Genomic DNA, 55,887 nt, shown 5'->3' with positions numbered 1-55,887 from the left:
TGAACGCGGCGAGCCGCGCGAGCTGGGGCTTCGAGGATCGCGACGCGTGCATCCGGATTCCGGCGTCGGACACACGCAACCTGCGGATCGAGCACCGGCTCGCGAGCGCGGATGCGAACCCGTACCTGGTGCTGGCGGCGATCCTGAGCGGGATGGAGCACGGGCTCGATGCACGGCTCGAGCCGATCGCGCCGCTCAACGACGATCGCGGCAGCGGCATCGATTTTCCGAAGGAGATGCTGTCGGCGGTCGCCGCGATGCGGGACCATCCGGCCGTGCGCAAAGGGCTCGGCAGCGAGTTCGTGATGGTGTATTGCGAGAACAAACGTCAGGAGGAGCTGGATTTCCGCAACGAGATCGGCGCGCGGGAGTATCGGTGGTTTCTGTGATTGCCGCGCGCGTCGGAAAAGTCGATCAGGGAAGGGGGCGATCGTCGTCGTGTTCGACGTCAAGCGCCCTCGTGTGATTCCTTTCGGGGTGCAATGCCGCAAAACGCGTCGCGGCATCGCATGCGTCGCGCCCTTACTCCCCGAGCTTCGACGTCACGCACCCGGTGCTCGAGCATTCGCGCTCACGCTCACGCAGGAACGACAGCCGCGCCTGCGTCATGTCGTTCGCGCACTGGATATCGACGAGGTAGCTGCTGCCGCGCGTCTCGCTGCACTGCGCATCGCGTTGTTTCAGCCACGCGAGTTGCCCGGACTTCAGCGCCGCCTGCTGGTCGCCGCTCAGTTGCTTGCGTAGCCGGCCGTACTCGTCGTTGAGATCGCGGTCGGACTGCGAGAACTGCGTGCTCGTGCAATACACCTGGTCGAACGCGCTGCGCGGCTTCCCGCAGCCGGCCGCATGCGCGGCGAACGGAACGGCAAGGGCGAGCAACGCGCAGGACGCGAGCAGATTCTTTTTCTTCATGGTGAGTCTCCTGACTGGGGTGAAAACCGGTGAACCGGGCGGGCGATACCGTCGTTTATCCGGGCGTCGTACACGCGTCGATGCCGCCCGCGATCGCGGCGGACAGGCGCTGGATCGTCTCGCGGCGCGCGAGCCGCGCTTCTTCGTCCGGATTGACGATCACGCCAGCCTCGACGAGCACGGCGGGAATCGGCGCGGTGCGCAGCACGACGAGATCGTCGAAGCGATGGATGCCGAGTGGCGGGTCGATCAGCGGGCGGTTCTCGCCCTTGATCGGCTGCGCGTGATACAGCGACGGCCGTTCGCCGGCCGCGACCAGCCGCTCGGCGATCGCCTTCGCGCAACGCAGGCTTTCCGCATAGTGCGGGTTGCGCGCCGACACGAACACCGAGAAGCCGCGGAATTCGCGCTGCCGGCCCGCGTCGATGAACTGTTGCTGCATCGAGTCGTGATGGATCGATACGAACAGGTTCGCGTCGGGCGCTTGCGTCGAGCGCCGATCGAGCGCGATCTCGCGGCCGTCTGCCGACGTGCGCAGCACGCGATCGCCGTGCGCGGCGAGTGTGTCGGCGACCGCGCCGGACAGGTCGAGGTTGTACAGGTATTCGACGCGGCCGCTGGCGCCGGTGGAGCCCGGATGCGCGGGCGTGTGGCCGGTGTCGACGACGATGTAGCGCCCGGACGTGGGCACGGCAGCGGTCGTGCCGGCGGCGTCGGCCGCATGCAGCGCCAGTGGCCCGCCGAGGAGCGGGGCGCACGCGAGCACGCGCGCGGCGGCGCGCACGAACGGGCGAAGGCGTCGGAGGGTTTGGTTCGTCATTGTTGTTGTCGAGAAGGGCGTGCGGCGCGTCGAACGGCGCGCCACCGTCGGCCTGCTCAATGCAGTCGGAATGTCGCGCGATTATAGCGGGTGGCGGCGACGCCGCAATGACGAACGGCGGTTGTCAGGCCAGCACGCGCCGGGCCGCCAGCATGCCCCAGTACGACGCTTCCTCGAACAGCGACAGCCCGGACAGGTCGGCATGCGCGAACACGACGGGGCCGTCGGCATCGCGCAGCGCGAGCAGCCCCGGTCGGCTCAGGAAGCCGACGTCGGGTGTCGCCATCGCATGGCCGCGCACGGTGATCTCGAGTGCGGTCGCATGCTTCCACAGCTCGCGTCCGTACACGGCCTGCAGGTCGATTGCCGCCTGCTCGCGCAACGCGTCGGGCTTCGCCTGCGCGAGCCAGCGGCGCGTATCGTCCGGCGTTTGCGTGCTCAATGCCTGATAGGCGGAGAAGACGGAGCGCGTCGGCGGCGACATCCGGATCAACTGGTGCGTCGACACGACATAGCCGAGCCCCACGCTGTCGTAGACGACGTTGTCCCACGCGAGCGGTACGCCGGCTTCCTCGGCCGGCATGCCGTCGAGCAGGAAATTGGACACGAGCCACGGCGCGCGCGGCGGCAGGTCGCGTGCGGGATCGAAGCCGTATGCGGGCATCTGCGGAAACACGCGCGCCGCGACGAACAGCGGCATCGCGGAAACGACCCGGCGCGCCTTCAGCATGAACGTCGACAGCGCGCCGTCGTGGCCGACGCGGGCGCACAGCACGTCGACGCCGCCCGCACGTTCGGTCGCGCGCACCGCGAAGCCGTCCCGCGACCATGCGTTCGAGCCGGTGCGTGCGGCGATCGAATCGCCCAGCTTCGTCACCATCGTGTGCAGCCCGTCGGGCCAGGTCAGCACCGCGCCGTCGCCCGCGTCGCCCGCATGGCCGCCGCGCGACGAGAAATAGTGCAGCCCGGCCCATGCGGAGACGTGCTCGTAACCGGCGCCGTAGTCGTCGCGGCAGCAATAGTCCAGATACCAGTGCAGCGCCTTCGCGGTGTAGCCCTCGTCGCGCAGCCACTGGCGAAACGAGCGCCGGTCGAGTGCGCGCCAGCGCGGGTCGCGCGACGATTCCGCGATCGGGATGCAGAACACCTTGCGGCCGTCGGTGCCGCGCGCGGTGCGCAGCCCGTCGGTGTACGCGAAGAAGCGCGCCTGCTGCGCGAGCGCGTCGGCGTCGAGGCCGGCGGTCGGCACGATGCCGTCCTGCCACTGCCCGCCGATGAACAGCCGTTCGTCCGGTGCGTGGACGAGGGCACGCTCGTCGTACACGGGGCGCGCGGAGAACGGCGCGGATTCGATCACGCCGAGATCGGCGAGCATGTCGCGCAGATGCACGGATTCGAGCGACGGCAGCGGCAGGTAGTGCGCGCCCTTCGGATAGCCGAGCTCGCCGAAGCGGCCGCCGGCCGCGTTGCCGCCGAATTCGGGGCCGGCGAGCACCGTGAAGCGCGTATGGCCGGCGCGCGCGAGCTGCCATGCGCACGACAGCCCGGCCGCGCCGGCGCCGAGAATCGCGACGTCCGTCTCGATCGTGCCGGACGGCGGCGGCAGCGTGGCATGGTCGCGCAGCGCATGGCCTTCGCGCATGCCGGGGTAGTCGATGCGCGGCGTCGTCTCGATCCAGCCGGTGCGGCCGCAGGCGGCGAGCGACGCGGCCGCCGACGCGACGAGGAACGTGCGACGGTCCATCAGCGCAGCACGTGCTTCCAGTCGTCGTCGAAGCGGCGCACGAGCGGCTGGTCGTTGAGTTCGTTCGGCGACATCGGCAGCGCCGGCATGTCGGCCGGAAAGCGGAACATCTCGGCGGCCGTTTGCGGATCGAGCCAGCGCGTCGGCACCGAGTAGTGCGTCGGCACCGTGAAATCGCGGCGCTTGCCGGCGATCACGAAGCCCCAGTCGCCGAACGACGGCACGTAGCAGTGGTACGGCCACGTGTTGAACCCGGCTTCGCGCAGCGTCGCGATGATGGTCCAGTACGCATGCGGCGCGAAATACGGCGACGTCGACTGGATCACCGTGTAGCCGTTCTCCGACAGGTGCCGCGCGAGCAGCCGGAATACGGGCACCGAGTACAGGCGGCCGAGCCCGAAGTTGGTCGGATCGGGGAAGTCGACGACGATCGCGTCGTACACGTCGGCATTCGATTCGAGCCAGCGCACCGCGTCGTCGTTGATCACCTGCACGCGCGGATCCTTCAGCGCGCCCTGGTTCAGCTTGACGAGCGGCGCGGACGTCGAGAACAGCTTCGTCATCGCGGGATCGAGATCGACGAGCGTGATGCGTTCGAGATTGCGGTGCTTGAGCAGTTCGCGCACCGCGAGGCCGTCGCCGCCGCCCAGCACGAGCACGCGCTTGGCCCACGGCAGCGCCTCGATGGCCGGATGGATCAGCGCTTCGTGATAGCGGTGCTCGTCGCGCGACGAGAATTGCAGGTTGCCGTTCAGGTACAGCCGCATGTCGTCATGCCACTGCGTGAGCACGATGCGCTGGTACGGCGTCGTTTCCGAATAGATCGTCTCGTCGCCGTATACGCCGTGCTCGGCCCAGTGCGTGATGCGCTCCGACAGCGCGAACCCGGCGATCAGCAGCCCGATCACGAGCGACGCGCGCATCAGCTTGCCGCGCACGTTGCGGATTTCGTCGCGGAACAGGTGAGTCGTCCACAGTGCGACGAATGCGTTCAGGAGGCCGAACAGGAAGCTCGTACGCAGCAGGCCGAGACGCGGCGCCAGCACGAGCGGGAAGATCAGCGACACGGCGAGCGAGCCGAGATAGTCGAAGGTCAGCACCTCGCTGACGGTATGGCGGAACGCCTGGCGCCGTTGCTGGAACGCGCGCATCACGAGCGGAATTTCCATCCCGATCAGCAGGCCGAGCGCGAGCACCAGTGCGTAAAGCGCCGCGCGAAACGGTGCGGCGAGCCAGGCGAACACGACGAACAGCAGCGCGGCCGATACGCCGCCGAGCAGGCCGACGAGCAGCTCGATGTCGACGAAGCGGTCGAGCACGTCGTCGTCCTCGACGAACTTCGCGAGCCACGAGCCGATCCCCATCGCGAACAGGTAGCAGCCGATCACCGACGAGAACTGCAGGATCGAATCGCCGAGCAGGTAGCTCGACAGCGCGCTGCTGATCAGTTCGTAGCCGAGCCCGCACGACGCGAGCACGAGGATCGACAGGACGAGCGCACGCTTATGCAGCATCGCGCATCCGTTGTGCAGTGTTCGGCAATGTGGATATACTGGCGCGGATTTTCGTCTGGCGGCCCCGCGCGGGCCGACCGGCGACGGGGCGGCGAACCGAGCACAAAATCCGAGGAAAAGAATGAATAGTGCCTATCTTTATGCGGTTCATTTACTGTCGGCGTTCGTGCTGCTTCTTGTGTTCGCGGCAGTGTACCTGAAGGTCACCCCGTTCGACGAACTCGCGCTGATCCGCGACGGCAACGCGGCCGCGACGCTGTCGTTCGGCGGCGCGCTGATCGGTTTCTGCCTGACGCTCGCGTCCAGCATCGCGCACAATTCCACGCTCGGCGAAGTCGTGATCTGGGCCGTCGGCGCGATGATCGTGCAACTGATCACCTATGCGGTGCTGACGCGCGTGCTGCCCGGCATGAATCATGCGATCGAGGATCGCAACGTCGCGATGGGCGGCCTGATGGGCACCGCGTCGCTCGTCGTCGGCATCATCAATGCCGCCTGCCTGACCTGACGCGCCACGCGCTTCGAGGAGACCGACATGAGTCTGGGTTCATTCATCCGCAAGCAGTTCATCGACGTCCTGCAATGGACGGAAGACACCGACGGCGTGCTGGCCTGGCGCTATCCGATGGAAGACCAGGAAATCCAGTACGGCGGCAAGCTGACCGTGCGCGAAACGCAGGTCGCGATCTTCGTCAACGAGGGCAAGGTTGCCGACGTGTTCCAGCCGGGGCTCTATACGCTGGAAACGCGCACGCTGCCGGTGCTCACGAACCTGAAGAACTGGGACAAATTCTTTCAGTCGCCTTTCAAGTCGGACGTCTACTTCTTCAGCACGCGGTTGCAGCTCGGCCGGCGGTGGGGCACCGCGCAGCCGGTAACGATCCGCGATCGCGAATTCGGCTTCGTGCAACTGCGCGCGTTCGGCATCTACTCGTACCGGATCGTCGATGCGGCCGCGTTCCATCGCGAGGTCAGCGGCACGCGCGCGGCCTATACGGTCGACGATCTCGAGCAGCAACTGCGTAACCTGGTCGTCACCGCGATGAGCACGACGTTCGGCTCGGCCGACGTGCCGTTCGTCGACATGGCCGCGAACCAGTCGCTGCTGTCGCAGCGTGTCGCCGACGCGCTGGTGCCGGTGTTCACGCGCTACGGGCTCGCGCTCGACGCGTTCGCGGTCGAGAGCGTGTCGCTGCCGGCCGAGCTGCAAAAGGCCCTCGATCTGCGGATCGGAGCGGGGATGGCCGGCGATCTCGCGCGCGCCACGCAATACCAGACCGCGCAGGCGATTCCGCTCGCCGCGCAAAACCCGGGCGGCATCGCCGGGGTCGGCGCGGGGCTGGCCGCCGGTGCGGCGATCGGCCAGGCGATGGCCGGCCAGATCGCGGGCGCCGCGCAACCGGCGCAGGCTGTGCCGCCCGCGCCCGTTGCGGCGCCGATCGCCGCGGCAGCGGCCGACGGCACCGATTACGTGCAGCGGCTCGAGCAGTTGAAGGCGCTGCTCGACAAGGGCCTCGTGACCGAAGACGAATATTCGCGCGCGAAGGCCGAGATCCTCGCGAAGCTCACGCGGTAAGCGTCGCGCATGTTCCGTACCTCGTGCCCCCAATGCGGCGCGCCGGTCGAGTTTCGCTCGGCCGCGGCGGTGATGGCCGTCTGCACGTTCTGCCGCAGCACGCTGCTCAAGCGCGGCGCCGACGTCGAGCGTATCGGCGAACTGGCCACGGTGCTCGACGATGCATCGCCGATCCAGATCGGCACGGCCGGGCGCTACGGTAACCGCGTGTTCACGGTGCTTGGCCGCCTCCAGATGACCTACGACGCCGGTGCGTGGAGCGAATGGTACGTCGTGTTCGACGACGGCGCGTTCGGATGGCTGTCGGATGCGTCGGGCCAGTACGCGATCACGGTGCGCGAACCCGACGATGCGGCAGGCCGAGCGTGGCCCGCATTCGGCACGCTCGAACCGGGCATGCGGATCGACCACGGCGGCCGCGCGTATCTGGTGTCCGACGTGCGTACCGCACGCTGCACGGGCGGCGACGGCGAGCTGCCGTTCCGCGTCGATGCCGGCTGGGAAGCGCGCGTCGTCGACCTGCGCACCGGCAATGCATTCGCGACCTACGACTATTCCGACGCCGAGTCGAACGGCGGCATCCCGGCCGTCTATTCGGGCGAGGCGCTGGAATTCGATGCGCTCGCGTTCACGGGCTTGCGCGATAGCGAAAACGATATGCGCGAGAAACGCGGCGCGGAGATGGTGCCGTTCGCGTGCCCGAGCTGCGGTGCGCCACTGTCCTATGCGCCGAACGTGGCCGACTACGTCGTGTGCGGCAACTGCCATGCGGGTGTGCAGTGCACGGCCGAGCAGCAGACCGTGTTCGCGGCGCAGCGCAAGCTCGAATCGGTGAAGGGCGCGCTCGAACTCGGCGCGATCGGCACGTTCGACGGCGTGAAGTACACGGTGATCGGCATGATGCGCTGCAGGGTGCCGGGCGACGCCGAGACATGGGACGAATACCTGTTGCTGAACCCGAAGCGCGGCTTCCTGTGGCTGGTGCAAAGCGAGGGGCGCTGGGAGCGCGTGCAGGTGCTCGACCATTGGCCGACGATCGGCGGCGAATCCAGCGTAACCGATGGCGGCAAGACCTACCGTTTGCGCGAGGAATACGAATCGGAGGTCGTCTACGTGGTCGGGGCATTCAACTGGCGCGTGCAGGCGGGCGACCGCACGTCGATCGTCGACTATGGCTGGCAGAAGGACAAGCTGACGCGCGAGCGCAGTGATGCGGAGATCGTCTGGTCGCGTGCGCGGCCGCTGTCGGGCAGCGCGCTCGCCGAGCGTTTCGGCACGCCGGCGCTTGCGACAGCCGTCGCGGCTGCCGCGGGCGCCACCGAATCGACGGGCCTGTTCGGCAGGAAGGGGCCGCACAGTTTCGCGCCGCTGCCGTTCATGTTCAGCGCGTTGCTCGTGATCTTCAACCTGGGTTCGCTGTTCTCGTTTACCGGACGCTCCGTCTACGTGCTGGTCGGCCTGCTGGTGCTGTGGCTGCCGGAATGGCTGTGGGCGCGTTTTGCGTCGGACGGGGGCAACGCGTGATCCGGTACATCCTTTACGGCATCTACGGCCTGATCGTCGTCACGCTGTTCAGTTGCGCGTCGATCGGCGGCGGCGGTTCGGGCGGCGGCGGGTGGGGCAGTTCTTCCGCGCGCAGCGGCTACTCGTCGTACGGGTCGCACAAATGACCGCGCGCGACGGGATCGCACCGCCCTGCGCGGTGCTCGGCTCGCACGTGCTGGCCGACCTGGCCGGCATCGACGCGGCGCTGCTGCGCGACGCCGCGCGGCTCGAGGCGATCCTCACCGACGCGGCGCAACGGGCCGGCGCGCGCGTGATCGGCGCGCACTTCCACCATTTCGGCGGCGAGCATGGCGTGACGGGCGTCGTGCTGCTGGCGGAGTCGCACATCACGATCCATACGTGGCCCGAGCATCGTTTCGCGGCCGTCGACGCGTTCATGTGCGGCGCGGCGCGCGCGGCCGATGCGGTCGAGGCGATCGCCACGGCGCTCGGCACGCATGCGCAGGTTCGGCAGCAGGTGGCGCGCGGGGGTGCGCCGATCAGCGCGGCAGCGCTTCGGCTTCGGCCCAGCGCTTGAACGAATCGAGACGCCGGCGCGTCTGCACGAGATAGAACGCGCCGATCAGCGGCTCCAGCAGCCAGCGCAGCCACGACGGCTGCGCCCGGAAGTGGTACGTGAACTTCACCTCGGTCGACCCGGGCGTGTGCTCGGTGAAGTTCCAGCTGCCGCTGAAGCGTTCGAGCACCTTCGGTCCTTCGACCATTTCGACGGCGGCGACCTGCGGCGGACGGTACGAGATGTAGCGCGACACCATCGTCGCGCCCGACCGGCTGCGGCAGAACGCGTCGACGCCGACGTCGGCGGTCGTTCCGTCGGGCAAATACGCATCGATGAGGAAGTTGTCCCACACGAGCCGCCGGCCGTAGTCCTGCGACCACGTGAAGAGGCGCCTGCGATCGACGTCGACGGTCCGGCTGACTGAGATCCTCATGAGGGCGGGCGCCAGGTTGCGGATTGGGATGAAATCGAGTGTAACGCGCCAATAAACGGTGTTTCGTCAGACTTCGTCAAGTCGAGTGCGAGCTCGACCCTGCTCGATTGACGTACCCCGGGATTTCCCCTAGGATTCACTTCAACCCTTCGGGACAGACCCGGAGCGTTTCAATCTCTTGAGGGAGCCTCATGAGTACGCAACAGAACCGGCGCTTCGACGCGCTCGTTTTCATTGGTCGTTTCCAGCCTCCGCATCGTGGTCACCTGAACGTGCTGAAGTCGGCACTGAGCCGGGCCGAGCGCGTGTGCGTGCTGATCGGGTCGACCGACAAGCCCCGCACCATCAAGGATCCGTTCTCGTTCGACGAGCGCCGGCAGATGCTGGCTTCGCTGCTCGACGCGTCCGAGCGCGATCGCGTGACGATCGCGCCGCTGCAGGATTCGACCTACAACGACGGCGACTGGGTGCGCTGGGTGCAGGACGCGGTTGCCTCCGCGCTCGGCGACGTCGCGCAGCGCAAGGTCGGGCTGATCGGCCACGAGAAGGACGCCACGTCGTACTACCTGCGGATGTTCCCGCAATGGGAGCTCGTCGACGTCGACGCGACGGAAGACATTTCCGCGACCGAAATCCGCGACCAGTATTTCGCCGAACGAACCAACAGCTTCGTGCAGTGGGCCGTGCCGGAACCCGTGTTCGGCTGGCTCGAGCGGTTCCGCACGCAGCCGGAATTCGCGCAACTGAAGTCGGAAGCCGAATTCATCGCCGCGTATCGCAAGGCGTGGGCGGCCGCGCCGTATCCCGTCACGTTCGTGACGGTCGACGCGGTGGTCGTGCACTCGGGGCATATCCTGCTCGTGCGCCGCCGCAGCGAACCGGGCCGCGGCCTGTGGGCGCTGCCGGGCGGTTTCGTGAACCAGGACGAACGGCTCGATGCGGCCTGCATCCGCGAATTGCGCGAGGAAACCGGGCTCAAGCTGCCGGAGCCGGTGCTGCGCGGCTCGATCAAGGATCGCCAGGTGTTCGATCACCCGACGCGCTCGCTGCGCGGCCGCACGATCACGCATGCGTGCCTGTTCAACTTTCCGACCGGCGAGCTGCCGCGCGTGAAGGGCAGCGACGACGCCGACAAGGCGCGCTGGGTCCCGCTCAACGAATTCGCGCAGATGCGCAACGTGATGTTCGAGGATCACTTCGACATCGCGTATCACTTCCTGGGGAAGCTGTGACGCGCTGATTCCCCGCATCCGGTCCGCCGCGACAGACGCGGCGGCACTTCAACGGCCTAGAGGAGCTCTAGCCATGCAAAACGTTCCCGGCGGCTTTGCCGCGGTTCTCGCCAATCCGATTCTCAACACGGATTCGTACAAGGCTTCCCACTTCCTGCAATATCCGCCGGATGCATCGGCGATGTTCTCGTACGTCGAATCGCGCGGCGGCCGCTACGACCGCACGCTGTTCTTCGGCCTGCAGATGCTGCTGAAGGAGTATCTGTGCAAGCCCGTTACGCACGCGATGATCGACGAGGCGCGCGATTTCTTCACCGTGCACGGCGAGCCGTTCAACGAAGCCGGATGGCGCCATATCGTCGAACGCCACGACGGCTACCTGCCGGTGAAGATCCGCGCGGTGCCGGAGGGGTCGATCGTGCCGGTGCACAACGTGCTGATGACGGTCGAATGCGACGATCCGCAGGTGTTCTGGCTCGCGTCGTATCTCGAGACGATGCTGTTGCGCGTCTGGTATCCGGTGACGGTGGCGACCCGCAGCTGGCACCTGCGGCAGACGATTCGCCGCTTCCTCGACAAGACCGACGACGATCTCGCGCAACTGCCGTTCAAGCTGCACGACTTCGGCGCGCGCGGCGTGTCGAGCGCGGAATCGGCCGCGATCGGCGGCGCCGCGCACCTCGTGAGCTTCATGGGTTCGGACACGGTGCTCGGCGTGCTGGCCGCGAACCGCTTCTATCGCGAGCCGATGGCCGCGTACTCGGTGCCGGCGGCCGAGCACAGCACGATCACGTCGTGGGGGCGCGAAGGCGAGGCCGATGCGTACCGCAACATGATCGCCCGCTTCGGTTTGCCGGGCGCGATCGTATCGGTCGTGTCGGACTCCTACGATCTGTTCGCCGCGCTGGAGATGTGGGGCGGCCCGCTGCGCCAGGCGGTGATCGATTCGGGCGCGACGCTCGTCGTGCGTCCCGATTCCGGCGACCCGGTGACGATCGTGCTGCAAACGGTGCGTGCGCTCGACGCGTCGTTCGGCTCGACGGTGAACGGCAAGGGGCGGCGCGTGCTGAACCGCGTGCGCGTGATCCAGGGCGATGGGGTCGACGAGCAGTCGATCGAAGCGATCCTCGTCGCGCTCGACGAGGCCGGCTACGCGGCCGGCAACGTGGTGTTCGGCATGGGCGGCGCGTTGTTGCAGCGCGTGAACCGCGATACGCAGCGCTTCGCGATGAAGTGCTCGGCGATCCGGCGTGGCGACGTATGGCATGACGTCCGGAAGGACCCGGCCACCGATCAGGGCAAGCGCTCGAAGAAGGGGCGGCTCACGCTGCTGCGCAATCGCCGCACCGGCGAGTATCGGACGGTGACGCTGCCGGTTGCGTGGGACGATCGCACGCTGGAAGGCGAATGGGACGAAGCGCTCGAGACGGTGTTCGACACCGGCCGTCTGCTCGTCGATACGTCGTTCGCCGAGGTGCGGGCGAGGGCGCACGCGGGCGAGGTGTGACGCGGGCGGCGGGGTCTCCCGCCGCCGTGCGGCCGGCTTGCGTCAATTGCCGGCCGGCACATCGCCGCGCGCCACCACTCGCGCCGCCTCCATCGCGCGCGCCAGTGCATCGAACACCGCCGGCCCCTTGCAGCGCGACACGTTGAAGCGCATGTACGACGTCGCGCTGCGCGACGCGCTGAACACGTCGCCCGGCGCGAGCACCACGTCGTGGTCCAGCGCATGACGTGCGACGCGCGCGGCATCGAGCCCGTCCGGCAATTGCGCCCACACGAACAACCCGCCGCGCGGCTCGGTCCAGATTTCGAGCCCGGCCCGTGCGAGACGCCGGATCGTTTCGCCCATCGCATCCGCGAGACGCGCGCGCAGGCTGTCGAGATGGCGCCGGTACGTACCGTCGATCAGCAGCCGGTGCACGACGTTCGCGCCGATTTGCGCGTTGCCGAACGACGTCGCGAGCTTCAGGTCGACGAGCGCGTCGATCCATTCCGGGCGCGCGGCGACATAGCCGCAGCGGATCGCGGCCGACAGCGTCTTCGAGAAGCTGCCGATCGACACGACCCGCCACAGCCCGTCGAACGCCGCGAGGCGCGGCGCGGGCGTGCTCTCGAAATCCGCGAAGATGTCGTCCTCGACGATCAGCAGCCCGTGCTCGGCCGCGAGCGTCAGCAGCCGGTGCGCGACGGGCGGCGCGAGCGTCGCGCCGGTCGGGTTGTGCAGCGCGGCGTTGGTGATGTACAGGCGCGGCCGATGCTCGGCGAGCACCTGTTCGAAGCGCACGAGATCGGGGCCGTTCGGCGTGAACGGCACGCTGACGATCCGTGCGCGGTGCGCGCGCAGCAGCGCCTGGAAGTTGAAGTAGCACGGATCGTCGAGCACGACCGTATCGCCGGGCTCCAGCAGCAGGCGGCACACGAGGTCGAGCGCGTGCGTGCCGCCGTCGGTCAGCATGATCTGCGCGGGTTCCGCGTGGACGCCGTGCTGCGCGAGCCGCCACGCGAGCTGCTGGCGCAGCGCGGGCAGGCCGAGCGGCGTCGCATAGTCGGTCAGCGCGTCGGATTCGTCGCGCGACACGGCGCGCAGCGCGCGACGCAGGCTTTCGTCGGGCAGCCACGACGACGGCAACCATCCGCAGCCGGGCTTCACCGACGTCGGCGCCGCTTCGAGCGACTGGCGCGACAGCCACAGCGGATCGAGCTCGCGATCGAGGCGCGGGCCGAGCTCCGCGAGCGCGAGCGGCGGGGCGTGGCCCGACACGTAGAAGCCCGAGCCGCGCCGGGCGACGAGCACGCCTTCGCTCGCGAGCCGCTCGTACGCATCGACGACCGTCGATTTCGATACGCCGAGCGCGTCGGCCATCATCCGGATCGACGGCACGCGCGCGCCGGGCATCAGCGCACGGCTCGCGATCCGTGCGCGCAACGTGTCCATGACGGTTTCCACGCGCGTGCGCGACGGCGCGGGCGGAGCGGGAATCGGGACGGGAAGCGGGGCGGAATGGCGCATGGCGAACGATGAACTGTACGGCCGGTTGTCCAGTACAGTTTGTCTGAATTGTATTGGGCTGTAGCTTACGCCGTTTTGGCCGGCGGCGGATCATCGGTCATCCCCTTTCCAATCAGGATCGACCGTGCAAAAGACGACCGACGGATGGCTCAGCGGCTTGCTGGGCGTCATCATTTTCAGTGGCTCGCTGCCCGCGACGCGGGTCGCGGTGCAAGGGCTCGACCCGCTGTTCCTCACGTTCGCCCGCGCGACGATCGCCGGCGCGCTCGGCCTGCTGCTGCTCGTCGTGCTGAAGCAGAAGCGGCCGTCGCGTGCCGAGGCCGTGTCGCTGGCCGTCGTCGCGCTCGGTGTCGTGGTCGGTTTTCCGTTGCTGACGGCGCTTGCGCTGAAGCACGTGACGTCGGCGCATGCGATCGTGTTCGTCGGGCTGCTGCCGCTCGCGACCGCGCTGTTCGGCGTGTGGCGCGGCGGCGAACGGCCGCGGTTGCCGTTCTGGATCTTTTCGATCGTCGGCAGCGGCGCGGTGGCCGCATTTGCGCTGCGCAACGGCGGGCAGGCGTCGGTGGTGGGCGATGCGCTGATGCTGGCCGCGATCGTGGCGTGCGGGCTCGGTTATGCGGAAGGCGCGCGCCTGTCGCGCGAGCTCGGCGGCTGGCAGGTGATCTCGTGGGCGCTCGTGTTGTCGTTGCCGCTGATGCTGCCGCTCACGTGGCTGACCTGGCCCGCGTCGTTCGACGGCGTCGATGCCGCCGCGCTGTGGGGGCTCGCGTACGTGTCGCTGTTCAGCATGTTGATCGGCTTCGTGTTCTGGTATCGCGGGCTCGCGCTCGGCGGGATCGCGGGCGTCGGCCAGTTGCAGCTGCTGCAGCCGTTCTTCGGCTTCCTGCTCGCGGCCGGACTGCTGCACGAGACGGTACCGCCGTCGATGGTCGTCGTGACGGTCGTGGTGGTGGGCTGCGTGGCGGGCGCGAAGTATTTCTCGAAGATGGCGCCCGTGCAGCGCGCGGGTTGACGCAGGTACCGCGGCTTGCCGGGCATCGCGCTGACATCACCCGGTGCGCGGCTGGCGGCGACCCAACGCAACGGCCAGGCCGCCGGTCGCGGCAAGCCTGGTCGTGGGCGTTCGCCACGCCGGACGCGGATTACTCGAACGTTTCGAGCGCGAGCAATTCGCCGATCGTCTGCCGGCGGCGGATCAGCCGTGGCGTGCCGCGATCGACGAGCACTTCCGGCGCGAGCGGCCGGCTGTTGTAGTTCGACGACATCGACGCGCCGTACGCGCCCGCGTCGTGCAGGAACAGCAGGTCGCCGATCTGCGGCTGCGCGAGCTTGCGGTACGTGACCACGCCGCCTGCATCCTGCGTGAACACGTCGCCCGATTCGCACAGCGGCCCGGCGATCGCGAGGTCGACGAGCGGCCGGCCGGCAGGCAGCGCGCCATCGTGCGCGTGCACCGACACCGCGTGGTAGCTGCCGTACATCGACGGGCGCATCAGATCGTTGAAGCCCGCGTCGATCAGCACGAAATCGTGCTTCGGCCGACGGTTGACGGCCTGCACTTCGGTGACGAGCGTGCCGGCTTCCGCGACGAGAAAGCGGCCCGGTTCGATCTCGATGCGCACCGGGTGGCCGAGATGCCGTTCAATGCGCTTGCGCGCGGCGTCCCACTGGCTGAAGTAGTGGCCGACGTCGACGCGCGGCTCGCCGTCGCGATACGGAATCGACAGGCCGCCGCCGGCCGAGATCGCGTCGATGTCGTGGCCGAGCGACGTGACGAGATCGACCATCGCATCGCACACCTGCGACAGGTGGCCGTAGTCGACGCCCGAACCGATGTGCATGTGGATGCCGACCAGCTTCAGCCCGTACTGGCGCACGATCTCGATCGCGCGCGGTACGTCGTCGATCCAGATGCCGTGCTTGCTCTGCGGGCCGCCGGTGTTGGTCTTGTTGCTGTGGCCGTGGCCGAAGCCCGGGTTGACGCGCAGCCACACGCGGTGGCCGGGCGCGTGCTCGCCGACGCGCGCGAGCATGTCGAGCGAACCGGCGTTCACGGTCACGCCGTGCTTGAGCACCGCCGCGAGCGTCGGGCGGTCGATCAGGTCGGCCGTGAACACGACGCCTTCCGGCTCGCCTGCCTCGCCTGCCGGACTGAACCCCGCCGCGAGGCTGCGCTCGATCTCGCCGAGCGACACGGCGTCGACGCACGCGCCTTCCTCGCGCATCAGCTTCAGGATATGGACGTTCGAGTTCGCCTTCTGCGCATAGCGGATCACGTCGAACTGGCGCAGTTGGGCGATGCGGTCGCGGATGACGTCGGCGTCGTACACCCACAGCGGGGTGCCGTATTGCTGCGCGAGCGCTGCGAGCTGGCGGGAATCGAGGGACATGGCGGATGAGTCGGATCGAATGAACGGATAGCCGGATGATGCGCCTGATCGGCTATACAGTAAAATGCCTATATATCGATACTCGATTCATTTCTGATATATACGATCATGCTGACGCACCGTCATATCGAGGTTTTCCGCGCGCTGATGGTCACCGGCAGCACGACCCGGGCGGCCGAGATGCTGTACACGTCGCAACCGACGATCAGCCGCGAGCTCGCGCGGATGGAGCAGGTCGTCGGCTTTGCGCTGTTCGAGCGCGCGCACGGTCGGCTGCGCCCGACGATGGCCGCACTCACGCTGTTCGACGACGTGCGGCTCGCGTATGTGGGGCTCGAACGCGTCGCGGCGACGGCCGCGCGCCTGCGCGAGTTTCGCGACGGGCAATTGTCGGTGATCGCGCTGCCCGCGTTCTCGCATGCGATCCTGCCCGGTGCGTGCCGGCGCTTTCACGACGCGCATGCGGGCGTCAGCGTGTCGGTCGCGACGCAGGAGTCGCCGGTGCTGGAGGAGTGGTTGACCGCGCAGCGTTACGACCTCGGGCTGACCGAGCACGACGTCGCGCCGGCCGGCACCGTGCTCACGCCGCTGCTGGAAGTCGACGAGGTGTGCGTGCTGCCCGACGGTCATCCGTTGCTCGCGCAGGACGCGATCGACCTGCTGGATCTCGCCGACCGTCCGTTCGTGAGCCTGTCACTGAACGATCCGTACCGCGTCCTGATCGACGAGGCGTTCGCGCAGCTCGGCGTCGCGCCGCGCTCGGTGGTCGACACGCCGTCGGCCGTGTCGGTATGCGCGTTCGTGCGGCAAGGGCTCGGGGCCGCGATCGTCAACCCGCTCACGGCGCTCGATTTCGTCGGCCGCGACCTGCACGTGCGGCCGCTGACGCGTTCGTTTCCGTACCGCGTCAGCCTGATCGTGCCCGAGCACCGGCCGAAGAACCTGCTCGTCGACGCGTTCGCCGATGCACTGCGCGGCGAAGCGAAGGCGATCCGCCGCCGGCTCGCCGCACACCTCGGCTAGCGGCATCGCCGTATGATGGGCGCTGCACCGCCATCGCCGTCATTTCTCCGGAATCCCGTCATGACCGACGCATCGTCTTTCCTCGAACAACCGACCCTTACCGGCGAACGTGTCGTCCTGCGCCCGCTCGACGCATCCGATCGGCAGGCGCTGCTGGACGCCGCGGCCGACGGCGCGTTGTGGAACCTGAAGGTCACGGTCGTGCCGGGTGTGCAGACGGTCGACGCCTACATCGATACGGCGTTGCAGGGGCGGGCGGCCGGCACCGTGATGCCGTTCGTGATCGTCGATCGCGCATCGGGCCGCGCGATCGGCAGCACGCGCTTCTGGAAGATCGATCGCAAGAACCGCAAGCTCGAGATCGGCCATACGTGGCTAAGCGAATCGGCGCAGCGTACGCGTGCGAATACCGAAGCGAAGTGGTTGCTGCTGGCTTATGCGTTCGACACGCTGCAATGCGTGCGCGTGCAGTTCACGACGGACGAACTGAACGAGCGATCGCGCGCGGCGATCCTGAGGCTCGGTGCGAAACAGGAGGGCATCGTGCGTCACGAACGGATCATGCCGGATGGCCGCAAGCGCAACTCGGTGCGTTTCAGCATCATCGACGACGAATGGCCGGAAGTGCGGGCGCGGCTCGAGGCGAAGCTGGCGACGTAACGCGGGACGCTTGATGCTTGACGTGCGTCGCGCGGCCGGCAGCGGAGGCGGCCGCGCGACGGCGGGGGAAACGGTGCGCCGCGCACGTGGCGCGGCGCGGCATCGCAGCGGTTACTGCGCCGATGCGAGGTGATGACGCTGCGCGAGCTTTTGCGCGTCCGCGTAGTGCGCCTGCAGGATCGGCAGCGCCTGGCGGGCGACTTCCTTCAGCTTGGTGTCGCGGCCCGACGCGATTTCGGCCTGGAACGCCGAGATCGCCTTCTGCTGGCCGGCGAGCGCGACCTGTTCGATATACGCCTTGTCGAACTCGGCGCCGCGCAGGCTCTTGATGCTGTTCAGCACGGTCGTGTCGGGGTCGTTGGCCGGCACGTCGACGCCGCGCGGGCTCGCCGCGCGCATCGCCTGGATGATCTTCGCATCGTCGGTCGACACGCGTTGCGCGAATGCCTTGACCTGGCTGTCCGACGTGCGCGAATCGGCGATGCGCGCGGCGTCGTGCTGCGTCGACACGGTCTTCGTGCCGTCGGTGATGAAGGTCTGGTCGGCTTCGTGGATGCGCGTCGCGGTCGCGGCCGGCGCGGCCGATGCGCCGGGCGCCGGCTGCGCGGTTTGCGCGGTCGCCGTCACGGCGACGAGAAGCAGGCCGGCGGCAGACAAGGCAACGCGCGAAATGTGGGGGAAGCGGTTCATGGGGACCTCCTTTCGATCGGGGCTCTGGTTGAAAAACGGATCGTGCGATCCGTCGCTGTGCGAGAGAGACCGGGCGCGCCCGGACCGGAGTCGACCGCCGCTCTGCCGCGGCGTCGGTCGAAGTGTTTCCCGGCCCGACTGATTCTAGGAGAGCGGTCGGGTAGCAGGTGCAACCGTGCTGTGGCTTGTGTAACGGTTGGTAAGACGATTCGGTCGGCATGCGCGCAGGCAGGTAGCGCGTACCTGATGCGCATGCCGTGGCGGCAATTTTTGCGTGCGCGTGGCGCATGCAATGCATGAGATGCGCGTGCGTGTCATCGGCATTTGACGGGCGTGATGGCGTCGCGCGAGTGGGCTGCGTCGGTGCGTGGCGTGCGTGAAAGCGCTATACGCGCTCGAGCAGCGCATCGAGGCGCGGCAGCAACGGCATCGCGCAATGCGCCTGCAACGCGTCGGGCGCCGTGTAACCCCACGCGACGCCCTGGAACGCGATACGTGCGCGCCGTGCCGCGTCGGCATCGCGGATTTCGTCGCCGACGTACAGCACTTCGTCGGCGCGCACACCGGCCTCGCGAACGAGCGCGCGCAGCCGGCGCGCCTTGCCGAACAGCGGAATGCCGCATGCGAAATGGTCGACGCGCGCGCCGGCATGCGGGCCGAGCCGGTCGCGCACGATTTCCTCGGTGTTCGACGTGGCGATCGCGATGCGGATGCCGCGCGCGGCGAGCGCGTCGAACGTTGCGTCGACGCCCGGAAAGAGCCGCACTTGCGCGGCGCGCGGCCGCATCAGGCGGCGCATGTCGATCGTTACGCGCGGCACTTTCCACATCGGCACGTCGAGCGCGCGGATGATTTCGCGCGCCGACATGCCGCGCAGCGCCGGGCGCAGTTCGGGCGTGGCGTCGCGAAAGCCGTGCAGGCGTGACGCTTCCGACAGCGCGGCGAGAAAACTGTCGAGCGAATCGGCGAGCGTGCCGTCGAAGTCGAAGGCGATGAGGCGGTAGGTCATGAAGCAGCGTCGCGGGTTTATTGGGCGGATCCCATTGTCGCCGAATCGAGGGTGGGCAGTGCGGCTGTTCGTCCACGGCGGACCCTGGTACCCCTTGTCCCCCACCCGACAGCGCGGTATCGTCGATGGTCCGCCTTCCGCCCCCGAACCGGAGAACCGACGTGCCCGCAGCCACCTCCGCCACGCTGAGATTTTCCACCGACAAGCGCGAACTCGACGTCGACGCGATCTTCGACTTCCTGCATCGCGATGCATATTGGTCGCAGGGCATTCCGCGCGACGTGGTCGAGCGGGCCATCGAGGGTTCGCTGTGCTTCGGCGCGTATGTCGGCGGCCGGTTCGTCGGTTTCGCGCGGCTCGTCACCGATCATGCGACGTTCGCGTACCTGTGCGACGTGTTCGTGCTGCCGGCCGAACGCGGCAACGGCTACGGCCGCGCGCTGATCGACCATATATTCGCGCAGGAGTGGGTGCAGCGCCTGCGCCGCATCATGCTCGTGACGACCGATGCACACGAACTGTACCGGCCGGTCGGTTTCGGTCCGTCCGCGAACCCCGAGCGGCTGATGGAGATTCGCCGCCCCGATATCTACACGAAACGCTGACGCGCGGCGCAGCGCATACAATACGCGCTTTCCGTTCTTGCCGAAGAGAAGCACACCATGACCGAACAGGAAGCCGAACAGCTCGCGACGCACCGCCACTACAAGGGCGGCCTGTACCGCTACATCGGCGTTGCCCGCCATTCCGAAACCGAGGAATCGGTGGTCGTCTACGAGCATCTGTGGCCGCATGCGCGCGGCCTCTGGGTGCGGCCGGAAGCAATGTTCAACGGCAATCTCGAAGACGGCACGCCGCGTTTTCGCAAGCTGCGCGACTGAGCGGGCGGCGCCTCAGCCGCCGTCTAGCCGGCGCCGCCCGGCTTGTCGTGCGGCGCCTGTTGCCGCAGCGCCATCGCAAAGAAGCGCCGGATTTCATCCATCAGTTCCGCGCGGGCCGACGCGAAATCGAACGCACGCCGGTTTTCGTGCGCGTAGCGCCGGCGCCAGTCGTCGGCCGCATGCCGCGCTTCGCGTGCGCGCAGATCGTCGAGTTCGGGCGTGCGCAGCGCGTGATCGGCGATCAGCGTCACGCCTTCGCGGCTGACTTCCAGCACGCCGCCCGCGACGAGCAGGCGGCGATGCTCGCCGGTCGGCGCATCGACGAGCATCACGACGCCCGGCCGGATCCGCGTGAGCAGCGGCGCGTGGTGCGGGTAGATCCCCAGTTCTCCACTTTCCCCCGGGACGACGACGAAATGCGCGTCGCCGGCATACAGCACCGCTTCCACGCTCACGATGTCGAGCCGCATCGACGTCTTCATGCGTACTCCTTCAGACTGCCGCCGCGCCGGCGACGATTTCGCACAGCTCGGTGGTGATCTGCGCCTGTCGCGTCTTCTGGTACAGGTGCCGCAGTTCGCGCAACACGCGGTCGGCGTTGTCCGTCGCGGTCTGCATGCTGAACATCCGCGCGCATTGCTCGCACGCGTAGTTTTCGACGACGGCCTGATAGAGCGTCGCCTCGACGTAGCGCAGCAGCAACGTGTCGACGACCGGTTTGGGCGCGGGCTCGTACAGATAATCGGACGCGGCCGCGCCGTCGGTCGGCGCGCCGGTGTCGAGCCCCGCGATCGGCAGCATCGCGTCGATGCGCGGCTCGTACGCGAGCGGGCTCGTCAGCCGGTTGTACGCGACGTGCACTTCGTCGAGCTCGCCGTTGACGAACGCGGTCAGCGGCACGAGCAGCGCCCCGAGCAACTGCTCGAAGTGCGGCTCGGCGGCCAGGCCGCCCGCACGGGCCGCGATGGTCGCGCCGTGGCGCAGCAGCGGCGCGAGGCCGCGCGCGCCGATCACGCTCAGTTCGCAGGCGACGCCGGCCCGGTCCCAGCGTTCGAGCGCATTCACGCATTCGACGAGCAATCGCGCATTGAGCGGGCCGCACAGCCCGCGATCGGTGCTGACGACGATCAGGCCGACGCGGCGTACGGTATCGCGGCGCGCCATCAGCGCCGATACGTGGTCGGGGCGGTCGCGCAGCACGCGTTCCGCCATCGCGCCGATGCGCGCCGCGTACGGGCGGAACTCGCGCGCGCGTCGCTGCGCGCTCGCCATCTTGGTGCGCGCCATCATCTCCATCGCCTTGGTGATCTTGCGCGTGGACGAGGTGCTGGCGATCTTCGCGCGGATTTCGCGTGTGTGCATGTCAGGGGGGGAGGCGTCGCGGCCATCCGGATGTCATCGTGCGACTTCATGCTATCGGGACTTCACCTGAAACGATTGACTGAAATCAAACGACTTCGCCCGGTCCCGCACCAGAATCCGTTCACGTGATCCTTGCGAAGGGGCAGCCGATGACCGATGTACGCACGCATCAGAAATACGAAGCGCTGATCGCGCGTTGCCGCGCATTACGCCCGGTGACGGTCGCGGTCGCGCATCCTTGCGACGAGGTATCGCTGCACGCGGCGGCCGCCGCCGCTCGGGCCGGCATCGTCGTGCCCGTGCTGGTCGGCCCGGTGGCGCGGATCACGATGCTCGCCGCGACGCTGGGTATCGACCTGTCCGGCTATCGGCTCGTGGATGCGCCGCACAGCCATGCGTCGGCGGCGCGCGCGGTCGAACTGGTGCGCGCGGGCGACGCGCAGGCGCTGATGAAGGGCAGCCTGCACACCGACGAGTTGCTGGCGGAAGTGGTGCGCGCCGATACGGGGCTGCGCACCGGGCGGCGCCTGAGCCACGTGTTCATCATGGACGTGCCGACTTACCACAAGCCGCTGTTCATCACCGACGCGGCCGTCAATATCCGTCCGACGCTCGAGCAAAAGGCCGACATCGCGCAGAACGCGATCGATTTCGCGCATGCGCTCGGCATCGCCCGGCCGAAGGTGGCGATCCTGTCGGCGGTCGAGACGGTCAGCTCGAAGCTGCCGTCGACGCTCGACGCGGCCGCGCTGTGCAAGATGGCCGAGCGCGGCCAGATCACCGGCGCGCTGCTCGACGGGCCGCTCGCGCTCGACAACGCGATCAGCCCGGAGGCCGCGCGGCTCAAGCATCTCGGTTCCGCGGTCGCGGGCGATGCGGACATCCTGCTCGTGCCCGACCTCGAGGCCGGCAACATGCTCGCGAAGGAACTGACGTTCCTCGCGAATGCCGATGCGGCCGGCATCGTGCTCGGCGCGCGCGTGCCGGTGATCCTGACGAGTCGCGCCGACAGCGAACGCACGCGCCTGGCGAGCTGCGCGGTCGCGGCGCTCGTCGCGGCGGCGGCGCGCACGACGGCGGCACCCGTGGCCGCGCCGGCGGTTGCGGTTGACGCACACTGACGGGGCCGCGATGCGACATCCCGTCCTGGTGCTCAACGCCGGCTCGTCGAGCCTCAAGTTCTCGGTCTACGACACGCGCGAGGATCGTTCGCTCGATGCGGGCCTGCACGGGCAGGTCGAGAACCTGCATGACACGCCGCATCTGTTCGTGGCCGACGCGCACGGCACGACGCTCGCCGACAGCCCCGTCGCGCAACCAGGGCATCAAGGCGCGATCGAGGCGCTGCACGCGTGGTTCGCGGCTCATGTCGGGCGCGAGGCCGCGTTCGACGGCGTCGGGCACCGGGTCGTGCATGGCGGCCCGTATTTCACCGCGCCGGTGCGGATCGATGCGCGCGTGCTCGATGCGATCGCGTCGCTTTCGCCGCTCGCGCCGCTGCACCAGCCGCATCACGTCGACGCGATTCGCGCGGTTGCGGCGGTCGCGCCGAACCTCCCGCAGGTCGCGTGTTTCGACACCGCGTTCCATTCGACGGTGCCGGCGCTCGAACGGGAGTTCGCGCTGCCGCGCGCGCTGACCGAGCAGGGCATCGTGCGCTACGGGTTTCACGGGCTGTCGTACGAGTACATCGCGACGGCGCTCGCGGCCCTCGATCCATCGTGGGGGCGGCACCGGACGGTGATCGCACACCTCGGCAACGGCGCGAGCCTGTGTGCGCTCGCGAACGGCCGCAGCGTCGCGACGACGATGGGGTTCACGGCCGTCGATGGGCTGCCGATGGGCACGCGCACGGGCGCGCTGGACCCCGGCGTGATCCTGTACCTGCAGCGTCACGCAGGCCGGTCGCCCGACGAGGTCGAGCATCTGATCTATGCCGAATCGGGCTTGCTCGGCGTGTCCGGCGTGTCGAGCGACATGCGCACGCTGCTCGCGAGCGACGCACCGTCGGCCGCGCACGCGGTCGAGCTGTTCGCCTATCGAGCGGCCCGCGAACTCGCCGCGCTGGCCGGCGTGCTCGGCGGCCTCGACACGCTCGTGTTCACGGCGGGCATCGGCGAGCACGCGCCGCGCGTGCGTGAACGGATCTGCAGCCGTGCGGCGTGGCTCGGCATCGTGCTCGACGACGCGGCGAACGCCGCTGGCCTGCCGGTGATTTCGGGCGACGCGTCGCGCGTGACGGTGCGCGTGATCCCGACCGACGAGAATCTGATGATCGCGCGGCACACGCGCCGTGTGCTGGACGACGCGATCCCTTCCACGCCGTATCCGACCCGGTGAGACCTTCGATGACAGCACGCGACACGCTTTCCCCTGCCGCCAGCGCTCTCGCGCTGCCGATTTTCTGGCCGATGGCCGCCGCCAACGCGATGTTCGCGGCCGGCGCCGAGATCGCGGCGCGCAATCTCCGCTTCCTTGCGGAAGAGGAGAAGCTCCATTTCGAAGCGCATCCGGCGCTGGCGTCGCCGAACCGGCCGTTGCTGGAACTGCGCACGATGACGTTTCGCGACTATTCGGCCGCGCCGGCGCACGGGCTGCCGACGATCGTCGATGCGCCGTACGCGGGGCACAGCGCGATGATCGCCGACTACCAGCCCGGGCAGAGCCTGATGCAGACGCTGCGCGAGCACGGCGTGACGCGTCTGTACCTGACCGACTGGCGCTCGGCCACCGAGGACATGAAGGATCTCGAGATCGACCAGTATCTGGCCGAACTGAACGTGTGCGTCGACGAACTCGGCGGCCGCGTGAATCTCGTCGGGCTGTGTCAGGGCGGCTGGATGTCCGCGATGTACGCGGCGCGTTTCCCGCACAAGGTCGCGAGTCTCGTGCTGGCCGGCTCGCCGATCGACACCGACGCGGGCGACGGCCCGATCAGGCAGATGGTGCACACGTATCCGACGTCGTTCTACGAGGAACTCGTCACGATGGGCGGCGGGCTGATGCGGGGGCGCTTCATGCTGCGCGGCTGGAAGAACATGCATCCCGACCAGCACTATCTCGCCGAGCACGTCGACCTGTACGAGCATCTCGACGATCCCGAATACCTGCGCAAGCGCGAGGTGTTCGCGAACTGGTACGAAAGCCCGATCGACCTGCCGGGGCGCTGGTACCTGCAGGCGATCGTGCAGATCTTCAAGGAGAACCGGCTCGCGAAGGGCACGTTCGTCGCGCTCGGGCGCACGCTCGACCTGAAGAATGTCACGTGCCCGGTCTATCTGCTCGCCGGCGAGGCCGACGACATCACGACGCCGGAGCAGGTGTTCGGGGCGCGCGATCGTCTCGGCACGCCCGCGTCGCGCATCGAGAGCCGGCTCGTGCCGGGCGGCCATATCGGCCTGTTCATGGGGACGCGCACGCTGAAGACGGTGTGGCCGGACATCGCGCAATGGATCGCGGCGCAGCGCTAGTGTCCTGTTCCGTTGTTAACTGGTCTATCTTCGCGTAGCATGTTGACGTCAACGGAACGGGAGACGTCAGCATGGCGATGGGACGACCGAAGGCGGAACTGGTGCTGAGCGAAGACGAGCGTTCGCAACTGATGTCGATCGCGCGTTCTCGCTCGATTTCGGCTGCGCTGGTCTCGCGGGCGCGTATCGTGTTGGCGGCTGCGGACGGCGAGCCCAACAGCGCGATCGCGCAGCGCCTGCAACTCACGCGTGCCACGGTGGGCAAGTGGCGTCTGCGGTTTCTGGAGCAGCGAATCAACGGACTCTACGATGAAGTACGTCCCGGCAAGCCGCGTACCATCGACGACGAGCGGTTGGCCCAACTGATTCACAAGACCCTGCACACGAAGCCGGCAGATGGATCCACTCATTGGAGTGTGCGCACGATTGCCGCCGAAACCGCCATCTCGCCGACAAGCGTGCACCGTTACTTCAAACTGCTGGGCCTGCAGCCGCACCGAAGTGAAAGCTTCAAGCTCTCGACCGATCCGTTCTTCATCGAGAAACTGCGCGATGTGGTCGGCTTGTATCTGAGTCCACCGGAGAACGCGCTGGTGCTGTGCGTGGACGAGAAGAGTCAATGTCAGGCGCTCGAGCGTACACAACCCATGCTGCCGATGGGTTTCGGCTACGTCGAAGGCGTTACTCACGACTACGTCCGTCATGGCACCACGACGTTGTTTGCCGCCCTGAATGTCCTCAATGGCGCCGTGCTCGCTACCTGCAAGCCGCGCCATCGACATCAGGAATTCCTGTCGTTTCTGCGCGAAATCGACAAGGCCGTGCCAGCCGAACTCGACGTGCACTGCATCGTCGACAACTACGGCAGTCACAAGCATCCGAAGGTCAAGGCGTGGCTGGCGGCACGCCCCCGCTGGCATATGCATTTCATTCCCACCTACAGTTCGTGGCTCAACCAGGTCGAACGCTTCTTTGCGTTGATCACCGACAAGGCGATTCGTAGAGGCTCGTTCGGCTCGGTCAAACAACTGGTCAAGCGAATCGATCAATTCGTTTCCCACTACAACGAAAACTGCAAACCGTTCGTCTGGACCGCGTCAGCCGATTCCATCCTCGAAAAGCTGCATCGACTTTGCTCGCGAATCAGCGGAACAGGACACTAGGCCGGCGCGGATCGTTACGGAGAGCGACATGACGTTGCGACACAAGCGCGGGCTCGTCGTCGGCATCGCGAACGAACAGAGTATCGCGTGGGGATGCGCGCGCGCGTTTTGCCGGGCGGGCGCGACGCTCGCGGTGACGTGGCAGTCCGACAAGACCCTGCCGCACGTCGAGCCGCTGTTCGCGCAACTCGACGCGCCGATCCGGATGGCGCTCGACGTCGGGCGGCCGGACCAGATGGCGGCGGTGTTCGACGCGATCGCGGCGCAATGGGGCGAGATCGACTTCGTGCTGCATTCGGTCGCGTATGCACCGAAGGCGGACCTGCACGGCCGCGTGGTCGACAGTTCGCCGGAAGGCTTCTCGCTCGCGATGGATACCTCGTGCCATTCGTTCATCCGGATGGCGCGGCTCGCCGAGCCGCTGATGACGCGCGGCGGGAGCCTGATGGCGATGAGCTATCTCGGCGCGGAGCAGGTCGTCGCGAATTACGGGGTGATGGGGCCGGTCAAGGCCGCGCTCGAAGCGAGCGTGCGGTATCTGGCGGCCGAACTCGGCGGCGCGGGCATTCGCGTCAACGCGATTTCGCCGGGCGTGTTGCCGACCCGCGCGGCGTCGGGCCTGCCGGACTTCGGCCGGCTACTCGACGACACCGCGCGCCGGGCGCCGCTGCATCACGCGCTGGACATCGACGACGTCGGCGCGTTCTGCGCGTTTCTTGCCGGCGACGGTGCACGGGCGATCACGGGCGGTACGCACTATATCGACGCCGGCATGCACATGCTCGGCTAGGGTCGACGCAAGCCCGTTATTGGCGTGAACAGGGCTTGACGCGCCGGCTGCACGCAGCGCTCAGGTGCGCGCGAATGCCTGCACGAGGGCCGGCGGCGCGTGGGCGACCGTCACCTCCGGCGTGCCGTGCCACGCCGCGAGTTTCTTCACGGCTTTCGCGACGTCGGCCGCGAGCCCGGCGCCGAAGCGCACGCCCGGCTCGACGTGCACAGCCTTCAGTTCGAACGTGCCGAGCGTGCGATGCGCTTTCGCATCGACGCGGCCCACCAGCCGGCCGCGATGCAGCACGGGCAGGCAGAAATAGCCGTAGCGCCGCTTGTGCTCGGGCGTATAGCACTCGATCGTGTAGTCGAACCCGAACAGCGTCGACGCGCGCCGCCGGTCCCAGACGACCGGATCGAACGGCGACAGCAGCGTCGTGACCGTCGAGCGCAGCGTGTCGGCCGCGGCGGCCGGCAGCAGCGCATCGAGCGAGCGATGCACGTAGGCCGGCTCCTTCCAGTCGTCGATCCGCACCGGAATCAGGTCGCCGGCCTCGGCGAGCCGCTCCAGCTCCGCGCGGTACGAGCGGCGCGGCAGCCGATAGTAGTCGGCCACCCAGTCCGCGCGCACGACGCCGAGCGCGCGGCACGTGTAGTCGAGCAGCGCGGGCAGCACGGTCTCGCGCGGTGGCAGGTCGCGCGCATCGTCCCAGTCGGGCAGCACGCGTTCGCGCACGTCGTACACGCGCTGGAAATTGCGGCGCTCCGACACCATCAGGTCGCCCGTCGTGAACAGCACTTCCAGATGACGCTTTTCGGGCTTGCGATCCCACCACCCGTTGCCCTTCACGCCGTTTTCGCGTGCGAAATCGGCCGACCGCACCGGGCCTTCTTCGCGAATCCGCGCAAGCAGCCGTTCGATCTCCGGACGATTCTGCTCGTGCCATTCGGCCGCGTATTTCCAGCCCATTCCCGACGGGTCGAGCATCTTGTAGCGCATCAGCCCGAACTGCTCGATCGGCAGAAAACACGCTTCGTGCGACCAGTATTCGAACAGGCGCGCCTCGGCGAGATGTTCGTCGAGCCAGTGCGGCGGGAAATCGCCGAGACGGCTGTACAGCACGAGATACGGGCTGCGCGCGACCACGTGGATGGTGTCGATCTGCAACTGCGCCATCCGGCGGATCGTGTCGAGCACGTCGGACTTGGTCGCCTTGCGGCGGGGTGGCGTGAGCAGGCCCTGTGCGGCGAGATGCAGGGCGCGGGCGGCGGCGGACGAAAGCGTGAGCATCGGCAGGACGGTCGAGGGTGGCGATCGGGAACCACTTTAGCGCGAAAGCGGCGTGCGCGTGCGACGTGCGGTTGCAACGCGTCTGACAATGGTTGACAGATACGTTTCGCAAGTTTCCCTATAGTGCGGTTCATGGCGCGACGACACGTGCGCGCAACGATTCCGCTTCCGACGCACATATGTCCATGGCACGCAGGAAGCGAATCCGGGTTTCCCAACCCCCATCGGGAGACCCGGAGCCCTGAGCGGACATCCATGCGGCTATGCACCGGCCCCGTGTGGATGTCCGCTGATTTTTTTGTTTTTCCGGTTTTCCGTCCATTGCCGCGCGACAGGTCATGCCGCGGCGCTCGTCTGTCCGGGCCGCAGCGCGCGGGACAGGTCGTAATGTTTCGCCGCGCCGTAACGCGGCGAACCGAAGTGCCAGTCGTAGTTGCCGCGAATGTACGTCCGGGCCTCGTCGAGCAGGCGCAGCGACGCACGATCGTCGGTGCGCGCGCGCACCTTTTCTTCCAGATCGAGATAACGCGCCAGATAGCCGTTGTGGATGTCCGCCGCCGCGTCGAGCGCGGCCTGCGGCGAGAGCCCGCGTTCGTGTATCAGCACGCACACGAGATTGCTGCTCGATTCGCCGGCTTCCTTCGGATACGAGAAGATGTCGTTGCACAGGCACAGGATCGCGTTGGACAGCCTGCGCAGGCGCTCGACCGCTTCGTCTGCGTAGAACGCGGCCGGCGCTTCGTAGCCCGCGGCGATATCGATCAGCGCGAACGCACCTTCGCCGCAGCCGTTGTACGTGCGACCGGACAGGTATTCGGCCTCGCCGGGCACGACGTCGGTCGCGAACCGGCCGGCTTCCCACAGCGTCGAGAACAGGAACGTCATCATCCCTGCCACCCAGCGGGCGTACTGCACGCGCGTGGACACGGCGGCGATACGCGCGCATATGTCCTGCGTCGCGCGTTGCAGGGCCGGCAGGAACGCGGCCAGGTGCGGCAGGCGCGCCGCCAGCGCGGCGCGCAGCGGCGCCGGATCATGGCCGGTCGGATCGGCGATCATCTCGTAGAGCCACAAGTAGAGCGCACCGAGCTCGCCCGGGGCGCGCGCGACGCCGTGCAGGCTGCACAGGCCGTCGTCGATCGCGAAGATCCAGCCGTAAGCGCGGGCGGTCGTGCACAGTCCGTCGAAGGACGAATGCGCATAGACGCGCGCGCAGTATTCGCCGACCTTGCCGTGACGGATGCCGTGCGCCCAGCGCGGATCGTCGAGCAATCCGTGGCTGTTCATCCACGCGTGAAGGTCGGCTTCGGCGCGCTCGGCATCGGGATGCACGGGTGTTTCGAACGGGTGGAACAGGTGCGGCAGCACCAGCGTGGGCGCCGCGGCTTCGGCGGCAACGGTTTCGACGGTGGACATGGCGTACCTCGCGGATGGCGGGTGACAACAGGTGTCGTGAGGAGCGCGCCGGGCTACTTGCCGAACCGGCGCGCGCGCTTGCCGTACGCATCGATGGCCTGTTCGAAATCGTCGCGTCCGAAATCGGGCCAGCACGTCGGCGTGAAATAGAACTCGGAGAAAGCGGTTTGCCACAGCATGAAATTCGACAGGCGCTGTTCGCCCGACGTGCGGATCACGAGGTCCGGCTCAGGCTGGCCGGCCGTATACAGCCGGCTCGCGATCGACTCCGGGCTGAGTTGCGCGAGCAACTGATCGACGGTGCCGGCCGCGACGTGCTCCGCGATCAGCGAGCGGACTGCGTGCAGCAGGTCGAGGCGGCCGCTATAGGCGACCGCGATGTTCACGTCGAGCCCGCGCGCGCGGGCCGTGCGTTGCTGCGCGGCGCCGATGCGCTCGGCCGTGGCGGGCGGCAGCTGCGTCAGGTCGCCGATCACGTGCAGGCGCCAGCGGCCGCTGGCGGCGAGCTCGTCGAAGACGTCGGCGATCACGGCGAGCAGGCCGCGCAATTCCCCGGCGTCGCGCTGGAGATTCTCGGTGGACAGCGGCCACAGCGTCACGAGCGGGATCCCGGCTTCCTCGCACCACGACAGCAGCGCATGCACGTTGCGTCCGCCGGCCCGATAGCCGTCGGCGGCCGGCAGGCCGAGGCGCTCCGCCCAGCGCCGGTTGCCGTCGAGAATGACGGCAAGATGGGTCGGCAACGGCGGCCGGGCCGCATCCGGTTCAGCGGGCGAGTCGATGGCGAATGTTTCCGGCGCGCGCAGAATCAGCTCTCGAGTCATGGAGACTCCTTCGAGGCGAGATAGCGATCGAAACGTGAAACAGCGGATGGGATGGTTATCGCGACTGCTGCAATCCGGCGGGGGGATTCTGTTCGCGCCGATGCGAGCGACCATTATCGATCAATGGATTTCGGATTATCAAGTCGTTCGCATGCACGATATCGGGGCGCCCGGGCGCGCAAGCGGCCGCGCAGGCGTGGCGCGGCGCCGGCGGATATCGAAAGCGGTGATGCGCGATCGATTTTCGAGCCGATGTTATTTGGGCAAGGGGATTCGGCGAGCGGTTTGTGTGTTTCGCGCGATTGAATAAATCGCGGAATTGGAAAATAAAAACGACGTAATACCCGGGCGATCGATTGTGGCAAAAACGCTTCGGCCGCAATCGACCGGCGACCGTTTACTGCCGCTTGCCGCGCGCGATTTCGTCGCCGGCGCCGGGCGGCAGCCGCCGCGTGATCGGAATCGACGCGAACGAGCACAGCCCGACCACCAGGAACGCGGGCCAGAAATCCGACCACACCATCGCCTGATGGCCCTGGAGCCAGTGCGACACGTGCAGCACGAGGCCGGCCACCGTGACGCCCAGGCCGAGCGACATCTGCTGCACGACGCTGCCGAGGCTCGTCGCGCGGCCGGCGTCGCGCGGCGAGATGTCCGCATAGATCATCGAATTCAGGCTCGTGAACTGCAGCGCGGGGAAGATGCCGCCGACGAGCACGATCAGCCAGATCGCCCAGGTCGCCATGCCGGGATGGAACACACCGTATGCGGCGATCGCGAGGCCCGCGAATGCCGCGTTGTAGATCAGCACCGTGCGAAAGCCGAAGCGGCGCAGCGTATGCGTGGCCGTCGAGCGGCTGACCGCGCCGCCGAGCGCGGACGCGCACGTGATGAGCCCCGAGTGGAACGCGCTCATGCCGAGCCCTTCCTGCAGCGCGAGCGGCAGCAGGAACGGCACCGCGCCGAGGCCGATGCGGAACAGCGACCCGCCGACGACGCTCGCGTGGTAGGTCGGGATCTTCAGGAAACCGAGGTCGAGCACGGGGCGCGTCTTGCGGCGCGCGTACGGCACATACAGCGCGAGCATCGCGGCGCCGGCCGCGCACATGATGATCGCGTTCGAGCGCGACGTGAGCGAGCCGTCGATCAGCGTGAGGCCCATCAGCAGCAGTGCGGCACCGCTGGCCGACAGCAGGAAGCCGAACCAGTCGAGCGGGCCCGGATCGGGTTCGTGCGTGTTCGCGATGTGCTTGCTCGCGAGGTAGATTCCGTAAAGGCCGATCGGCACGTTGATGAAGAAGATCATCCGCCAGTGCAGGTAGGTCGTGATGAAGCCGCCGACGAGCGGCCCGACCGTGGGCCCGAACAGCGCGGGAATCGCGAGGTAGTTCATCGCGCGCACGAGATCGGCGCGCGGCACCGCGCGGAAGATGATGATGCGGCCGACCGGGACCATCATCGCGCCGCCGACGCCCTGGATGAAGCGCGCGAACGTGAGCACGCCGAGGGAGTTGGACGCCGCGCACATCAGCGAGCCGACGACGAAGATGCCGATCGCGGTGCGGAACACGGAGCGGGCGCTGAAGCGGTCGGCGAGCCAGCCGCAGATCGGGATGAACACGCCGAGACCGACCACGTAGGCCGTGATCGCGATGTTCAGCGTGACGGGGTTGTGCCCGAAGTCCCTCGCCATCGCAGGCAGTGCGGTGACGATGATGTTCGCGTCGACGCTTTCCATGAACAACGCACAGGCAACGATGAGCGGTGCTAGAAAGACGGGCGACATGAGGAGGGCGCGCGGTAAAGACGCCATTATGCCCATAATGTGAGCGCTGCGTCACGTATGACAACAGTTGTTCCGCATGTTGCAACAGTCGTCTTTTCTGACGGGTGGCGTGGAAGGGATGACTGCGCACGCGCGAGCGGTGCGCTGCTTGCCCGGTGAACAAACCCGCATCGTCGCAGCGGGGCGCGCGCGCTTTCGATACCGGGCAGGATGTCGACGCGGTGATTTCCCAACCGCGTGTCGCACGGTAAATCGACCGCGCGCTTGCGCTTGAATGCGACGAGCGGCGCGTCGGCCGGCCATGTCGATTCCTTTTGACGGTGCGGCGGTGCGTTTCTAAAATATGAGCACTTGCTCATATTCAAAAGCCGCCTTCCCGCCATGTCCGAATCGTCCTCGCGCATCCCGCTTTTGCCCCGCAAGGCGCCGCGCCAGCGCCGCTCGATGGCCACCGTCGATGCGATCGTCGAGGCCGCCGCCCGCGTTCTGGAGCGCGACGGCTTCGATGGCTACACGACGAATGCCGTGGCCGCGCTGGCCGGCGTGAGCATCGGCTCCCTCTATCAATACTTCCCGAACCGCGATGCGCTGACGGCCGCGCTCGTCGAGCGCGAGAGCGCGCATCTGCTCGACGACGTCGACCGCGCGGCCGCGCGGTCGTCCTGCGACGACGTGCTGCGCGCGCTGGTGCGCGGGGCCGTCGCACACCAGATGCGCCGGCCGGTGCTCGCGCGGCTGATCGATTTCGAGGAGGCGCGGTTGCCGCTCGGCGCGCGCACCGAGCGCGTCGCGGACCGCATCCACGCGACCTTGCTGCATGCGCTCGGGCTGCGCGATGCGCCACGCGTCGCCGCGCCCGACGTGGTCGCGCACGATCTGCTCGCGATCGTGAAAGGCATCGTCGATGCGGCAGGCGCGCGCGGCGAGACCGATGCCGATGCGCTCGAAGTGCGCGCCTGGCGGGCGGTGCACGGTTATCTGCGGGAGTCGCGCGAATCGAAACTTGCTTGACACGCATGTTTCGTGCGACAGTCGGGCCCATTCACACCACAACATGACGCGTATCGATCGAAGGCCATCGAGACGAACGCGCGCGCGAACGAGACCTCGTGCCGATCCACCACCATCGAAAGGAGGGGACACGCCATGACGTCACGTCGTGCCGCACCGCTTGCATCTCGTTTCTCGTCGCGTCAGTCGCCGCCCGCGCCGCGTCTGCGCTGGGCCGCCGCGCTAGCCATCGCCTATCTCGCCGTCGCCGGCTGCGCCGCGCAGGCCGACAATGCGCATCAGGCCGCCGCGCAAGCGGCCAGCCAGTCGGCGTTGCCGGCCACCACCGCGGCCGCTTCCGCGCCCGCGTCGGGCACGCTGCTGCCGCCGCCGAGCCAGCTCTACGGCGACCTGTTCGTCGCGGTGCAGACCGCGCAGCTCTATCCCGACCAGAAGACCTTCGTCGACGCCACGCCCGACACCGATCCCGCGACGATCGTGCAGTTGTATCAGCAACAGAAATCGCAGCCGGGTTTCTCGCTGAAGGCGTTCGTCGACCAGCATTTCACACCGCCCGCGGCAGGCGGCGTGACGCCGCCGCCGAACCAGACGCTGCGCCAGCATATCGACTGGCTGTGGCCGCAGCTCACGCGCACGAGTGTCACGGCGCCCCCGTACAGTTCGCTGATTCCGATGCCGAAGCCGTACGTCGTGCCGGGCGGCCGCTTCCGTGAAGGCTACTACTGGGACACCTATTTCACGATGCTCGGGCTGCAGGTGTCGGGGCGCGAGGATCTCGTCGACGACATGCTCGACAACTTCGCCTACCTGATCGATACGGTCGGGCACATCCCGAACGGCAATCGCACCTATTATGCGAGCCGCTCGCAGCCGCCGTTCTTCGCGTACATGGTCACGCTCGCCGCGCAGGTCGAAGGCGACAAGGTCTACCAGAAATACCTGCCGGCGCTGCGCAAGGAGCATGCGTACTGGATGCAGGGCGAAACCACGACGCCGCGCGGGCAGGCCGCGCGCCACGTGGTCACGATGCCCGACGGCGCGGTGCTGAACCGCTACTGGGATGCGAGCGACACGCCGCGCGACGAATCGTATCTCCAGGACGTGACGACCGCGAAATCGGTGCCGTCCCGTCCGGCGAACGAGGTGTACCGCGACCTGCGCGCGGGCGCCGAAAGCGGCTGGGACTACAGCTCGCGCTGGTTCGGAGACGGCAAGACGCTCGCGACGATCCGCACGACCTCGATCGTGCCGGTCGACCTGAACAGCCTGATGTTCCATCTCGAGACGACCATCGTGAAGGGCTGCGCGCTCACGCGCGACATCGGCTGCGTGGCCGATTTCTCGGCGCGGGCTGGACGGCGTGCGGCCGCGATCAATCACTACCTGTGGAACCGCCGCGGCTATTACGGCGACTATGACTGGCAGTTGCGCAAGCCGCGCGACGGCGTGACGGCGGCCGCGCTGTATCCGCTGTTCGCGGGCGTTGCGTGGCCGGAGCGCGCGAAGGCGACCGCGCGCGAAGTGCGCAAGACGCTGCTGCAGCCGGGCGGCCTCGTGACGACGACCGAGCACACGGGCCAGCAATGGGATGCGCCGAACGGCTGGGCGCCGCTGCAGTGGATCGCGATCGACGGGCTGCGCCGTTACGGCGAACCGGCGCTCGCGAAGGACATCGGCACGCGTTTCCTGGCCGACGTGAAGCAGGTGTACGCGACCGAAGGCAAGCTCGTCGAGAAGTACGTGGTCGAAGGCACCGGCACGGGCGGCGGCGGAGGGGGCGAATATCCGTTGCAGGACGGCTTCGGCTGGACCAACGGCGTCACGCTGAAACTGCTGGGGCTGTACGGCGAATAGTGTGTAGCGCGCGGGAGGGGCCGCATGCCCGTACCGCAAGCCACCGCACGGGCCGGACCGTCGCGCAAGCGGCCGGCCGGCCCGGGTCTTCATGCGGCTCGCATCAGAACGTGATCGTCGTGCGCACGCCGACCACGGTTTCGTCGCCGATGCGCGCGCCGACCGCGTTCGGGTTCGGGATGCCGCCGCCCGGACGGAAGAAGTGCTGCAGATCGGCCTGCACCTGCCACCACGGCGCGACCTGATACTGGTAGGTCGCCTCGATCACGGTTTCCGCGCGGCGCACCGGATAGCCGGGCGTCGTGTACACGCCGGTATCGCCGTCGAGGCCGCGCGCATGCGAGCCGATCTTCGCGTAGCCGATCGCGATGCCGGCGACGTCGTTGTCGCGTCCGGCGAACGGCGCCTTCAGCGTCACGCCGGCATTGGCCGCGAAATCGACGACATTGCGGTCGCCGGGCGAGCCCATCACGCGCGCGAACACGCCGACCGAGCGCGGGCTGTCGGCCGACGGCCGCCACACCATTTGATCCGCGACCGCATAGAAGCCGTAGTTGCCGCGATGCGTGGCGGGCGTGCCGTTGCTCGCCGGATCGGCGAGCGACAGCCCGTCGGTGCCGTAGCGCGGATCGTTCGCGTGCTGCGAGTGATACCAGACGCCGAGCTTGTACGTGCCGGGCAGGCCGGCCGGCTGCGGCGCCTTCGGGTCGGCGGGCGGCGCGTTCAGCGCGTACTGCACTTCGCCGATCACGAATGCGCCGCTGCGCAGGTTGAAGTTGGTGCCGTGCGCGTTCAGCACCTGCGCGTCGCCGTCGGTGCGGCCGGCCGGGTTGCCGTCGAATACGCCGACCATCGCGGTCCACGCGTCGGCCGGCTTCACGCGCAGCCGCACGCCGAGCGACGACAGCGGATACGCGGGGCCGCCGGACGGCAGGTCGGTGGACGGCAGCACGGGCCAGCCGAACGTCGCGTTCATGAACGTCGCCGCGTTCTCGCTCACCATGAATTCCTGGTCGACGCTCTGCTGGCCGACTTTCACGTCGACCTTGCCGTCGAGCAGCGACTGCTGATACCAGAGCTCCCACAGGCGCGTGGTCGAATTGGCCTCGATGCCGGTCGCGGTCTGCAAGGTTTGCAGGTAGCGCTGCGACAGGTTGGTGCCGTGGATCTGCAGCCCCGACACGTTGAACGTGCCGCCCGGCAGGCCGATCGCCTTGCCGGTATCGACGTTGAAACCGAATTGCGTGAGCCCCTGGTACGCGCCGCCGCGGCCCGTGCCGCCGGACGCGTTGTACAGGTATTCGCTGGTTTCCTGAAGGCTCAGCGTGACGCCGTGTTCGTCGAGCACGTCGCGCAGGCCGCCCATGTTGCCGAGCAGATTCGAACGCTCCCACAAGCCGGTGGGCGCGGGGGCGGCGGCATCGGCGGCCTGTGGTTGCGCGGGCGCGGCGGCATCGTTCGTGCCGGCCGCCGGTTCGGCGGCGGGAGCCGAGGCTTGCGCGAATGCGGATGCGGTGGCGAGCGACAGCAGCAGCGCGGCGAGCGCGTCGAGGCGAAGCTTGCGCGGAACGGGAGCGAGCGGGTTCTTCATTTGGGTTGGCAGTTTGATCAGGTTGGCTGAAGAAACGGGAACGTGATGCGGGCCGCATGGCGAGACGGCCCGCATGGGGAAGGACTTACGGCAGCCAGCCGCCGACGCGCCACACCTGCGCGAAGCCGACGTGCGACGCGGCCGAGCACAGTAGCGCGACGAGCGCGACCGCGGCCGCCGTCGCGGCGATCAGCACGCAATCGAGCGGGCGGGGCGCCGCGGGGACGTGGGCGAGGGCCAGGCCACGCCAGCGGCCGAATGCCCGGGCGAGCGGCGAGAAGCCAGAAAACGAGCGGTCGCGCGCGACGTGCACGACGCGCTTGAACTTGAACGCGAACGATTGAAAGAACATGACGCTGCCTCCGTTCCGTCCGGCGAACGCCGGACGACGTGATCGAGCGCGGGTGCATGACGCGGCCTGCGATCGGAGGGTGGAACATGGCGAAGCGTGCGACTGACGAACCGGCGATGGCCGGCCCGGATGGAGGCGCGCTAACCCGACGAGTGCGAGCTAGCGGCGAAAGACATGCGTCTGGCTGCTATCTCGCGATGGCTTGGCCGGCCTGGACCGGCATCGAACTGCAACTAGAGCATGCGTCCACGGAGGGACTCCCGTAATGAATTGGGGCGGATTGTAGTCGCGACTTTTGCTGCGGCGCAAGTAAAAAACGCATGACGGTTGCGCTGCGTGGTGTGCGCGTCGCAGCGGCGCGCGGCGGCCACGTACCCGCGCCGCGAGCGTGACGAGGCAGCGCGGCGCAGGTCGGGCCGTTGCTCCCGCGCATCGGCGCATCGTTGCGTCGTGACGACGCTGAAAGGTTTCAGAACGTCAATTCAAGGGCAAATCTTTCAGCCGCGTCACGCGGGGAATTTATTTCGAAAAATGGGGTTTCAAGGGGTTGACTTCGCTTTCGCGCGATCCATAGAATCCGCCATCTTCACTCTTGGGGCCGCCGCCTTGGACGCCTGCAGTAGTCGATCTTCGAACGAAATTTCCGCCTGAGCGACCGACGTCCGCGCCTCATCGAAGCCGCCGTTTGTCTGCCAGGCAAACGGTGCGCGCAGCAGTATTCCGCAGCCACTCCCTACGTGCACCCAGATTCGCGCCGGTTAGCGTGATGCGTTCTCGCATGCGTTGCCCGGTTTCACCGCCGCCAGGCAGGCGGCCGCGTTCGCGCATCCGTTCTCCGGGCGCGCGAATGCCGGCCCGCCGGCCGGACGGCGGTCAACCGTGTTCCCCGGAACACCGCACAGGAGCCGCCATGAACGACAGTGACAGTTGTCCCTTATGCCCGTTGCATACGCAGACCCTTTCGATCCCGGGTCGCGGGGACAATCCGGCCGCCTAGCCTGACACGCCGTTCAGGCCCCGGACTGGCCCCGCGCCCATCACGCGGCCGGCACGCTGCCGTCGCCGCACGGAGCCAGACCATGAACTTCGGCCTTCTGCTGTCGAACCTTCCGCACGTTACGGAATCGCGCCAGCACTACGACGCGATGCTGACGCTCGACGCCCGTCCGCGGGTGTTCTCCCGTCTGCTGGACCAGCTCAGAGCATTGATCCACTGAAAATAAGCGCCGAGCGCGCCTCGGCATGCGCACGCGCGGCCGCCTTCGAGCGGCCGCCCCGTGCGCATTCCAAGGTCGCACGCTCATCGAATCGCATAACCCTTAGCCGTACGGAACACATCATGTCCACGCCCTCCAACGTCTCTCCACCGATCGCGGCCGAGCGCGGCGCCGTGCTCGACGAAGCCCATCTGGGCGACATCCGCGGTGCGCTCGGCACCATCTCGCACCACGATACCGGCGCGCGCGGCACGTGGTGGGCGCGCCTGCGCACGCTGCTCGCGATCATCGGCCCGGGGCTGATCGTGATGGTCGGCGACAACGACGCCGGCGCATTCGGCACCTATACGCAGGCCGGCCAGAACTATGGCACGACGCTGCTGTGGACGTTGCTGCTGCTCGTGCCCGTGCTGTACGTGAACCAGGAAATGGTGCTGCGCCTCGGCGCGGTCACGGGCGTCGGCCATGCGCGCCTGATCTTCGAACGCTTCGGCAAGTTCTGGGGCGCGTTCAGCGTGATCGACCTGTTCCTGCTCAACGCGCTGACCATCGTCACCGAGTTCATCGGCATCACCTTCGTGCTCGATTTCTTCGGATTGCCGAAGGTGGCCGGCGTATGCGTGGCCGCGGCGCTGACGATGGCTGCGGTGAGTACCGGCGATTTCCGGCGCTTCGAGCGGTTCGCGATCGGGCTGTGCGTGCTGAGCCTGCTGCTCGTGCCGGTGCTCGTGTCGATCCACCCGCCCGTCGCGCAGATGACGCGCGATTTCTTCGTGCCGAACTGGCCCGCGCACGCGAAGCTGTCGGACGTGATGCTGCTCGTGATCGGTATCGTCGGCACGACGGTCGCGCCATGGCAGTTGTTCTTCCAGCAAAGCTACGTGATCGACAAGCGCATCACGCCGCGCTTCATGAAATATGAAAAGGCCGACTTGTGGATCGGCATCGCGTTCGTGCTGGTCGGCGCGGTCGCGATGATCGGCTTCAGCTCGGCGCTGTTCGGCGGCCATCCGGAAGCCGGCAACTTCACCGACGCGGGCGGCGTCATCGCGGGCCTCGAGAAGTATGCGGGCCGCACGAGCGCGACGCTGTTCGCCGTCGCGCTGCTCGACGCGTGCATCATCGGCGCGGCGGCCGTGTCGCTGTCGACCGCGTACGCGATCGGCGACGTATTCAGGATCCGCCACTCGCTGCACCGCGGGGTGACCGACGCGAAGGGGTTCTATCTCGTCTATTTCGGCATCGTCGCGGCCGCGGCCGCGCTCGTGCTGATCCCGGGCAGCCCGCTCGGCCTGCTGACCGAAGCCGTGCAGACGCTGGCCGGCGTGCTGCTGCCGAGCGCGACGGTGTTCCTGCTGGTGCTGTGCAACGACCGCCAGGTGCTTGGGCCCTGGGTCAACTCGACGAAGCTCAACATATTTACGGGCGCGGTGATCTGGGTGCTGGTACTGCTGTCGATTATCCTGACCGCATCGGTGATGTATCCGGACATCAGCGGCGAGGCGATCGTCGACGTGCTGGTGGGCGGCACCGTGCTCGCGATCGCCGGCTATCTCGCGACGGTACTGATTCGCCGCAACAGGCGCGTCGTCGAGCCGGCCATCGATCGTTCGCTGCGCGACACGTGGCGCATGCCGCCGCTCGATACGCTCGAACCGCAGAACATGACGCTCGCGACGCGGATCTGGATGGCCGTGCTGCGCGGCTATCTGGTGATCGCGGTCGGCCTCGTGATCGTGAAGGTCGTGCAGATGACGCTGATGAAGTAACGGCGATCGTCCGCCAGCAAGCGGCGCCGCGCCGCCACCCGCACATGCCGGCCCGCGAGGCCGGCATGTGCGTTGACGCGTTCGTCGGCGCGAAACCGCACTGCGCCGCCGTCGTCAGATCAACTCGAGCTTCGACGTCAGATAGGTGAGCTGGATCCGGTTCGCGACGCCGAAGCGCTTGCGCAGCTTGCGCAGGTGATAGTCGACGTTGTGCGCGCTGGTGTCGAGACGCCGGCCGATTTCCTTGTCGGACGCGCCTTCGGCGATGCCGAGCAGCAGTTCCTGCTCGAACGGCGTGAGCCCGTTGACCGCGCGCTCGCGCGACGTCGAGATCAATTGCGGCGACGCGAACTTGTGTACCGACAGCCCGATCGACAGCGCCTGCTCGATCGTCGCCGGCGTGATCCATTCGCGCGTGCGGCGCGGCGCGGTGAAGCTCATGAACGCGTGCAGCCGCGTGCCGGGCACGGCCATCGAATACATGATGCCGCTGCACATCCCGTCGTCCTGCATCGTCTGCAGGAAGCCGTCGAGCGCGGCAGGGCTCACGCGCGGCGCGTCGTCGCGCTCGCGGTGCTCGCGGCGCAATTGCTGCAGATCCCACACGATCGGCATGTTGCACACGCGCGCGCCGAGCGTGCGCGGATCGACGTCGTGATGGTTGTGGCGCACGTAGTCGCCGCGATAGGTGGCCGGCGTGAACGCCTCGTGCAGGTAGAGACTTTCGACGCGCTCGCGCGTGAATTCGAGTGCGAAGTACGCGAACGTCGAGAAGCCTGTCAGATGCAGCAGGCTCGTGACGATCCGGTTGCGCTCGGCCGTGCTCTGCGCGTGCGCGAGCGTATCGGCCACGCCGAGCTTCGGCGCGTGCGGCTGCGCGACGTCGCCGCGCTTCACGTCGTCGCACCAGACGACCTGCACGGTGCGCTCGCGCAGCGCGTCCGCGCCTGCGTCCGATCCGCGCGACGCGCGCGGCAAGGTGGTTGGGGCGACCGCTTCTTCGTGCAATGCAATATCGGACATGAGCCATCCCTCGGAATCGACGCGCATCGCCTGGCGGCGGCCGTATCGTGTACGGCATTCGCGGCGGTGCGACCGAGCATCGTTGTGATCTGCGCCGACCGTCATCCCTGACGAAACGCGGGGGCATTGTACAAAAATGCCGGTGTGTGGGTAATATGCCGTAATACTAATGTCGGCGAAAGGTTCATGTTCGCGCGCATATAACGACGACCAGAAAATCATAAAGAAAAGACCAGATCGTGACGGGGCGCAGTTTCACATATTGGGAAAGGGCGGGCTCCTCATGACATATGCTGACGGCGCACCACGCGTCGAATGGTTCTCACAAGCCGATATAGCGGCCGCTGCCGCTTATTCGAACGAATATCACGCAGTCGAGCGCGACTTTTTTACCGGTATTCAAATAGCGCCCGGTAAAACCGACCTCGCGTCATTCGATTTCGCGCAATGCCATGCGCGATTGCGGCAAATCGGATTCAGTACGCTCGGTTACGGCGCCTACGAAATGATCGGGCGGCGCATTCTGCGCGCGCATCTGCTGCGCGACCTCGCGCCGGCGACGTTCATGCAGCCGTTCATCGAAGGGATGCTGTACGACAGCGACCCGCGCTTCGCGCAGGTGCGGCAGAGCGGCTTCCCGGTCGCGTGGCGGCTCGACGAGATCGAGGCGGCCGCGCACGGCAGCGGCGACCGCAAGGTGCTGGCGCTCGCCGGCCATCTGCGCGCGCATGCGATGAACAGCGGCGTGATCTTCAGCCTGTCGGCGCCGCGCCTCGACCTGCGCGTCGCGGTGAACCTGACGTCGGAAACGCACGGCACCGAATGGATCGACGATCGCGTGATCGGCGGCGCGCTGTCGGTCAGCCTTGCCGTGCATCGCGTCGCGCTGCCGTTCCTCGAGGCGCGCGTCGCGCGCATGCGCGGCTTCGCGCTCGCCGACGAGCAGCAGCAGGTGCTCGACCGGCTCGTGCACGGGCTGTCCGACCAGGAGATCGCGAGCGCGCTGCGCACGTCGCTGCACAAGGTCGGGCACCACATCCGCTCGCTGGAAAAGCTCTTCAACGTGCAGAACCGCGCGCAGCTCGCGTACCTCGCCGCGCGGCGGCTGCCGTCCTGACGTAAACCTGCCGGACACGCGCGCCGGCGCCCGCGGCGCGCGATGGAAGCGGTTCCGGCGGCGCGTGCCCGAGCGGGCCGCCGGGTTTCGTAGTCCGATTCGATCGTCTGAGGAAAACGCGCTTTCACGCTACGAGGCGCGCTTCTTTTTCCGCGGTTTCCCGTCGCTACACTCGTCCCATTCAACGGTCCGCGCAGCACGGGGAAGGGTTGCCCGTGCCAGCCGGCGATAACGACAGGACAACGGCACGATGGCTGAACCGAAGGCGCTCCCCCGCGACTGGCAGCGGTTGTTTTCCGCCGGCCGCGGCGTGTCCGGACGGCGCCTCGGAGGCGCCTCGCCGCGCGCCGACCTGTTTCTCGCGACCTTCATCGTCGCGGTCGTCGCGCTGTTCATCCTGCCGCTGCCGCAGGCCGCGCTCGACGGGATGATCTCGCTGAATCTCGCGGCGAGCGTCGTGCTGCTGACGGTGTCGACCTACGTGCCGTCGGCGGTCAGCTTCTCGTCGTTTCCCGCGCTGCTGCTGTTTACGACGCTGTTCCGGCTCGCGCTGAACATCGCGTCGTGCAAGCTGATCCTGCTGCATGCGAACGCCGGCCACGTGATCGACGCGTTCGGGCGGCTGGTGGTCGGCAACAACGTGGTGGTGGGCGGCGTCGTGTTCCTCGTGATCGCGGTCGTGCAGTTCATCGTGATCGCGAAAGGGTCGGAGCGGGTGGCCGAAGTCGGCGCGCGCTTCTCGCTCGATGCGATGCCGGGCAAGCAGATGAGCATCGATGCGGACTTGCGCGCGGGCATCATCAGCGCCGACGAGGCGCGCGAGCGCCGCGAGAAGCTCGAGCAGGAATCGCAGATGCACGGCGCGATGGACGGCGCGATGAAGTTCGTGAAGGGCGACGCGATCGCGGGCCTCGTGATCGCGTTCATCAACATCGTCGCGGGGATCGCGGTCGGCACGCTGATGCACGGGATGGACATCGGCGAGGCGCTGCAGCGTTACGCGATCCTGACGGTCGGCGACGGGATGGCGTCGCAGATTCCGTCGCTGCTGGTATCGATCGCGGCCGGCATCGTGACGACGCGCGTCGCGACGCGCGATGCGCGACAGCGCCAGCTCGGCGAACAGCTCGGCGAGCAACTGGGCGCGCACCCCCGCGCGCTGCTGATCGCGGCGTTCGTGCTGAGCTGCTTTCTGGTCGTGCCCGGCTTTCCGAAATGGTCGTTCGCGCTGATCGCGCTCGGCCTCGGCGCCTTCGCGTTCACGCAGTTGAAGCGCAAGACGTCCGCGCCGAGCTTCAACCTGATTCATGTCGCGGGGCGCGTCGGCGCGGCCGACGACGGCCAGCCGGCGAAGGTGTCGCACGCGGCCGGCGTCACGTCGCTGATCGCGGTGTCGCTGTCCGACGACTTGCGTACGGGCCTGAACCTCGCGCAATTGCAGGCGGCGCTGTCGAGCGCGAAGGCGCGCGTCGACGCGGACATCGGCACGGTGTTTCCGCGCATCACGCTGAACGACGACGAGGGCGCGCCGGCCGGCACGTACCGGATCTATCTGCAGGACGTGCTCGCCGCGCACGGCGCGCTGAAGCCGGGCTGGCTGCTGTGGGACGGCGTCGCGCCGCTGCCGGAGCGTGCGGAGCGCCAGCCGGCCGAGGCGTTCGGCCCGTTCGCCACCGCGCTGTGGATCAAGCCCGACGGCGCGGCGCCGGACGGCAAGTGGCTGTCGAGCGAAAGCGCGCTGGCCGCGCACGTCGAGCAGATCGTGCGCCAGCATGCGGACGAATTGCTCGGCATCCAGGAGACGCAGGCGCTCGTGCATCTGGTGCGTCGCGATCATCCGGAGCTCGTCGGCGAACTGACGCGGCTCGTGCCGCTGCAGCGCGTGACCGAAGTGCTGCGCCGGCTGCTCGCCGAACAGGTGCCGATCCGCAACCTGCGCGTGATCTTCGAGAGCCTGATCACGTGGGCGCCGAACGAGCCCGACGACGTGATCGCGCTGGTCGAACTCGTGCGCGTCGACCTGCGCCGGATGATCACCGATCGTCACGCGGGCACGGCGCGCCAGCTGCGGGTCGTGCTGTTCGAGCAGAACCTGCAGGAGCGGATCGAGCGCGCGGTGATGCGCACGAAACAGGGCAATTTCCTCGCGCTGTCGAGCGCGGTCAAGCAGGACATCGGCGAACAGGTGCGCGCGATCGTGCAGGCCGCGCAGGCGGCCGGCCCCGGCGGCCACGGCAACGCGTCGGGCGCCGCGCGGCTCGCGGTGATGGTCGCGCTCGGCGCGCGCCGCTACGTGAAGACGATCCTGCAGCCGGTGCTGCCCGACCTCGCGGTGCTGTCGTACCAGGAAGTCGAGGAGGACGTGCAGTTGCATACGGTCGGCTGGGTGAAGAACCCGCCGGACGACGGCACGGTCGGCGCGGGCGCCGACGTGCGCGCGCCGGGAGCCGTGCAATGACGAGCTCGACGATCCTCGACCTGACGCGCCAGGCGCTGATGCTCGTGCTGCTGCTGTCGCTGCCGATCGTGCTGATCGCGACCGTCACGGGCCTCGTCGTCGCGATCCTGCAAGCCGTCACGCAGGTGCAGGACGCCAATATCGGCATCGCGGTGCGGCTGATCGCCGTGATGGTCGCGCTCGTGCTGCTGTCGGGCTGGCTCGGCGGCGAAGTGCTGCGCTTCGCGCAGCAGGCGCTGGAACGCATGTTCGTTTCTTCAACAGGAGTCCTTTGATGCGTCGACGCGTCGCCTCGATCCGGTTTCAACCGCGCAGCCTGCAACGGGCCGCGCTTGCCGTGTGCGCGACCGCGCTGCTCACGGCGTCGCTGTGCATGGCGCCCGCGCAGCATGCGCGCGCGGCGGACCTGCGCTGGCGCAACAAGCCGTTCACGATCGTCGCGAACGGCAAGAAGATCGGCGACTTCATCCGCGAGCTCGCGTCGTCGCAGGGCGTGACGGCGGTGGTCGACCCGAAGGTCGACGGCGTGATCAGCGGCCGCTTTTCCGGCACGCCGCAGCAGACGCTCGACACGATCTGCTCGACCTACGGGCTCACGTGGTACTACGACGGCTCGTTCCTGTACGTCGATCCGGCCGACCAGTCGCAGACGCAGATGATCCCGATCCCGCCGAACGCATCCGGCGAAATCGGCCGTGCGCTGCAGGCGATGCAGATTCCGGACAAGCGCTACACGCTGGTGATCAACGACCGCTCGAACAGCGTGTACGTGGCCGGCCCGCGCCGCTATGTCGAACTCGTGCGGCAGGCGATCGGCTCGGTCGGCGATCCGTCGGCGAACGGCGCGCATGCGGACATCCGCGCGTTCCGGCTGAAATACGGCTGGGCGTCGGACTTCACGATCAACCGCTCGGGCAAGGAAGTGACGGTGCCGGGTGTCGCGACGATCCTGCGCCGGCTGTTCGGCAAGACCGGCGACACGGCCGCGGCGCCGGCGAGCACGCCGCTCGGCCAGGCCGCGCGACAGGTGAAGCTCGGCTCGGGGCTGACGATCGCGGTGCCGCGGCTCGACTTCCCCGACATCTCCGGCGGCCCGCGACAGGGCGGTTATGGCGGTACGGACGGCAGCATGGGCGGCGGCTTCTCGCCGTTCTCGACCGGCGGCGGCGACACGCTGCCGCAGATCGTCGCCGATCCGGCGATCAACGCGGTGATCGTGCGCGACCTGCCGGAGAACATGTATCGCTACCAGTCGCTGATCGGCCAGCTCGACGAGCGGCCGCGCATCGTCGAGATCAACGTGACGATCATCGACATCAACGAGGATTCGCTCGACAGCCTCGGGATCGACTGGCGCCTGCACACGACGCACGGCGACGTCCAGATCGGCAACGGCCAGAACCCGCTGAACGGCAACACGCAGTACAACGGCGTCGGCAACCCGCCGCTGACGTTCGGCATCGGCACGTCGGAAACCGGGCAGACGGGCGCGTTCATGCCGACCGGCATCGCGCTGACCGCGTCGATCGGCGGGTCGCTGCGCAACTACCTGCTCACGCGCGTGAACGCGCTCGCGCAGAAGGGTCAGGCCCAACTGCGATCGAAGCCGAAGGTGCTCGCGCTCGACAACACCGAGGCGATCCTCGAGAACCTCACGCAGTTCTACGTGCAGGTGCCCGGCTACCAGGATTCGTCGCTGTACAGCGTGACGACCGGCACCAGCATCAAGGTGACGCCGATGATCGTCGACGAGGCGATCCGCAACGCCGCGGCCGTGTCCGGCAGCCCGCAGAGCGTGATGATGTCGATCGACATCCAGGACGGCAACATCGTGCCGGGGCAGGCCGTGTCGAACGTGCCGGTGATCCAGCAGCGCAACATCGTCACCAAGACGATGATCGACGAAGGCAAGAGCCTCCTGATCGCCGGCTTCAACGACGACGAGGTGCGGCTGAACAAGAGCGGCGTGCCCTGGCTGTCCGACATCCCGCTGATCGGCAACCTGTTCAAGTACACCGACAAGTCGGGCAACCACATGGAGCGCTTCTATCTGCTGACGCCGCGCGTCGTGACGAACGCGTCGATGTATGCGCCGGACGGCTCGCCCGTGAACCCGGGCGTCGACGGTCCGGCGAACCCGGAGGGGATGTCGATGTATCGGCCGCCGGACAACGACGTCACGGTGCCGCTGACGCCGAAGCCGCTGCCCGGCACGAAGTTCGGTCCGCCCGCGTTGCCGCCGCCCGTGGGCGCGGCGTCGCAGCCGGCGGCGACGACCGCAGGAGTGGTCACGCATGTCGACGAGCATCATTGATCCGCACGGCGACGGCGCATTGCCCGGCGGCGCGGCAGGCGCGGGGGCCGGTTCGGCCGCGCTCGCGTCGCCGTGGAACCTGTGCTTCCTGAGCGGGCCGATGTACGGCCGCACGATGTCGCTCGCGCGCGGCGCGAACTGGGTCGGCACGGCGGCCGACTGCGAAGTGATCCTGCCCGATCGCGAGATCGGCGCGAAGCAGGTGTGCCTGCAGGTCGGCGCGCTCGCGGTGACCGTGCAGAACCACGGCGGCGACACCGGCGCGCCGGTGCTGTTCAACGACGAGCCGCTCGGCGCCGGCCGCCGCTCGCTGACGCCGAACGACGTCGTGACCGTCGGCTCGATCCGGCTCGGCATCGCACGGCATGCGCAGGCGAGCGTCGCGGTGCCCGACGAAACGGATGCGCCGGACGCCGCGCGGGAGGCCGCGTGGCTCGGCTGGCTCACGGGCGGGCTGCGGCGGCTGGGCAGCCGGCGGCTCGTGATCGCGCTGGTCGCGCTGTGGGTCGGCGTGCTGCTCGGCGCGCTCGGCTACAGCTTCGTCGCGTGGTCGGGGCGGCTGCCGTGGCAGCACGAATCGGTGCTCGCGCGCACGCACCGGCTGCAGCAACTGCTGCACGCGTATCCGGAGCTGGCGGTCGCGCCGCGCGACGACGGCGTGATCGTGTCGGGCTACGTGAGCGACCCGGCCGCGCGCGAGCGCGTCGCGCAGATCGTCGCAGGCGTCGACAACGCGGCGCTCGGCAACATCTACGTGGTCAGCGATCTGGTCGCGACCGCGCAGACCTATTTCAGCGACACGGCGCTGACGGTCACGTATCTCGGCCGCGGCCGGATCGAGCTGACGGGGGCGGCCGCGCGCGCGCAGATCGAGCCGCGCATCCGCAACTACATGAAGGATGCGCGCCCGGCGCTCGAGGTGGTCGATCACGTGCGCGATGCCGATGCGGCCGCGCCGCGCACGGCGACGACGCTCGGCGGCACGGCGGGCATTCCGGAGATCACGACCGTGTTCGCCGGCGATGGCGACCAGCGCTACATCGAGACGGTCGACGGCAGCCGCTATTTCGAAGGTGCGCGGATGAAGGAAGGCGCGACGGTCGTGTCGATCGGCCCGGACGAAGTGGTGTTCGCACGCAACGGCCAGCGCATCACGATGCCGCTCGGCGGCGCGCCGGCGAGCGCGCCCGAGCAGGCGAGCGCGCCGCCCGTGGCGCCGCTCGCGAGCGGCGCGGCGGCCGGCGTCGCGCGGCCGGTGCCAGGGCCGACGCTGCTGCCGGGCGAGCCGGCGGCCGGTGTCGGGGTATCGGCGAAGGAGGCGGCGCATTAGCGTCGCGACGAATCAGGCGCAGCGCGTTTCGCGATGCGCGCATCACGCGACACGCCGCATGCATGCGGCGCGTCACGTCGCCGGCGGGGCATGGGGCCGCCGCCGGAATGTGGAGTGTGGTTCACGTAAAGGAGCGAAGCATGGGTACCTCGGCAGCAGGTGGTGTGACGAACACGGGCGACGTGCAGAAGCAGGCCGACGACCTGACCAAGACGCAGCTCGAACTGACGAAGATCAATTTCCAGGTTCAGCAATCGACTGCGACGTTCGAAACCAGCAACGCAGTGACTGCGCAGGAGGGGACGGCGAACGCCCAGGTTGCGCAACACCTGAGTTCCGCCGGCCGCGCGTGACGCCGGTCGCCGGCCGTGCCGCGCGACGCCGCGTACCGGAGCCGCCCATGACGGGCGCCCGGCGTGGCGTGTGCGCGTGCCGGCCGGCCCGTTTCCGGCCCTGCCGGTCAAGGAGGACACGATCATGTCGGTAACAGGCGTAGGCGCGGCGCCGCCGGGCGCAGCCGCGCTCGCGGGCGCCGCGCAGCAAACGGGCGCGACGTCCGATCCGGCGCAGGTGCGCCAGTTCGATGCGCTGATGCAGCCGGGCGCGTCGCCGGCCGCTGCGCCGTCTTCGTCGGGCGTCGCGATGTCGCGCGCGCCGGCGGATGCGGCGCCGGCCGTGCGGATGACGCCCGCGCAGGCGAACCCGTCGTCGCTCGTCGAGCGGTTGCGCACGTACGGCAACGATCTCGATTCGCGGTACGCGAACATCGACAAGCATCGCACCGAGATGCTGACGTCGATGGCGGACAGCCGCAGCGATCCGCTGATGACGATGGTGAAGGCGATGGATTTCCAGTGGACGGCAACCACCACGATTTCGGAATACCAGTTGAGCCTGTCGGTTGCGCAGGCGGCGAACGGCTTCACGCATACGGTGCTGAAGACGCAGGAGTGAAAGCGCGTGCGGGCCGGACGATACGGCCTCATGCGCCCTGAACCGGACAAACGGATGACGACGATCGATTCGACGCCGCGCACGCATGCGTGGCGCAGCCGGGCGGCGCGCGCGCTGCTCGCGGGGCTGCTCGTGCTGTTGGCCGGGTGCCAGAAGGAGCTGTACTCGGGCCTGTCGGAGCGCGACGCGAACCAGATGATCGCGGTGCTCGGCGACGCGGGCATCAGCGCGTCGAAGGACAACGACGCGCGCGATACGTCGGACCGCAACGCGTGGCTCGTGAGCGTCGCGGACGGCGACATGCAGGCGGCGCTCACGGTGCTGCACGCGAACGGGCTGCCGAAGCCGAGCTATGCGAGCCTCGGCGAGCTGTTCCAGAAGCAGGGCCTTGTGTCGACGCCGGCCGAGGAGCGCGTGCGCTACCTGTACGGCGTGTCGCAGGACCTGTCGCGCACGCTGCAGGACATCGAGGGCGTGGTGGTCGCGCGCGTGCAGGTCGTGATTCCGGAGAACGATCCGCTCGCCGACAAGATCAAGCCGTCGTCGGCGGCGGTGTACATCCGCTACCGGCCGGGCGTCGACCTGCGCGCGATGGCGCCGATGGTCAAGGATCTGGTCGCGCACAGCATCGAAGGGCTGCAGTACGACAACGTGTCGCTGTTCCTGCAGCCGGCCGCGGCGCGCGCGACGCGCGTGGACGGGATCGGCGGCGCGGTGTCGGACATCCTGCGGCTGCGCTCGCCGCTCGGCTGGCTCGTGTTCGCGCTGATCCTGCTGACCTGCGCGGTGATCGCGCTGTCGGCCGCCCGGCGCGGGATGTTCGGCGCGCGACTCGCGGGCCTGCTCGGCGCGCCGCGCGGCGCGAACGGCGGCGGGGCGGCCGCGCAGCAGGCGGGCGGCGGGCTGCGTACGCCGGACGGCGCGCGCGACGGCGCATGAGCGATCCGCGCGCGCTGCCGCCGGGCGAAGCGGCCGGGTCCGACGCGGCGCGGCTGCCGTGGCTGCACCCGCTTGCGCCGCCGCCTGCCGCGCGTGCCGCCGCGTTTCATGCGCTCGTGTGCGACTTCAACCTGCGGCCCGATCGCTATCTGCACGTGACGCGCGTGCCGGCCGAGTGGCCCGCGCGCTACCGTTCGCCGGATGCGTTCGGCGCGGCGGGCCGCAAGCTGCTGGCCCGGCACCTGCTCGCGCTGAACGGCGTGGCCGACCGGCACGACTTCGACGTGGCGAATCCGTGCGCGCGGCTCGCGCTGCTGCCGGGCGCGGCGCTCGAGCAGCTGGCCGCGTATGCGGGGCTGCTGCTGCATCGCGCGTGGCTGCGCGACGCGCTGGCCGGGCGGCGCATCCGCGCGGAAGTGGCGGCGCGGCTCGGCGGCGATGCGCTCGAACTCGCGCTCGAACGCGCGCCGGAATTCAGCGCGCTCGCCGAAACGCTCGAACCGTGGCGCGCCGATCCCGCCGCGCTGCCGGTCGTGATCCGCGCGCGCGGCGGCCGGCTGCTCGCGGATTTCATCGGCGTGGCCGGCGACGCGGTCGCGCGGCGCGTGCGCCTGAAATTCAACCGCGCGATCGACGACGAAGCGCCGTACTGGCTGAACCGCGCGCAGCGCGATCAATTCGGCGAACTGATGTTCCTGTTTCTGATTCCCGAGAGGCTTGCGTCATGGGACTGGCTTTTCTGATCACGAGCGACAACCTGCAATTGCTGTCGGAGCGCAAGGTGCTCAAGGAGCGCGAATACGCGGCGCTGCTCGACGCGTCCGCGGTGATCGCGACCGCGCATGAAGAGGCCGCGCGCATCGTCGCCGACGCACAGCGCGAATTCGACAAGCGCCAGGCGGCCGGCTACGACGAAGGCATGCGCCGCGCGCAGCGCGAGCAGGCCGCGCAGGCGTACACGCAGGCGCTCGCGGCCACGCGCACGATGGAGACGATGAAGGATGCGATGGCCGAGATCGTCGTGAAGGCCGTGCGCGCGATCGTCGGCGAGATGAGCACGCAGAAGCTGTACGAGGCCGCGCTCGCGCGGATCGCGCCGCTCGTGCGCGACGAGGCGTTCCTGATCGTGCGCGTCGCGCCCGGGCGCACGGACGAGATGCGCGACGCGCTCGACGGCGCGTTCGCGGGGCAGTCGAATCGGCAGAAGATCCGCATCGTCGAGGACGCGCAGCTCGAACGCCACGCGTGCACGGTCGAGACGCCGTCCGGGCGCATCGACGCGAGCCTCGACCTGCAGATCGACGCGTTGCGCCAGGCGATCCGCCGCGACGCGCTGAAGGGCGCCGCGCGATGAACGGGCCGCTCGACGATCGGCAAACGTTCGGCGACGACGACGGCGCGCCGTTCGATCGCGGCCGCCTCGTCGGCGAACTCGACGCGGGGCTCGCGTTCTTCTCGCCGGTGTCGGTGCAGGGCCGCGTCAATCATGCGGTCGGGCAGATATTGAATGCGACGGGTATCCGCGCGCGGCTCGGCGAGATCTGCGAATTGCGCACGCCGAACCAGCCGACGCTGCTTGCCGAGGTGGTCGGCTTCTCGCGCCAGACGACGCTGCTCACGCCGCTCGGCGACGTGGCCGGGCTGTCGCCGGAGACGACCGTCGTGCCGTCCGGGCGCGAGCATGTGTTTCCGGTGGGCGAGGGGCTGTTCGGCCGCGTGCTCGACGGGCTCGGCCGGCCGCTCGACGATCGCGGGCCGGTGACGGGCGCCGCGTGGGTTTCGACGCAGCAGGACCCGCCGAACCCGCTCACGCGCAAGATGATCGACACGCCGTTTGCGACCGGCGTGCGCGTGATCGACGGCCTGATGACGCTCGGCGTCGGGCAGCGCGTGGGCATCTTCGCGCCTTCGGGCGTCGGCAAGAGCACGCTGCTCGGGATGATCGCGCGCGGCGCGCAGGCCGACGTGAACGTGATCGCACTCGTCGGCGAACGCGGCCGCGAGGTCCGCGAATTCATCGAGCACAGCCTGTCGCCCGAGGTGCGCGCGCGTTCGATCGTCGTCGTGTCGACGTCCGACCGCCCGGCGATGGAGCGCGTGAAATCCGCGCTGGTCGCGACCGCGATCGCCGAGCACTTCCGCGATGCGGGCAAGCGCGTGCTGTTGCTGGTCGATTCGCTGACGCGCTTCGCACGCGCGCAGCGCGAGGTCGGCCTCGCGAGCGGCGAGCCGCCGACGCGACGCAGCTTCCCGCCGTCGACGTTCGCGGTATTGCCGCGCCTGCTCGAACGCGCGGGGCAGGGCGCGCACGGGTCGATCACCGCGCTCTACACGGTGCTCGTCGAAGGCGACGAGGAATCGGATCCGATCGCCGAGGAAGTGCGCTCGATCCTCGACGGCCATATCGTGCTGTCGCGCAAGATCGCGCTCGCGAACCGCTATCCGGCGATCGACGTGCTCGCGAGCCTGTCGCGCGTGATGCCGCTCGTCGCGAGCCGTGCGCACCAGCATGCGGCCGCGCGCGTGCGCGAGCTGATCGCGAAGTACCAGGAGATCGAGCTGCTCGTGCAGATCGGCGAGTATCGCGAAGGCAGCGACCGGCTCGGCGATCTCGCGCTGCGCGCGCGCGACGCGATCGGCGCGTTCTGCGCGCAGGCGTCGGACGAGGACGTGCGCTTCGACGCGCTGCTCGCGAAGCTGACGAAGCTGGCGAACGATCATGTCTGAAGCCGACGACCGCCTCGTGCTCGCGACGCTCGCCCGCCTGAAGCGCGTACGCGAGATGCGCAGCCAGATCGCGCGCGTCGCGGCCGCGCGCCAGCAGGGCATCGCCGCGCAGAGCCGGCGGGCGCTCGCGGCCGCGCAGGCGCAGCTCGCGCAGCAGGTCGCCGCGAAGGCCGCGATCCAGACGCGGCTGGCCGACGACGTGCGTGAAGCGCGTGCATTGCAGGACGCGGCGGCCGATACGCGCACGTTCGACCGGCATATCGGCAACGCGAACGCGTCGGTGAGCGAGGCCGCGCACGTGCACCGCGGCCACGAAGCGACGCTCGCCGACCTGCAGCGCGCCGCGCGCAAGGCGAAGGCCGCCGAGGACAAGCTGGAGAAGGCCGGCGAGAAGGCGCTGCACGCGCGCGCCGCGCGGGTCGAGCGCGACGCCGACGACGTCGCGGACGGCTACGCGGTGCGGCGCTTCGCGACGGGCGGCACCTGGGTGGCCGGCGCGGGCGACGCGGCCGGTCATGCGTCCACGCCGCCGGCGGCCGCGGCCGCGTTCGATGCGGCCATGACCGAAACGGAGGCGGGCGCCGACATCGCCGCTGAAACCGTGCTGTCCGACGTGCCCGAGGTGCCTGACGCGGCCGACGATCCCGCCCCGCCCGCCGCCGCGGAGCGCCGATGCTAGACCAGGCCGCGGGTTTCAACGACGTCGCCGGCATGCTGCGGCCGCTGCTCTACGTGATGCCGCGCCTGTTGCCGATCATGCTGGTCGTGCCGGTATTCAACGAGCAGATCATCACGGGCCTCGTGCGCAACGGAATCGCGGTCGTGATCGCCGCGTTCGTCGCGCCGGCGATCGATGCCGCGCAGGTGGCCGCGCTGCCGTTCCTGATGTGGTGCCTGCTGGTCGCGAAGGAGGCGATGGTCGGCATGCTGCTCGCCGGCGCGTTCAGCGCGGTGCTGTTCGCGATCCAGGGCGTCGGCTACCTGATCGACTTCCAGACCGGCAGCGGCAGCGCCGCGTTCTTCGATCCGATGGGCGGGCACGAGGGTGGACCGACCTCTGGATTCCTGAATTTCGTCGCGATCGCGCTGTTCGTCACGGCGGGCGGGCTGCAGGTGCTCGTGCAACTGTTCGCGCAGTCGTACGCATGGTGGCCGATCGGCTCGCTCGGCCCCGATTTCTCGTCGATGCTGCAGACCTTCATCGTGCGGCAGACCGACACGATCTTCGAATGGATGGTGAAGCTCGCCGCGCCGGTCACGATCGTGCTGGTGCTCGTCGAGCTCGGCATCGGCCTGGTCGGGCGCGCGGTGCCGCAGCTCAACGTCTTCGTGTTCTCGCAGCCGCTGAAAAGCGCGCTCGCGATGCTGATGATGATCCTGTTCCTGCCGGTGGTGTACGCGTCGCTGCACGCGCTGCTGAGCCCCGACAGCGGGCTGGTGGCGCTGCTGCGCGCGCTGTTCGCCGCGCACGGCGGCGGCTGAGCGCGCGGGAGCCGCGATGGCCGAAAAGGACCAGAAGCCGACCGCGAAGCGCCTGCGCGAGGCGCGCGAGAAAGGCGACGTGCCGAAGAGCGCGGAAACGGTGTCGTCGGCGTTCTTCGTCGGCGTGTGCGTGGCGCTCGCGGTGGGCATCGGTTCGCTGTTCGCGCGCTTGCAGGCGCTGTTCCGGCTCGTGTTCGACGCGGTCGGCGCGGCCGACCCCGCCGCGCGGCTCGCGGTGCTGATCGACGGCGCCGCGCGCGACTGGGCCACGCAGTCCGCGCAGATCGTCGCGGCCGGGCTGCTGGCGGGGCTGCTCGCGGGCTTCGTGCAGGTGGGCGGCGTGATGGCGTGGAGCCGCCTCGTGCCGCAACTGTCGCGGCTCAACCCGGCCGAGGGGATGAAGAACCTGTGGTCGCTGCGCAACCTCGTCAACCTCGCGAAGATGCTGCTGAAGACGGCGCTGCTCGTCGCGACGCTCGGCTGGCTGATCGTCGAATCGCTCGATCCGTCCGTGCAGTCGGGCTTCACGCGGCCGGTCTCGATCCTCGCGCTGATCGTGAAGCTGCTGATGCTGCTGTTCGGCTGGGCCGCGCTGATCTATATCGTGATGGCGCTGATCGACATCGTGCACCAGCGGCACGAGTTCAACCAGAAAATGAAGATGTCGATCGACGAAGTGCGGCGCGAGCACAAGGAGGACGAAGGCGATCCGCACATCCAGGCGAAGCGCCGCCAGCTCGCGCGCGAAGTGCAGTTCGCGTCGCTGCCCGACCGGATCGGCTATGCGTCGGTGGTCGTCTATTCGCCGCGCGTCGCGGTCGCGCTCTATTACGGCGGGATGGGCTCGCTGCCGTGGGTGCTCGCGCGCGGCGAGGGCGACGCGGCCGAGCGGATCGTGCGGCTGGCCCGCGACGCGCTGCGCCCGACGCTCGCGAACGTCGGGCTCGCGCAGGCGCTGTACGAGACGACGCCCGAGAACGGCACGATCCAGCCGCAGCATTTCCGCGAGGTCGCGCAGTTGCTGAAATGGGCGACCGGCGCCGCGTGACGTGGCGTGGCGGCGTCGCATCGGCATGCGGCCCCCTTTTTTTGTCCGCCACGTTTGCCGGCCCACTCATCCGATTCGATATGGCCCCGTTGCGCGGCCATCCGCATGCGGCACTTGACGTCCATTTTTTTCCGGACGCCGCCGACATTCACTGGTGAATTATTGCTGATTTATTTCTTCGTAATATGGCTCGACCGTCACGCCCGACGGCGGCCGCGAGGTCGTGCCGTCCGTGACGGAACAGGTCAACAGGGGCGGACAAATCAATGTGCGGAATCGACGGCTTTCTGAATAGCGTCGCCTTCGATGAGGAGACAGCGCGCGGCACGCTCGCGCGAATGACGGCGAGCCTTGCGCACCGCGGGCCCGACGGACAGGGGATCTGGGTCGATCCGGAGGCCGGCATCGCGCTCGGCCACCGGCGGCTCGCGATCGTGGACCTGTCGGTGCACGGCCGGCAGCCGATGGCTTCCGCGTGCGGCCGCTACGTTCTCGTCTTCAACGGCGAAATCTACAACCATCGCGAACTGCGCGCCGAGCTCGAGCGCGCGGGGCGCGCACCGGCGTGGCGCGGCCACTCCGACAGCGAGGTGCTGATCGCGGCGATCGTCGCGTGGGGCGTCGAGGCCGCGTTGCGCCGGGCGACCGGCATGTTC

At 68.4% G+C, this 55,887-nt stretch carries 54 protein-coding genes and 1 pseudogene (2 of these 55 only partly in view); 37 read left to right on the top strand and 18 right to left on the bottom strand.

All coding sequences use genetic code 11. The features are described from left to right. Positions 1 to 389: the 3' end of a glutamine synthetase family protein gene (locus CFB35_RS24880; RefSeq protein ID WP_059584643.1), read on the top strand. The gene continues 958 nt to the left of window position 1, outside the view; 389 of the gene's 1,347 nt are visible here — the last part of the coding sequence; its start codon lies off the left edge, out of view; its stop codon occupies positions 387 to 389. Between the two features lie 133 nt (positions 390 to 522). Here CFB35_RS24880 and CFB35_RS24875 read toward each other — a convergent pair whose 3' ends face one another. The 4 genes from CFB35_RS24875 to CFB35_RS24860 form a co-directional block, all read right to left on the bottom strand. Further along, the gene (locus CFB35_RS24875) at positions 523 to 912 is read right to left on the bottom strand and encodes a lysozyme inhibitor LprI family protein (RefSeq protein WP_059584645.1); all 390 of its coding nucleotides are present in this window, start codon (positions 910 to 912) and stop codon (positions 523 to 525) included. Between the two features lie 55 nt (positions 913 to 967). After that, positions 968 to 1,732 carry an N-acetylmuramoyl-L-alanine amidase gene (locus CFB35_RS24870; protein ID WP_059584647.1) on the bottom strand — a complete coding sequence of 255 codons (765 nt, stop codon included), beginning with the start codon at positions 1,730 to 1,732 and terminating at the stop codon, positions 968 to 970. A 124-nt stretch (positions 1,733 to 1,856) separates the two neighbouring features. Next, entirely contained in the window at positions 1,857 to 3,476 is a 1,620-nt protein-coding gene (locus tag CFB35_RS24865; RefSeq protein ID WP_059584649.1) for an NAD(P)/FAD-dependent oxidoreductase, read from the bottom strand. Continuing rightward, positions 3,476 to 4,990: a polyamine aminopropyltransferase gene (locus CFB35_RS24860; protein WP_059584651.1), complete on the bottom strand. Its 1,515-nt coding sequence runs from the start codon at positions 4,988 to 4,990 to the stop codon at positions 3,476 to 3,478. Before CFB35_RS24860 ends, CFB35_RS24865 begins: the two co-directional genes overlap by 1 nt. A gap of 121 nt (positions 4,991 to 5,111) precedes the next feature. On the opposite strand from CFB35_RS24860, the gene CFB35_RS24855 reads away from it, so the two are divergent. From CFB35_RS24855 to speD, 5 genes are read left to right on the top strand one after another with little or no spacing between them, the layout of a single operon-like run. After that, positions 5,112 to 5,498: a DUF350 domain-containing protein gene (locus CFB35_RS24855; protein WP_059584653.1), complete on the top strand. Its 387-nt coding sequence runs from the start codon at positions 5,112 to 5,114 to the stop codon at positions 5,496 to 5,498. 27 nt (positions 5,499 to 5,525) lie between these two features. Further along, entirely contained in the window at positions 5,526 to 6,566 is a 1,041-nt protein-coding gene (locus tag CFB35_RS24850; RefSeq protein ID WP_059584655.1) for an SPFH domain-containing protein, read from the top strand. Positions 6,567 to 6,575: 9 nt separating this feature from the next. Next, positions 6,576 to 8,090 (top strand): DUF4178 domain-containing protein, encoded by a 1,515-nt coding sequence (locus CFB35_RS24845; protein WP_059584657.1) that lies wholly within the window; start codon positions 6,576 to 6,578, stop codon positions 8,088 to 8,090. After that, the gene (locus tag CFB35_RS35090; protein ID WP_155634559.1) at positions 8,087 to 8,236 is read left to right on the top strand and encodes a hypothetical protein; all 150 of its coding nucleotides are present in this window, start codon (positions 8,087 to 8,089) and stop codon (positions 8,234 to 8,236) included. The genes CFB35_RS24845 and CFB35_RS35090 overlap by 4 nt, the downstream gene beginning before the upstream one ends. After that, positions 8,233 to 8,649 carry an adenosylmethionine decarboxylase gene (gene speD / locus CFB35_RS24840; RefSeq protein ID WP_059584659.1) on the top strand — a complete coding sequence of 139 codons (417 nt, stop codon included), beginning with the start codon at positions 8,233 to 8,235 and terminating at the stop codon, positions 8,647 to 8,649. Before CFB35_RS35090 ends, speD begins: the two co-directional genes overlap by 4 nt. On the opposite strand, the gene CFB35_RS24835 is transcribed toward speD, so the two are convergent. Beyond that, positions 8,612 to 9,064 (bottom strand): SRPBCC family protein, encoded by a 453-nt coding sequence (locus CFB35_RS24835; RefSeq protein ID WP_059584660.1) that lies wholly within the window; start codon positions 9,062 to 9,064, stop codon positions 8,612 to 8,614. The two genes, speD and CFB35_RS24835, sit on opposite strands and share 38 nt — an antisense overlap. A gap of 191 nt (positions 9,065 to 9,255) precedes the next feature. Here CFB35_RS24835 and CFB35_RS24830 point away from each other — a divergent pair, with 191 nt between their 5' ends. Next, positions 9,256 to 10,296: a bifunctional nicotinamide-nucleotide adenylyltransferase/Nudix hydroxylase gene (locus CFB35_RS24830; RefSeq protein WP_027789549.1), complete on the top strand. Its 1,041-nt coding sequence runs from the start codon at positions 9,256 to 9,258 to the stop codon at positions 10,294 to 10,296. 73 nt (positions 10,297 to 10,369) lie between these two features. Next, positions 10,370 to 11,803, top strand: a complete 1,434-nt coding sequence (locus CFB35_RS24825) for a nicotinate phosphoribosyltransferase (protein ID WP_059584662.1) — start codon at positions 10,370 to 10,372, stop codon at positions 11,801 to 11,803. Positions 11,804 to 11,845: 42 nt separating this feature from the next. Here CFB35_RS24825 and CFB35_RS24820 read toward each other — a convergent pair whose 3' ends face one another. Beyond that, a complete protein-coding gene (locus CFB35_RS24820; RefSeq protein WP_059584663.1) occupies positions 11,846 to 13,309 on the bottom strand; it encodes a PLP-dependent aminotransferase family protein in 1,464 nt (487 codons plus the stop codon). Between the two features lie 124 nt (positions 13,310 to 13,433). On the opposite strand from CFB35_RS24820, the gene CFB35_RS24815 reads away from it, so the two are divergent. Next, positions 13,434 to 14,321 (top strand): DMT family transporter, encoded by an 888-nt coding sequence (locus CFB35_RS24815; RefSeq protein ID WP_059584665.1) that lies wholly within the window; start codon positions 13,434 to 13,436, stop codon positions 14,319 to 14,321. A 130-nt stretch (positions 14,322 to 14,451) separates the two neighbouring features. Here the strand turns inward: CFB35_RS24815 and lysA are convergent, their stop codons facing one another. Beyond that, the gene (gene lysA, locus CFB35_RS24810; protein WP_060011804.1) at positions 14,452 to 15,699 is read right to left on the bottom strand and encodes a diaminopimelate decarboxylase; all 1,248 of its coding nucleotides are present in this window, start codon (positions 15,697 to 15,699) and stop codon (positions 14,452 to 14,454) included. Between the two features lie 108 nt (positions 15,700 to 15,807). Here lysA and CFB35_RS24805 point away from each other — a divergent pair, with 108 nt between their 5' ends. Together CFB35_RS24805 and CFB35_RS24800 are read left to right on the top strand one after the other, a co-directional pair. Further along, entirely contained in the window at positions 15,808 to 16,722 is a 915-nt protein-coding gene (locus CFB35_RS24805; RefSeq protein ID WP_059584668.1) for a LysR family transcriptional regulator, read from the top strand. A 60-nt stretch (positions 16,723 to 16,782) separates the two neighbouring features. Beyond that, a complete protein-coding gene (locus CFB35_RS24800) occupies positions 16,783 to 17,382 on the top strand; it encodes a GNAT family N-acetyltransferase (RefSeq protein WP_059584669.1) in 600 nt (199 codons plus the stop codon). Positions 17,383 to 17,493: 111 nt separating this feature from the next. Here the strand turns inward: CFB35_RS24800 and CFB35_RS24795 are convergent, their stop codons facing one another. Together CFB35_RS24795 and CFB35_RS24790 are read right to left on the bottom strand one after the other, a co-directional pair. After that, entirely contained in the window at positions 17,494 to 18,072 is a 579-nt protein-coding gene (locus CFB35_RS24795) for a DUF4142 domain-containing protein (protein ID WP_059584671.1), read from the bottom strand. A gap of 385 nt (positions 18,073 to 18,457) precedes the next feature. Then, positions 18,458 to 19,081, bottom strand: coding sequence for an HAD hydrolase-like protein (locus CFB35_RS24790; protein ID WP_059584673.1), 624 nt, complete (start codon positions 19,079 to 19,081; stop codon positions 18,458 to 18,460). Between the two features lie 161 nt (positions 19,082 to 19,242). Here CFB35_RS24790 and CFB35_RS35460 point away from each other — a divergent pair, with 161 nt between their 5' ends. Next, the gene (locus CFB35_RS35460; RefSeq protein WP_059585105.1) at positions 19,243 to 19,686 is read left to right on the top strand and encodes a GNAT family N-acetyltransferase; all 444 of its coding nucleotides are present in this window, start codon (positions 19,243 to 19,245) and stop codon (positions 19,684 to 19,686) included. A gap of 57 nt (positions 19,687 to 19,743) precedes the next feature. Further along, a complete protein-coding gene (locus CFB35_RS35455; protein ID WP_006480837.1) occupies positions 19,744 to 19,962 on the top strand; it encodes a DUF1653 domain-containing protein in 219 nt (72 codons plus the stop codon). A gap of 23 nt (positions 19,963 to 19,985) precedes the next feature. On the opposite strand, the gene atpC is transcribed toward CFB35_RS35455, so the two are convergent. Continuing rightward, a complete protein-coding gene (gene atpC / locus CFB35_RS24780; RefSeq protein ID WP_059584674.1) occupies positions 19,986 to 20,444 on the bottom strand; it encodes an ATP synthase F1 subunit epsilon in 459 nt (152 codons plus the stop codon). 10 nt (positions 20,445 to 20,454) lie between these two features. Beyond that, positions 20,455 to 21,324, bottom strand: coding sequence for an ATP synthase F1 subunit gamma (atpG, locus tag CFB35_RS24775; protein WP_059584676.1), 870 nt, complete (start codon positions 21,322 to 21,324; stop codon positions 20,455 to 20,457). A gap of 122 nt (positions 21,325 to 21,446) precedes the next feature. On the opposite strand from atpG, the pseudogene CFB35_RS24770 reads away from it, so the two are divergent. The 5 genes and pseudogenes from CFB35_RS24770 to fabI all read left to right on the top strand — a co-directional run. Continuing rightward, positions 21,447 to 22,445, top strand: a pseudogene (locus tag CFB35_RS24770) (phosphate acetyltransferase); the annotation flags it as partial. Positions 22,446 to 22,455: 10 nt separating this feature from the next. Further along, a complete protein-coding gene (locus CFB35_RS24765; protein ID WP_059584677.1) occupies positions 22,456 to 23,664 on the top strand; it encodes an acetate/propionate family kinase in 1,209 nt (402 codons plus the stop codon). A gap of 8 nt (positions 23,665 to 23,672) precedes the next feature. Next, positions 23,673 to 24,794, top strand: coding sequence for an alpha/beta fold hydrolase (locus CFB35_RS24760; protein ID WP_059584679.1), 1,122 nt, complete (start codon positions 23,673 to 23,675; stop codon positions 24,792 to 24,794). Positions 24,795 to 24,865: 71 nt separating this feature from the next. Further along, the gene (locus CFB35_RS24755) at positions 24,866 to 25,957 is read left to right on the top strand and encodes an IS630 family transposase (protein ID WP_059625722.1); all 1,092 of its coding nucleotides are present in this window, start codon (positions 24,866 to 24,868) and stop codon (positions 25,955 to 25,957) included. 28 nt (positions 25,958 to 25,985) lie between these two features. Continuing rightward, complete coding sequence (fabI, locus tag CFB35_RS24750; protein WP_059584681.1) at positions 25,986 to 26,747, top strand: enoyl-ACP reductase FabI; 762 nt, start codon at positions 25,986 to 25,988, stop codon at positions 26,745 to 26,747. 60 nt (positions 26,748 to 26,807) lie between these two features. Here fabI and CFB35_RS24745 read toward each other — a convergent pair whose 3' ends face one another. From CFB35_RS24745 to CFB35_RS24730, 4 genes are all read right to left on the bottom strand, one after another. Beyond that, the gene (locus tag CFB35_RS24745) at positions 26,808 to 28,019 is read right to left on the bottom strand and encodes a winged helix-turn-helix domain-containing protein (RefSeq protein WP_089465689.1); all 1,212 of its coding nucleotides are present in this window, start codon (positions 28,017 to 28,019) and stop codon (positions 26,808 to 26,810) included. A gap of 336 nt (positions 28,020 to 28,355) precedes the next feature. Further along, on the bottom strand, positions 28,356 to 29,435 hold the full coding sequence (locus tag CFB35_RS24740; protein ID WP_059584684.1) for a terpene synthase: 1,080 nt from the start codon (positions 29,433 to 29,435) through the stop codon (positions 28,356 to 28,358). 53 nt (positions 29,436 to 29,488) lie between these two features. Continuing rightward, positions 29,489 to 30,259: a polyprenyl diphosphate synthase gene (gene uppS / locus CFB35_RS24735; protein WP_059584686.1), complete on the bottom strand. Its 771-nt coding sequence runs from the start codon at positions 30,257 to 30,259 to the stop codon at positions 29,489 to 29,491. 397 nt (positions 30,260 to 30,656) lie between these two features. Next, positions 30,657 to 32,045, bottom strand: coding sequence for an MFS transporter (locus tag CFB35_RS24730; RefSeq protein WP_059584688.1), 1,389 nt, complete (start codon positions 32,043 to 32,045; stop codon positions 30,657 to 30,659). A 381-nt stretch (positions 32,046 to 32,426) separates the two neighbouring features. On the opposite strand from CFB35_RS24730, the gene CFB35_RS24720 reads away from it, so the two are divergent. Further along, positions 32,427 to 33,056 carry a TetR/AcrR family transcriptional regulator gene (locus CFB35_RS24720; RefSeq protein ID WP_089465687.1) on the top strand — a complete coding sequence of 210 codons (630 nt, stop codon included), beginning with the start codon at positions 32,427 to 32,429 and terminating at the stop codon, positions 33,054 to 33,056. Between the two features lie 135 nt (positions 33,057 to 33,191). After that, complete coding sequence (gene treA, locus CFB35_RS24715; RefSeq protein WP_059584696.1) at positions 33,192 to 34,910, top strand: alpha,alpha-trehalase TreA; 1,719 nt, start codon at positions 33,192 to 33,194, stop codon at positions 34,908 to 34,910. 103 nt (positions 34,911 to 35,013) lie between these two features. On the opposite strand, the gene CFB35_RS24710 is transcribed toward treA, so the two are convergent. Continuing rightward, positions 35,014 to 36,501, bottom strand: a complete 1,488-nt coding sequence (locus CFB35_RS24710; RefSeq protein WP_089465686.1) for a carbohydrate porin — start codon at positions 36,499 to 36,501, stop codon at positions 35,014 to 35,016. 85 nt (positions 36,502 to 36,586) lie between these two features. After that, a complete protein-coding gene (locus tag CFB35_RS24705; RefSeq protein ID WP_089465685.1) occupies positions 36,587 to 36,853 on the bottom strand; it encodes a hypothetical protein in 267 nt (88 codons plus the stop codon). 1,079 nt (positions 36,854 to 37,932) lie between these two features. On the opposite strand from CFB35_RS24705, the gene CFB35_RS35085 reads away from it, so the two are divergent. Further along, positions 37,933 to 38,070: a hypothetical protein gene (locus CFB35_RS35085; RefSeq protein WP_179231785.1), complete on the top strand. Its 138-nt coding sequence runs from the start codon at positions 37,933 to 37,935 to the stop codon at positions 38,068 to 38,070. Positions 38,071 to 38,192: 122 nt separating this feature from the next. Beyond that, positions 38,193 to 39,839 carry an NRAMP family divalent metal transporter gene (locus tag CFB35_RS24700; protein WP_059584701.1) on the top strand — a complete coding sequence of 549 codons (1,647 nt, stop codon included), beginning with the start codon at positions 38,193 to 38,195 and terminating at the stop codon, positions 39,837 to 39,839. 114 nt (positions 39,840 to 39,953) lie between these two features. Here CFB35_RS24700 and CFB35_RS24695 read toward each other — a convergent pair whose 3' ends face one another. After that, a complete protein-coding gene (locus tag CFB35_RS24695; RefSeq protein ID WP_059585107.1) occupies positions 39,954 to 40,862 on the bottom strand; it encodes a LuxR family transcriptional regulator in 909 nt (302 codons plus the stop codon). Between the two features lie 283 nt (positions 40,863 to 41,145). Here CFB35_RS24695 and CFB35_RS24690 point away from each other — a divergent pair, with 283 nt between their 5' ends. From CFB35_RS24690 to asnB, 15 genes are all read left to right on the top strand, one after another. Beyond that, positions 41,146 to 41,979, top strand: coding sequence for an autoinducer binding domain-containing protein (locus CFB35_RS24690; RefSeq protein ID WP_059584702.1), 834 nt, complete (start codon positions 41,146 to 41,148; stop codon positions 41,977 to 41,979). Positions 41,980 to 42,229: 250 nt separating this feature from the next. After that, positions 42,230 to 44,437: a type III secretion system export apparatus subunit SctV gene (gene sctV / locus CFB35_RS24685; protein ID WP_059584704.1), complete on the top strand. Its 2,208-nt coding sequence runs from the start codon at positions 42,230 to 42,232 to the stop codon at positions 44,435 to 44,437. Further along, a complete protein-coding gene (gene sctS, locus CFB35_RS24680) occupies positions 44,434 to 44,712 on the top strand; it encodes a type III secretion system export apparatus subunit SctS (protein WP_006480854.1) in 279 nt (92 codons plus the stop codon). The genes sctV and sctS overlap by 4 nt, the downstream gene beginning before the upstream one ends. Continuing rightward, a complete protein-coding gene (gene sctC, locus CFB35_RS24675; RefSeq protein ID WP_059584706.1) occupies positions 44,712 to 46,751 on the top strand; it encodes a type III secretion system outer membrane ring subunit SctC in 2,040 nt (679 codons plus the stop codon). Before sctS ends, sctC begins: the two co-directional genes overlap by 1 nt. After that, complete coding sequence (sctD, locus tag CFB35_RS24670) at positions 46,732 to 48,081, top strand: type III secretion system inner membrane ring subunit SctD (RefSeq protein WP_089465684.1); 1,350 nt, start codon at positions 46,732 to 46,734, stop codon at positions 48,079 to 48,081. The genes sctC and sctD overlap by 20 nt, the downstream gene beginning before the upstream one ends. A gap of 140 nt (positions 48,082 to 48,221) precedes the next feature. Beyond that, positions 48,222 to 48,434, top strand: a complete 213-nt coding sequence (locus CFB35_RS24665) for a hypothetical protein (protein WP_006480857.1) — start codon at positions 48,222 to 48,224, stop codon at positions 48,432 to 48,434. Positions 48,435 to 48,558: 124 nt separating this feature from the next. Continuing rightward, positions 48,559 to 49,035, top strand: a complete 477-nt coding sequence (locus tag CFB35_RS24660; protein ID WP_059585108.1) for a hypothetical protein — start codon at positions 48,559 to 48,561, stop codon at positions 49,033 to 49,035. A gap of 54 nt (positions 49,036 to 49,089) precedes the next feature. Further along, positions 49,090 to 49,974 (top strand): type III secretion system inner membrane ring lipoprotein SctJ, encoded by an 885-nt coding sequence (sctJ, locus tag CFB35_RS24655; RefSeq protein ID WP_059584709.1) that lies wholly within the window; start codon positions 49,090 to 49,092, stop codon positions 49,972 to 49,974. After that, positions 49,971 to 50,717: a SctK family type III secretion system sorting platform protein gene (locus CFB35_RS24650; protein WP_089465683.1), complete on the top strand. Its 747-nt coding sequence runs from the start codon at positions 49,971 to 49,973 to the stop codon at positions 50,715 to 50,717. Before sctJ ends, CFB35_RS24650 begins: the two co-directional genes overlap by 4 nt. Next, positions 50,699 to 51,328 (top strand): type III secretion system stator protein SctL, encoded by a 630-nt coding sequence (sctL, locus tag CFB35_RS24645; protein ID WP_059639764.1) that lies wholly within the window; start codon positions 50,699 to 50,701, stop codon positions 51,326 to 51,328. The genes CFB35_RS24650 and sctL overlap by 19 nt, the downstream gene beginning before the upstream one ends. Beyond that, complete coding sequence (sctN, locus tag CFB35_RS24640; protein WP_089465682.1) at positions 51,325 to 52,701, top strand: type III secretion system ATPase SctN; 1,377 nt, start codon at positions 51,325 to 51,327, stop codon at positions 52,699 to 52,701. Before sctL ends, sctN begins: the two co-directional genes overlap by 4 nt. Further along, entirely contained in the window at positions 52,694 to 53,380 is a 687-nt protein-coding gene (locus CFB35_RS24635; RefSeq protein WP_059584716.1) for a hypothetical protein, read from the top strand. Before sctN ends, CFB35_RS24635 begins: the two co-directional genes overlap by 8 nt. Further along, the gene (sctT, locus tag CFB35_RS24630; protein WP_059584718.1) at positions 53,374 to 54,183 is read left to right on the top strand and encodes a type III secretion system export apparatus subunit SctT; all 810 of its coding nucleotides are present in this window, start codon (positions 53,374 to 53,376) and stop codon (positions 54,181 to 54,183) included. The genes CFB35_RS24635 and sctT overlap by 7 nt, the downstream gene beginning before the upstream one ends. 16 nt (positions 54,184 to 54,199) lie before the next feature. Further along, complete coding sequence (locus CFB35_RS24625; RefSeq protein ID WP_060310650.1) at positions 54,200 to 55,231, top strand: EscU/YscU/HrcU family type III secretion system export apparatus switch protein; 1,032 nt, start codon at positions 54,200 to 54,202, stop codon at positions 55,229 to 55,231. Between the two features lie 266 nt (positions 55,232 to 55,497). After that, positions 55,498 to 55,887 carry the start of an asparagine synthase (glutamine-hydrolyzing) gene (gene asnB, locus CFB35_RS24615; protein WP_089465681.1) on the top strand. Its footprint extends 1,578 nt past the window's final position, so 390 of the gene's 1,968 nt are visible here — the first part of the coding sequence; its start codon is at positions 55,498 to 55,500; its stop codon lies beyond the right edge, outside the window.

Source organism: Burkholderia sp. AU16482 (genome assembly GCF_002223285.1).
Lineage (GTDB): Bacteria > Pseudomonadota > Gammaproteobacteria > Burkholderiales > Burkholderiaceae > Burkholderia > Burkholderia semiarida.
Note: the sequence above shows the minus strand (reverse complement) of the source record. Positions and strands in the feature narration are given on the sequence as shown.

Coding starts and splice junctions, on each gene's coding strand:
- CFB35_RS24875 (WP_059584645.1), bottom strand. CDS start 912: ATGAAGAAAAAGAATCTGCTCGCGTCCTGCGCGTTGCTCGCCCTTGCC.
- CFB35_RS24870 (WP_059584647.1), bottom strand. CDS start 1,732: ATGACGAACCAAACCCTCCGACGCCTTCGCCCGTTCGTGCGCGCCGCC.
- CFB35_RS24865 (WP_059584649.1), bottom strand. CDS start 3,476: ATGGACCGTCGCACGTTCCTCGTCGCGTCGGCGGCCGCGTCGCTCGCC.
- CFB35_RS24860 (WP_059584651.1), bottom strand. CDS start 4,990: ATGCTGCATAAGCGTGCGCTCGTCCTGTCGATCCTCGTGCTCGCGTCG.
- CFB35_RS24855 (WP_059584653.1), top strand. CDS start 5,112: ATGAATAGTGCCTATCTTTATGCGGTTCATTTACTGTCGGCGTTCGTG.
- CFB35_RS24850 (WP_059584655.1), top strand. CDS start 5,526: ATGAGTCTGGGTTCATTCATCCGCAAGCAGTTCATCGACGTCCTGCAA.
- CFB35_RS24845 (WP_059584657.1), top strand. CDS start 6,576: ATGTTCCGTACCTCGTGCCCCCAATGCGGCGCGCCGGTCGAGTTTCGC.
- speD (WP_059584659.1), top strand. CDS start 8,233: ATGACCGCGCGCGACGGGATCGCACCGCCCTGCGCGGTGCTCGGCTCG.
- CFB35_RS24835 (WP_059584660.1), bottom strand. CDS start 9,064: ATGAGGATCTCAGTCAGCCGGACCGTCGACGTCGATCGCAGGCGCCTC.
- CFB35_RS24830 (WP_027789549.1), top strand. CDS start 9,256: ATGAGTACGCAACAGAACCGGCGCTTCGACGCGCTCGTTTTCATTGGT.
- CFB35_RS24825 (WP_059584662.1), top strand. CDS start 10,370: ATGCAAAACGTTCCCGGCGGCTTTGCCGCGGTTCTCGCCAATCCGATT.
- CFB35_RS24820 (WP_059584663.1), bottom strand. CDS start 13,309: ATGCGCCATTCCGCCCCGCTTCCCGTCCCGATTCCCGCTCCGCCCGCG.
- lysA (WP_060011804.1), bottom strand. CDS start 15,699: ATGTCCCTCGATTCCCGCCAGCTCGCAGCGCTCGCGCAGCAATACGGC.
- CFB35_RS24805 (WP_059584668.1), top strand. CDS start 15,808: ATGCTGACGCACCGTCATATCGAGGTTTTCCGCGCGCTGATGGTCACC.
- CFB35_RS24800 (WP_059584669.1), top strand. CDS start 16,783: ATGACCGACGCATCGTCTTTCCTCGAACAACCGACCCTTACCGGCGAA.
- CFB35_RS24795 (WP_059584671.1), bottom strand. CDS start 18,072: ATGAACCGCTTCCCCCACATTTCGCGCGTTGCCTTGTCTGCCGCCGGC.
- CFB35_RS24790 (WP_059584673.1), bottom strand. CDS start 19,081: ATGACCTACCGCCTCATCGCCTTCGACTTCGACGGCACGCTCGCCGAT.
- CFB35_RS35455 (WP_006480837.1), top strand. CDS start 19,744: ATGACCGAACAGGAAGCCGAACAGCTCGCGACGCACCGCCACTACAAG.
- atpC (WP_059584674.1), bottom strand. CDS start 20,444: ATGAAGACGTCGATGCGGCTCGACATCGTGAGCGTGGAAGCGGTGCTG.
- atpG (WP_059584676.1), bottom strand. CDS start 21,324: ATGCACACACGCGAAATCCGCGCGAAGATCGCCAGCACCTCGTCCACG.
- CFB35_RS24765 (WP_059584677.1), top strand. CDS start 22,456: ATGCGACATCCCGTCCTGGTGCTCAACGCCGGCTCGTCGAGCCTCAAG.
- CFB35_RS24760 (WP_059584679.1), top strand. CDS start 23,673: ATGACAGCACGCGACACGCTTTCCCCTGCCGCCAGCGCTCTCGCGCTG.
- CFB35_RS24755 (WP_059625722.1), top strand. CDS start 24,866: ATGGCGATGGGACGACCGAAGGCGGAACTGGTGCTGAGCGAAGACGAG.
- fabI (WP_059584681.1), top strand. CDS start 25,986: ATGACGTTGCGACACAAGCGCGGGCTCGTCGTCGGCATCGCGAACGAA.
- CFB35_RS24745 (WP_089465689.1), bottom strand. CDS start 28,019: ATGCTCACGCTTTCGTCCGCCGCCGCCCGCGCCCTGCATCTCGCCGCA.
- CFB35_RS24740 (WP_059584684.1), bottom strand. CDS start 29,435: ATGTCCACCGTCGAAACCGTTGCCGCCGAAGCCGCGGCGCCCACGCTG.
- uppS (WP_059584686.1), bottom strand. CDS start 30,259: ATGACTCGAGAGCTGATTCTGCGCGCGCCGGAAACATTCGCCATCGAC.
- CFB35_RS24730 (WP_059584688.1), bottom strand. CDS start 32,045: ATGTCGCCCGTCTTTCTAGCACCGCTCATCGTTGCCTGTGCGTTGTTC.
- CFB35_RS24720 (WP_089465687.1), top strand. CDS start 32,427: ATGTCCGAATCGTCCTCGCGCATCCCGCTTTTGCCCCGCAAGGCGCCG.
- treA (WP_059584696.1), top strand. CDS start 33,192: ATGACGTCACGTCGTGCCGCACCGCTTGCATCTCGTTTCTCGTCGCGT.
- CFB35_RS24710 (WP_089465686.1), bottom strand. CDS start 36,501: ATGAAGAACCCGCTCGCTCCCGTTCCGCGCAAGCTTCGCCTCGACGCG.
- CFB35_RS24705 (WP_089465685.1), bottom strand. CDS start 36,853: ATGTTCTTTCAATCGTTCGCGTTCAAGTTCAAGCGCGTCGTGCACGTC.
- CFB35_RS35085 (WP_179231785.1), top strand. CDS start 37,933: ATGAACTTCGGCCTTCTGCTGTCGAACCTTCCGCACGTTACGGAATCG.
- CFB35_RS24700 (WP_059584701.1), top strand. CDS start 38,193: ATGTCCACGCCCTCCAACGTCTCTCCACCGATCGCGGCCGAGCGCGGC.
- CFB35_RS24695 (WP_059585107.1), bottom strand. CDS start 40,862: ATGTCCGATATTGCATTGCACGAAGAAGCGGTCGCCCCAACCACCTTG.
- CFB35_RS24690 (WP_059584702.1), top strand. CDS start 41,146: ATGACATATGCTGACGGCGCACCACGCGTCGAATGGTTCTCACAAGCC.
- sctV (WP_059584704.1), top strand. CDS start 42,230: ATGGCTGAACCGAAGGCGCTCCCCCGCGACTGGCAGCGGTTGTTTTCC.
- sctS (WP_006480854.1), top strand. CDS start 44,434: ATGACGAGCTCGACGATCCTCGACCTGACGCGCCAGGCGCTGATGCTC.
- sctC (WP_059584706.1), top strand. CDS start 44,712: ATGCGTCGACGCGTCGCCTCGATCCGGTTTCAACCGCGCAGCCTGCAA.
- sctD (WP_089465684.1), top strand. CDS start 46,732: ATGTCGACGAGCATCATTGATCCGCACGGCGACGGCGCATTGCCCGGC.
- CFB35_RS24665 (WP_006480857.1), top strand. CDS start 48,222: ATGGGTACCTCGGCAGCAGGTGGTGTGACGAACACGGGCGACGTGCAG.
- CFB35_RS24660 (WP_059585108.1), top strand. CDS start 48,559: ATGTCGGTAACAGGCGTAGGCGCGGCGCCGCCGGGCGCAGCCGCGCTC.
- sctJ (WP_059584709.1), top strand. CDS start 49,090: ATGACGACGATCGATTCGACGCCGCGCACGCATGCGTGGCGCAGCCGG.
- CFB35_RS24650 (WP_089465683.1), top strand. CDS start 49,971: ATGAGCGATCCGCGCGCGCTGCCGCCGGGCGAAGCGGCCGGGTCCGAC.
- sctL (WP_059639764.1), top strand. CDS start 50,699: ATGGGACTGGCTTTTCTGATCACGAGCGACAACCTGCAATTGCTGTCG.
- sctN (WP_089465682.1), top strand. CDS start 51,325: ATGAACGGGCCGCTCGACGATCGGCAAACGTTCGGCGACGACGACGGC.
- CFB35_RS24635 (WP_059584716.1), top strand. CDS start 52,694: ATGTCTGAAGCCGACGACCGCCTCGTGCTCGCGACGCTCGCCCGCCTG.
- sctT (WP_059584718.1), top strand. CDS start 53,374: ATGCTAGACCAGGCCGCGGGTTTCAACGACGTCGCCGGCATGCTGCGG.
- CFB35_RS24625 (WP_060310650.1), top strand. CDS start 54,200: ATGGCCGAAAAGGACCAGAAGCCGACCGCGAAGCGCCTGCGCGAGGCG.